Genomic DNA, 56,667 nt, shown 5'->3' with positions numbered 1-56,667 from the left:
CTGCCGCACCGAGGCCGGCCGTACCGGCGCCGCGGGGCCCGGTACGGCTGCTCCGGCGTGCCGCCTCGGCCGCTCGGACGTGCCACCATAGGAGTCATGCCCAAGATCACGGCTCCGACCATCGCCGCTCACCGTGCCCGCACACGGGAGCGCATCATGGACGCCGTCGAAGAGCTGATCAGGTCCCAGGGGATCGACCGCATCTCCATGACCGACGTGGCCAACGCCGCGGGCATCACCCGCACCGCGCTGTACAACTACTTCCCGGACAAGCCCGCGCTGCTCCTGGCCTTCACCGAGCAGGTCAACAGCGCGTTCGTCGAGCGGTACAAGCGCGAGCTCCCCTCAGGGGTGTCGGCGGCCCGCCGCCTCTCAGCCTTCGTACGCCTCCAGCTGGAGGGCCTCGTCGCGCATCCGCACCCGCCCGCCGCCGAGCTGGGCGCCAGCCTGGGCCCGGACGCCTACCAGGCCCTGGCCGCGCACGTCGCCCCGATGCAGCGCCTGCTCACCGAGATCCTGGAGGAGGGCACCGCGGCCGGGGAGTTCGACCGCCTGCCGGCGGAACGGGTCGCCGGGCTCACCCTGTCCATGGTGGGCTCCCAGCGGCTGCCCCTGGTGAACGGCGACATCAGCCTCGACGGGACCCACTCCCTGGTCACCCGGTTCGTGCTCCGCGCCCTCGGGGTGGCGACCGAAACCGTGGACACCATCCTCCCCGCGAGCACCACGGAGAACACGCAGGGCTCTCACTGAAACACCCTCGGTGATAAGGGTCAGGGCCTAACCGGCCGTGTCCGGGAGCGGCCACCGCCGACCCGCTTGAAGGCCGCGGGACCGGGGAACGTTCCGCTCTGCCCGGCCCTCCCGGGCGAGTCCGCCCGAACGCCTCCGAGTCCTGTTAGGCCCTCCTCCCCGTGTCCCTCACGCTGATCGCCCTCGGCACCGTCCTGGTGTCGATCGCCCTGTTCAACAAGGTGCCCCGCTACGTGCCCGGGCGCCCGCCCGCTCCCCGCGCCGGCGGCGGGGTCGTCACCGCCCAGCGCACCGGCGCGCCGCCAGGGCTGCGCCTGGTCCCCGCGCGGCTGACCGAGCAGGGGCGCGCCCTGCTCACGGCCGTGGGAGGGAGCGCGCTGATCGTGGCGTTCTTCCTCAGCCTGTCCGGTCTCTAGGGCGTGGTCGGCCTCCGGCCGGCCCGGTTCCTACCGAGGACGGCCTCCGGGGTACGGATTCCCCCGGAAGGCCCCGCGTCCGTTCGCCATGCGCAGCAGCAGGCCGCCCGCGACCGTGGCCGCGATGCCGCCGGTCACCGCCGCCACGGCGGCCAGCCGCTCCCGCAGCTGCGAGTCGCGGTGCGCGGTCGTCTCCGCGATCGCCCGGTCGGTGGCCCCGAAGGCACCACCGCACAGCTCGGCGTCCAGCTCGGTTCCGCGCCAGGGGGCGTTCCAGGTGCTCAGGGGCTCCAGGCCGCCGGGCGCAGGAGTGGTCCGCGGCTTCCAGCGCACCGCCTCTCCGAGGTCCACACCCTCACCGGAGAGCACGTCACCCTGGAGGAACCGCGGTGCCGGGCCGGTGTAGCGCAGCTCGCCGGGCGCGTTCGCGATCATCTCCACGAGCAGTCTGGCGCAGGCGCGCGCGTCGCCCAGTGCGGTGTGCTGCCCCGTCGGCCAGTCCCCGCTCAGCAGGTGGGTGGCGCGCGGCAGCGAGTAGCGCGGAAGGTCCAGCTGGGCACGCAGGGCGCGTAGCGTGCACAGGCCCGACTGGCCGCGCGGCAGCCCGGCCGGAACCAGCTCGGCGGCGAGGAAGCGCTCCTCGAAGTCCAGGTTGTGGCCGACCACCACCGCGCCGGAGAGCAACTGGGCGATCCGCGGCACGATCTGCTCCACACGCGGAGCCCCGATGACGTCGCCCTCACCGATCCCGTGGAACTCCTGGCCGCTGACGGGCGCGCGGGGGTCCACCAGCGTGCTGAACTCCTCCACGAGCTTGCCGTCCCCGCGCACCCGCACCACCGCGATCTCGACCAGACGCGCGCCCTCGCGCGGGTCCAGGCCGGTCGTCTCCACGTCGAGTACCGCGTACTCCAGGTCCGCCGCCCGCGTGCCGACCCTTCTCCGGGTCAGTGCGCCCGTCCGCAGCGTTCCCATCGTCTGCCCCAACTCCCTGTGTCGCGCCGGCGGCCCGGGCTCTCACGCCCGGCCCCGGCAGTGTCCTCGGGCGGTGTTCCAGCAGGTCGCTCCCGTTCTGGCAGGATGTTCCGACCGGATCACCGTCGGTTCACGACCTTACTGCCCGTGCCCGACACCGGGCGCCGCACGTGCCTGAGCAGGGTCGACACCGCGGACCGCACACCGCTGATCGGGAAGAACACGTGGTTTGTGTACGTTTTGACGCGTGCCCGGCACCGACGGGCACCCACCACCGGCCTCAACGGCGAGGAGAACCCGCATGAACCAGACCCCGCTGCCCAGCTACGCCCCTCTGACGGAGGTCGTCCGCTCCGGGATGCGCGAGGGCGTGCACTACGGAGCGGTGGTCGGCCTGTCCGCCGACGGCGAGATCGCCTACGCTCGCGGGCCCGTGCACGACCCCATGTTCCCCCGTTCCTCCGCCAAGCCCTTCCAGGCGCTGGCCATGCTGCGCGCCGGCGCTCAGCTGGAGGGTGCCTCCCTCGCGATCGCCGCGGGCAGCCACGGGGGTGAGGAATTCCACGCCGCCGAGGCCGAGCGCATCCTGGCCTCCGCCGGGCTCACCGCGGACGCCCTCCAGTGCCCGCCCGCCGTTCCCGGCTCCCCCACCGCCCGCAAGGCCTTCATCGCCGCGGGCCGCTCCCCCGAGCGCCGGTACATGAACTGCTCCGGCAAGCACGCGGGCATGCTCGCCGCCTGTGTCGCCCAGGGCTGGAGCACCGACGACTACCTCGACCCCGAGCACCCCCTCCAGCTGCTGGTGCGCGAGGCGACCGAGGACATGTGCGGGGAGACCGTCGCCCACACCGCCGTCGACGGCTGCGGCGCACCCCAGCTCGCGGTCTCCCTGACCGGCCTGGCCCGGGGCGTCCAGGGCATGCGCCTGTCGCCCGAGGGCACCCACGAGCGGAACGTCGTCGAGGCGATGAGCGCCCACCCCGAGTACGTCTCGGGCCCCGAGCGCGTCGACACCGACCTGATGACCCGCCTGCCCGGCCTGGTCTCCAAGATCGGCGCCGACGGCGTGCTCGTGCTCAACGCGCCCACCGGCGAGACCGTCGCGGTCAAGATCAGCGACGGAGACGCCGAGGAGCGTTCGCGTGTGGTGGTCGGCCTCACCGCACTGCAGGCCCTGGGCGTGGACGTCAGCCCCGTCAGCGAGCGCCTGACCACCCCGGTGAGCGGCGGCGGCCGCACCGTCGGCGAGGTCCGCGCTCTCTGACTTTTGGGCTTCCGCTCCGCTTCGGCCCACCCGTCGCCCGCCACCGCCCCCAACGGGCGGCCTGGCGGCCGACGGTACCTTCCGAGCAATCCCACTTCCAGCACCTCCCCGGGTCTCCTGCAACACCACCTGCCGGCGCCCGAACGCGAACCCCCTGGGACCGGGGCAACTGTGGCTAGGCTCCGGGGAAACATGACAGCTGAAGGAGAGATGGTGTCGGACACCCTGAACGAGATCGTCATCGCCGGTGCGGGCATGGCCGGTCTGCACGCGGCCGAAGCCCTGCGGGAGCGGGGCTTCGAGGGACGCCTGACCCTGGTCGGCGAGGAAGCCCACCGCCCCTACTCCCGGCCCCCGCTGTCCAAGGAGGTCCTGACCGGGATCGGGATGGACCCCGCGCACGGCGGCCCCGGCTGGCTGGTCGGACACCGCGCCCTGCGGCTGCGCGACGACTCCGCGGTGGACGGTCTCGACCTGGAGTTCCGTCCGAGCACCCGGGTGGTCGGGCTGGACCCGGCCGCCCGTGAGGTGCGCGTGGACGGCCCTGGCGGCGAGGGTTCGCTGCGCTACGACGGGCTGATCGTGGCCACCGGAGCGCGGGCCCGGCGCCCCGCCACCGACCTGGCGGGGGTGCACGTCCTGCGCACCCTGGACGACGCCGAGGCGGTCCGGGCCGCCTTCGACTCCACCGGACACCTGGTGGTGGTCGGCGCGGGGTTCGTCGGGGCCGAGGTCGCCGCGAGCGCCCGCGCCGTGGGCATGGAGGTCACCCTGGTCGAGGCGGCGACGACCCCGCTGACCCGGGTGGTCCACCCCCGGATCGGGGAGGTCCTCACCGATCTGCACCGGGAGAACGGCGTGGACGTGCGCCTGGGTGTGGGCGTGAGCGGGTTCGAGGGGGCGGGCCGGGTGGAGCGGGTCCGGTTGGCGGACGGCTCCGCGATCGAGGCCTCGCTGGTGGTGGCCGGCGTCGGCGTTCACCTGAACACCGAGTGGCTGCGTGGTTCGGGCGTCGACCTGTTCGACGACGGTTCGGTGGTGTGCGACGAGTACTCCGCGACCTCGGTGCCGAACGTCTACGCGGTGGGCGACCTGGCCAACTGGCCGCACCCGCGCTACGGCGGCCGGATCCGGCTGGAGCACTGGACCAACGCGAGCGAGCAGGGCGAGGCGGCCGCCCGCAACCTGCTCGCCGGGGCGGGGCGGACGCCCTTCACACCTGTGCCGTATTTCTGGTCCGACCAGTACAAGAAGAAGGTCCAGCTCCTGGGGCAGGGCGCGCCCGCCGATCAGGTCACCTTCGTGCACGGTTCACCGGAGGACCGAAAGTTCGTGGCGTTCCTGGGGCGCGGGGGGATGCTCACCGGTGTCCTGGGCCTGCGGTCCACCCCGCGCACCATGCGCTACCGCGGCCTGCTGGAGAAGCCCACCACGTGGGACGAGGCACTGGCCGCGGCGGGTGTCACCCCGTCACGGTGATGGCCTGCTTGGGGCACAGCCTCTCCGCCTGACGGACCTTGTCGCGGAGCTCCTCGGAGGGTTCCTCGGTCAGGAGGTACAGGAAGTCGTCGTCCCTGACCTCGAACACCTCGGGGGCCGCGCCCATGCACAGGGCGTTGCTCTCGCACTGGTCGTAGTCGACCTCGACTCGCATACTGCCTTCTCTCCGGGCCGTCGGGCCCCTGGGGATCTGCGGGTGGCAACACCCTAGCCACAGCACCCGCGGAGTCGGTATTGCCGCATTTCGGACATGCTTGTCCCGGGGGCCTCTTCCGGCCAGGCACTGCCCGCCGAAGAACCCTTTCGGCGCGACCGCCGTCACACCACGCGGAACTCCCCGACCGGGGCGGAGTGGAAGAGGTGGGGCATGAGCGCTGAGGAGACGGACCGCTCGGTGCGGGACGGCCGGACCGGTGACGCGGAGGAGCCCGCGACACCGCGGTCGGAGCCGCCGGAGAGCGCGGTGGGGCGACCCGCCGAGGAGGGTCCCGAGGCGGAAGGTCCCGGTCCGGAGGGTCCCGAGCCGGAAGGTCCCGATCCGGAGGAGAGACCCGCGGAACAGGAGCCCGGAGCGGAGGAGCGGGGAGAGGAGGACCCCGGTGCGGAGGTGGCCGAGGAGCAGGGGTTCGGGGCATACGAAAGGCGCTACGACGCACTGAGGTACGCGGCCCCGCCTCCGAGGCCCCGGGCACCGCTGCCGGAGGCCCCTGTGTGGCTGCCGCTCGCGGTGTTCGGCGTGGGTGTCCTGGGGTTGTTCCTGGCCACCTTCGACCGCCCCGGGATCGGTCTGGTCATCACCGGTCTGGCGGCCGGGCTGACCGCGTTCACCGCCCTGCTGGTGCGCCCGTCGATCCCCGAAAGCGCCGAGGACGGCGCGGACGGTTCTCTCGGGGAGGACCCGGAGGAAGGCACCGGCGACTCGGGCGAGGAGGCCGACGGCTTCGAGGACCGTACGGGCCCCGACCGCTACCGGCACGCGTGGTCGGCGGTCTACGGGGTCCTGGCCACCGCACTGCTGGCCACCGCCGCCCTGCGCGACGCGGGCTGGGTGCTCACCTGGACGCTGACCGCCGCCTTCTTCCTGGCCTCCCTGGCCTTCGCCGTGCACAACCCCGCCGCGCGCCACAGCACCGTCGGGGCGGCCGCCGGCTCCGTGGCCCTGCTGCGCAACGCCTTCGCCGTACCGGTCTTCCTGGGCCGCCCGCTGGTCCGGTTCAAGGCGTCCAACCGGGCCCTCGTGCCCGCGCTGGTCACCACCGGGACGACGCTCGGCCTGCTCGTGGTCTTCGGCGGACTGTTCGCCTTCGCCGACCCGGTCTTCGCCGCCCACGTGGAGAACCTGTTCAGCGCACCGGACCTGAGCGTGGGTGGGCTCCACCCGATCGGCGCCCTGCTCGCCGCCCTGTTCACCGGTGCCGCCGTCCTTGCCGCGCGCCGCGGCACGGCCCCGCGCCGCCCCGTCCCGGGGTCCGTCACGCCCCGGGCGACTCCCCCGGGCTTCCCCGTGCCGGCCCCCGACCCGGAGGCCTCCGCCCCGCCGTGGCCGGTCTGGGTGTGGACGGTGCCGCTCGGCGCCCTGGCCGCCCTGTTCACGGCCTTCCTCGCGGTCCAGGCCACCGCCATGTTCGGCGGTGACGAGTACGTTCAGCGGGTCGCCGGGGTCATCTACGCGGAATACGCCCGCCAGGGCTTCTTCCAGCTGGTGGTGGTGAGCCTGCTCGTGCTCGGCGTGGTCGCCCTGGTGGTGCGGCTGGTGCCGGGCCTTTCGGGAACCCGGCTCCTGCGCAACTCGATGCTCGGCGCGCTGTGCTTCCTGACCCTGGTCATCCTGGCCTCGGCGATGATGCGGCTCCAGCTGTACATCGACGTGTTCGGACTGACCCGGCTGCGGGTCGCCGCCGAGGCGTGGATCGTGTGGAGCGCGCTGCTGTTCGTCCTGATCCTGGTCGCGGGCGTGCTCGACTCCCTGGGCCGCCGGACCCGGTGGCTGCCGCGCGCCGCCGTCGCCCTGGGCGCGGTGGCCCTGACCGTGTTCGCCTACAGCGATCCCGACCTGCGCATCGCCGAGAGCCACCACGACCTCGACCTCGCCGAGGTGGACACCTGGTACCTGCGCGGGCTGTCCGCGGACGCCGTGCCGGGGCTCATCGAACTGGAGGGCGACGACCGGGGCTGCGCCCTCGACCGGATCGGGGACCGTCTGCGGACCGCGGACGGCTTCGGTGCCGGGAACCTCTCCCGTGAACGGGCCCGTTCACTGCTGGCCGAACACGACCTGCTCGGTTCGTCCGCCCCCGAGTTCGTCGACCGCTCGCACTGTGCGGCCCCCTACTTCCACTGAACGGGCAGCGGGGGCGCGCCGTGTACGGCGCGCCCCCGCTCACCGGGTTCCCGCCCGCCGCTCGCCGCTACTTGGCGAAGCGGTCGGTGGCCTCGATCAGCTGGTCGAGGATGCCCGGCTCGCTGAAGGCGTGACCCGCGTCGTCGATGACGTGGAACTCCGCCTCCGGCCAGGCACGGTGCAGGTCGTAGGCGGTGCGCATCGGGGTGCACACGTCGTAACGGCCCTGGATGATCACACCGGGGATGTGGCGGATGCGCTCCGCGCCCTCGATGAGCTGCTCCGGCGTGAGGAAGCCCTTGTTGTGGAAGTAGTGGTTCTCGATCCGGGCGAAGGCCAGCGCGTAGTCCTCGTCCGCGTGGTGCTCGCGCAGCGCGGGGTTGGGCCGCAGCGTGATCGTCGACCCCTCCCACACGCTCCACGCGCGGGCGGCCTCGAGCCGCACCTCCCGGTCCGGGGACTCCAGACGGCGGGCGTAGGCGCCGATGAGGTCGTCGCGCTCCTCCTCCGGGATGGGGGCCAGGTAGGACTCCCACAGGTCCGGGAAGAGGTTCGAGGCGCCCTCCTGGTAGAACCAGCGCAGCTCCTGGTCGCGCAGTGTGAAGATGCCGCGCACGACCAGCTCGGTGACACGTTCGGGGTGCTTCTGGGCGTAGGCGAGGGCCAGGCAGCTGCCCCAGGAGCCGCCGAAGACCTGCCACGCGTCCACGCCGATCATCTCGCGCAGGCGCTCCATGTCGCCGACCAGCGACCAGGTGGTGTTGGTGGACAGGTCCGCGTCCATACGGCTGGCGTGCGGGGTGGAACGCCCGCAGTTGCGCTGGTCGAACAGGAGGATGCGGTACTTCTCCGGATCGAAGAGCCGGCGGTGGTCGGGGGTGCAGCCGCCGCCCGGGCCACCGTGCAGGAACACCACGGGCTTGCCCGCGGGGTTGCCGCACAGCTCCCAGTAGACGCGGTGTCCGTCGCCGACGTCGAGCATGCCCGAGTCGTACGGCTCGATGGACGGGTACAAGGTGCGCAAAACGTGGGACCTTTCGTCGCGGGTGTGTGTCTGTACTGGTCGTGGCTGTGCCGTGTCGTCCCCCGGAACCGGGATCAGAGCCGGTCCAGGAGCTCGGCCTTCTTGGCGCTGAACTCGCTGTCGGTCAGCAGACCCTCGGCGTGGAGGCTGCCCAGCTCCCGGATCTTGGCGAAGATCGCCTCGCTGTCGTCGGCCGGGCGCGCGGCCTCCAGCCCGGCGGGCTCCCCGGAGCCCTCCACGGCGGTCCCCGCCTGCGCCAGGGCGATGTGGGCGTTGACGGTGGCCGCCAGCAGCAGGCTCTCCTCGCTGCCCTTCAGGCCGTGCGAGGCCAGGGTGAAGAAGTCGTTCTCCAGGCCGGACGCCTCGGGCAGGGTGACCCCGCGCAGCACCACGCGCAGGAAACCCTCGTCGAAGTCGATCTGCGGGAACCACTGGAGGCTCTCGATCTCGCCGAAGGGGAACTCGCGTGACTTCTCCGTCCCCTTCGCGGTGCTGGCCATCCAACCGTCCCACTGGAGCCGCACGCGCTGCCCGTCGAAGGAGGCGGAGCCCTCCCCGGTGCGTGCCTGCAGGGGCGGCCTGGCCACCAGTCCCAGGGCGGCCCGTACGGGATCGAGCGGCGCGGTGAGGATCTCACGTGCGTAGCGGGCGGACTCGGCGATCCGGTCCGCGCTGTACTCGGCGACCAGTTCCAGGTCGTGCGGACCGGTCAGCTGCAGCGGTGTGGTGTTCTGGGCGGCGCCCGAGGTCTCCAGGCGCGCGTAGGGGTCGGCCCCGTCCACCAGGCGCAGGCGGAGCCGCCACCCGTGCTTGCGGTCACCGGGGTCGAACTCCACCTCGCGTACGGCCGCCAGCGGGACCGAGCACTGGCCGAGCGCCTTGAACAGGGTCGGAACCTTGCGTCCGGTGCCGAAACTGACGCGCACGTTCTCCTCGTCGAAACGCCAGATGGCGTGATGTCCGCGAAGTTCCTCCATGGGCAACCATCCTAGAGGTGCCCCACGGGGCGGACATCCTCCCCGATACGCCTCGGAGGCCCGGGCGGGCGCCCACGGCGCGTCCGGGCGGCTCCGGGGTTCGGCGGGCGAGGGGTCGGGACGGCCGGTTGCGGGTAGAACCGCAGGGGCACACCCCGTCCCGCCACCCGTCCGGTGGCCGGGAGCCCGTGGGCGGCGCGCACGGCGCGCCCGCCCCCGAAGCGGAGGCCTTCGATGTCGCACGAGATGTCCGAGGGGGCACGGGAGTTCCGCGCCGCGCGGGACCTGCTCCTACAGCACCGGGAGGACCAGGAGACGGCCCACCGGGAGTTCACGTGGCCCCGGCCGGAACGGTTCAACTGGGCTCTGGACCACTTCGACCTGGTGGCGGCCACGCGCCCGGACCGGACGGCGCTCTGGCTGGTCGAGGAGGACGGCACGGAGGCCCACCACACCTACCGGCAGCTGTCGGAGCGCTCCAACCAGGTGGCGAACTGGCTGATCGGCCAGGGCGTGCACCCGGGGGACCGGATCATGCTCATGCTCGGGAACCAGGTCGAGCTGTGGGAGACCCTGCTCGCCGCGATCAAGCTGGGCGCCGTGATCACCCCGACCGCGACCAACCTGTCCGAGGGCGACCTGGTGGACCGGCTGGACCGGGGCGACATCGCCCACGTGATCTGCTCCCCCGCCGAGACCGCGCGGTTCGCGAACCTGGACGGCCACTGGACCCGGATCTGCGTGGGCTACATGGACGGGTGGCTCAGCTACCCGGACTCCGAGCACTCCGGGCTGGAGTTCACCCAGCCCCGGCACACCGAGCCCGACGACCCCCTCCTGCTGTACTTCACCTCGGGCACCACCGCGCGCCCCAAGCTGGTCACCCACACCCAGAGCTCCTATCCGGTGGGCCACCTCTCCACCATGTACTGGCTGGGCGTCCGACCCGGCGACGTGCACCTGAACGTGTCCGCGCCCGGCTGGGCCAAGCACGCCTACAGCAGCGTTTTCGCTCCGTGGAACGCCGAGGCCACGGTGCTGGTGCTCAACCAGGAACGGTTCGACCCGGCGGCCCTGCTGGACGCGGTGGTGCGCTGCGGGGTGCGTACGCTCTGCGCACCGCCGACGGCCTGGCGGATGCTGCTCCAGGCCGACCCGGGGGCGTGGGAGGTGGGGCTGCGCGAGGCGGTCTCCGCCGGGGAACCGCTCAACCCGGAGATCGTGGACCGCATCCGTGACGCGTGGGGGATCACGGTGCGCGACGGGTTCGGGCAGACCGAGACCACCCTGCTGGTCGGCAACGGCCCCGGGCAGGAGGTGGTTCCGGGGTCGATGGGACGGCCCATGCCCGGTTACGACATCGTCCTCGTCGACCCGGAGACCGAGGAGCCCGCGGACACGGGCGAGATCTGCGTGGACCTGGCCGACGAACCCGTGGGGGCGATGCGCGGCTACTCCGACAACCCCGAACGCACCCGGGAGGCGACCCGGCGCGGCCTGTACCGCACCGGGGACATCGCCATGCGGGATTCGCGCGGTTACATTACCTATATCGGCCGCTCCGACGATGTGTTCAAGGCCTCGGATTACCGCATCTCACCATTTGAACTGGAAAGTGTTCTGATCGAACACGAATACGTGGCCGAGGCCGCGGTCGTCCCCTCCCCCGACCCGCTGCGCATGTCGGTCGCCAAGGCGTACGTCTCCCTGGCCGAGGGCGCGGCACCCGACGCCGACACCGCCCGCGCCCTCCTGGAGTACGTCCGCGACCGCCTGTCGCCGTACAAGAGGGTCCGCCGCCTGGAGTTCACCGCTCTGCCCAAGACCGCCTCGGGTAAGATCCGACGAGTGCAGCTGCGCCAGGCCGAGGCCGAGCGCGGCACGGTCACCGACGGCACGCGCAACCCGCGCGAGTTCTGGGAGGAGGACCTCCCAGGGCTGAAGGACTGAGCGCCCGGCGCTCGAAGGGTCCCGGCGGGAATGGTCACCGCGCATTTTCGTCTCAACCTCTGGGACGCCTCCTTCCGGAATGCGCCGGTGTGGTCTTTCCCATCCCCCGTTTCCCACCGAATTGCCGACGCGATCGTGTCCGGAGTTCCGGGGCGCGCTACGGTTTTGTTGCGACACGATCAGCCTGACGGGACCTAGGGGAGACGATGACGAGCACCAACGACACACGGGTGGCAAGCTACAAGCCGCTCATCGCCCCCCGGGACCTGCTCGCCGAGCTCCCGATGAGCGAGGAGAGCACCGCCCTGGTGGAGAGCTCGCGCGCCGAGGTCAAGCGTGTGCTGGACGGCGAGGACGACCGCCTCCTGGTCGTCGTCGGTCCCTGCTCGGTGCACGACACGGAGTCGGCCCTGGACTACGCCCGGCGCCTGCGCGACCTGGTCCCGTCGGTCAGCGGCGAGCTGTGCGTGGTCATGCGCGTGTACTTCGAGAAGCCCCGCACCACGGTGGGCTGGAAGGGCCTGATCAACGACCCGGGCCTGGACGACACCTACGACGTGCACCGCGGCCTGCGCACCGCCCGCAAGCTGCTCATCGACATCAACGCCCTGGGCCTGCCCGCGGGCACCGAGTTCCTCGACCCGATCACCCCCCAGTACATCGCCGACGTGGTGTCCTGGGGTGCGATCGGCGCCCGCACCACCGAGAGCCAGGTGCACCGCCAGCTCAGCAGCGGCCTGAGCACCCCGGTCGGCTTCAAGAACGGCACCGACGGAGACGTGCAGGTGGCCGTGGACGCCGTGGGCGCGGCTGCCGCCTCCCACACCTTCTTCGGCGTGGACCCGGCGGGCGCCGGCTCGGTCGTGGTCACCGACGGCAACCCGGACTGCCACGTCATCCTGCGCGGCGGCCGCAGCGGCCCCAACCACGGCTCCGAGTCGGTGGGCTCGGCCCTGGACGTCATCGAGAAGTCGAAGCTGCCGCGCCGTCTGATGATCGACGCCAGCCACGCCAACAGCGGCAAGGACCACGTCCGCCAGGCGCAGGTCTCCCGGGAGATCGCCGCCCAGGTCGCCGAGGGCCAGAAGGGCATCGTCGGTGTGATGCTGGAGAGCTTCATCGAGGAGGGTGCCCAGAAGCTGGGTGACCCGGACCAGCTCACCTACGGCCAGTCCATCACCGACAAGTGCATGAGCTGGGAGACCACCGAGGGCGTCCTGGAGAACCTCGCCGAGGCCGTGCGCCGGCGCCGTAAGAACACCGTCTGAGACACACCGGTCAGCGGAAGGGCCCGACACGAGCGACGTGTCGGGCCCTTCCGCGCTGTCCGCCGGTTCAGGCCCGGGTGTCCTTGACGGTCTCGCCGCCCTGGACGACCAGCACGACGTTGTCCCGATCACCCAGCAGGGCGATGTCGGCGACCGGGTCGCCCTCGCACACCACGAGGTCGGCGAGCCTGCCCGCCTGGACCGTGCCCGTCCGGTCGGCCGCGCCCACCAGCTCGGCGGCGTTGCGCGTGCCCGCCACGATCGCGTCCATCGGGGACAGCCCCACGGACACCAGCTGGGCGAGTTCGCGCAGGTTGCGGCCGTGCTCGGAGATCCCCGCGTCGGTGCCCATCGCGACCCGCACCCCGCGGCTGACCGCGTGCGAGATCCGCTCGTAGGTCTCGTCGGCCAGTGCCCGCTTGGTGTCGATCGACTTCCGCGACATCAGGTGGATGCGGTCCGCGAAGTCGAACGTGGTCAGGGTCGGCACCAGGAACGTGCCGTGCTCCAGCATGAGGTCGATGCCCTCGTCGTCGATCAGGTAGCCGTGCTCGATGCTGGCCGCACCGCCGCGTACCGCGTTCCTGATCCCCGCCGCGCCCTGGGCGTGCGCGGCCACCGGCCGCCCGCCGTGCCTCGCGGTCTCGGCGACGATCACCGCGATCTCCTCCTCGGTGATCCCCTCGTCGGTGGGGCCGTCGGAAGGGCTGGAGAGACCGCCGGTCGCGCACACCTTGATCACGTCGGCGCCGTCCCGGATGAGGCGGCGGGTGGCCACCCGGACCTCCTGGGGGGAGTCGGCGATCTCCGCGGCGGTGTGCTCGCAGTCGTGCGAGTTGGCGCCCGAGGGCAGGGTGAAGTCGGCGTGGCCGCCGGTGTGGCTCATCAGGCGCAGCGCCATGCTCAGGCGCGGTCCCCGGATCAGGCCCCGCTCCTGGGCGATCCGGAACCCGGCGTCGGCCCCGCCGAGGTCACGGGCGCCGGTCACGCCCGCCTCCAGGGTGACGCGCATCCGTTCGGCGGACTCGAAGGCGTGCAGGCTGCGGGAGACGTCCGCGTTGTTGGCGGCCAGGGCGCGACCGTCGGCGAATCCGAAGTGCACGTGGGTGTCGATGAAACCGGGCAGCAGTGTGCGCCCGTCCAGGCTCTCCACGGTGTCCTCGGGGCGGGCCCGGGGCGCGTCGGCGGCGGGGCCCGCGTAGACGATCACCCCGTCCTCGACGAGGACCGCGGCGTCCGCGAGCGGGGCGGCCCCGGTGCCGTCGACGAGGGTGAGGTCCCGGTAGAGGGTCCTGGCGCCGGTCATGGGGGCTCCTTCTTTCGGGTGCGGGCCGTTGGAACAGGTGTGCGAGCGCGCGCCCGGGCCGATCGGCGTCCCGCCGAGGAAGGACACCGCGGACACGGGCTACTCCGGGGGAAGGACCTCCAGGGCGACCAGGAGCTCACGGCCCAGGGACTCGCGCAGGTCGGCGTCGCCCTCCTCCTCGATCTCCAGGCGCAGCGCGAACGTGTGCAGCTCGTCTCCGTGCTCGACCCAGCCGACCCACCAGCCCGGCACAGGGTCGACGTTCACACCCAGGCCGGTCCGGCCGAAGAGCTGGTGGTCCGCGCCCTCCTCGACCCTGAGCAGCTCGCGCACCGCCTGCTGGTGCTCGACGTCCACGGGCAGTTCCTCGCGGGCGAGCTCGGCGACGAAGGTGGCCTGTTCCAGCGCGGAGATCTCCAGCGGACCCTCCAGCCAGAAGCGGTCCATGTCGCCCTCTTCGCCCAGCTGGCGGTTGCCGTAGTCGAAGCGGTCCACCCAGGTGGACATCCGGTCGAACCCGATCCGGTCGGCCACCTCCTGGTGCACCGGGACATCGGTGGCGGGCAGGGCCTCGCGCAGGCTCAGCTCCTCACCGGACGCGGTGGAGACGGCCTCGTCGACGTCGGCCACCTCTCCGGTCTGGAGGGCGATCAGCGTGTTCGGCAGCTTGAACGTGGACGCGGGCACGGCGCGCTCGCGCGCGCCCTCCGGGTTCACCACGACCGCGGACCGGTCACCGGCGTCGAAGAGCACGAACGTCCCGCTCACTCCGGCCTCGGCGAAGACGGCCTCGAGGTCCTCGCGTTCCACGGTCTGCACGTCGCCCAGCTGAACGGGGCTGCCGACGGTCCCCTGGGCCGCCCCGGAGTCCTCCTCGGCCCCGCCGCAGGCGGTCCCGGCGAACAGGGTGATGGCACAGCCGACCGCGCCGACGGCGAATCGGCCGGGAGCGCGCCCGGGCCTCCCGGGAGCGTGTTCGGTGTCGGTACGCACTCGTCTCCTCCACAGGCTGTCCGAAGGAACGTCCACCGACAAAGCTAGCTCCTGCCCACCCGTCACCCGGCACCGTTCCTCAAGGGACACCCTACGGTGCGGTGTCCCCCTCGGACCGGGGTTCGCCAGGGTTGTCCACAACCGGCTGGCCAGTCTTGGGCGCCCTGCGTCGCCGCTGCTAGGCTGAGCGTGTTGCTGACCCCGTACGGGAGAGAGTCCGCGTATCCAGCGTGGGCCGCCGAAGGAGCAATCCCTCCCCGATGACAACCTCTCAGGCACAGCGGACCGTACGGGCGAGACCACTCTGGAAAGCAGGGACACGTTCCCTCGCCGAAGGTGCAAACCACGCCGAGCGCGCGGTGAAGCTCTCAGGCACCCATGACAGAGGGGGAGGATGGCAACGCCTTTCGCACGACACGACGCCCATCCTCTCGGGAGTGCCCATGTCAGATCCCACGTCCGCGCCGCGTATCACGGCGCTGCACAAGGTCCACGAAGAGGCAGGGGCGACGCTCGTCGACTTCGCCGGGTGGCTCATGCCGCTCCGCTACAGCAGCGAGACCGCCGAGCACACCGCGGTCCGCGAGGCCGCCGGGCTCTTCGACCTCTCCCACATGGGTGAGATCCGGCTGACCGGCCCACAGGCCGCGGAGGCCCTCGACCACGCCCTGGTCGGCTTCCTCTCCAAGGTCAAGGTGGGCCGCGCCCGCTACACGATGATCACCGCCGAGGACGGCGGGGTCCTGGACGACCTCATCGTCTACCGCCTGGCCGAGGACGAGTACCTCGTCGTGGCGAACGCGGCCAACGTGCCCGTCGTCGCCTCCGCCCTGGCCGAGCGCGCCGCCGGCTTCGACGTCGAGGTCGCGGACGAGTCCGCCGCCTACTCGCTCATCGCGATCCAGGGCCCGCGCGCGGTGGAGATCCTCGCCCCGCTCACGGACGCCGACCTCGACGAGATCCGCTACTACGCCGGGTACGAGCACACGGTGGCCGGGGTTCCGGTCCTGCTCGCCCGCACCGGGTACACCGGTGAGGACGGTTTCGAGATCTTCGTCAAGCCCGCCGACAAGGCGCCCGAGATCTGGGCCGCCCTCATGGCCGAGGGCGCCCCGCACGGGCTGGTCCCGGCCGGACTCTCCTCCCGCGACACCCTCCGCATGGAGGCCGGGATGCCGCTCTACGGCCAGGAGCTCACCTCGGAGCTCACCCCCTTCGACGCCGGCCTCGGCCGCGTGGTCAAGTTCGACAAGACGGGCGACTTCGTCGGCCGCGCCGCCCTGGAGGAGGCCTCGCGCACCTCGCGGGAGCGGCGCCTGATCGGGCTCGCCTCCCGTGGCCGCCGGCCCTTGCGCAAGGGCCAGGACGTGCTGCGCGACGGAGCCGTCGTCGGAGTCACCACCAGTGGCGCCCCCTCCCCCACCCTGGGCCGCCCCATCGCCATGGCCTACGTGGACGGCGACCTCGACACCGCGACCGGCTCGTTCACCGTGGACGTGCGCGGACGGGGCGAGGAAGTCGACGTGGTCGAGCTGCCGTTCTACAAGCGGCAGCCGTAGGAACCTGGGGCCGCCACCACGCGGCCCCGACGACCTGCACGCGCCACCGGCTGGATTCCCACGAGGAACCGGCACGGACGGGGCGTGACCAGGCGTAGGCCGGGCCGGGTCGCCGTACGGGCGCACGGCAGACAAATGGAACACCTCCAAGGAGAGTTGAAGTGAGCGTTCCCACGGAGCTGGGTTACACCGCCAAACACGAGTGGGTCGCGGTCGAGGACGGGATCGCCACCGTCGGGATCACCGCGTTCGCCGCCGAGGCGCTGGGCGACATCGTCTACGTCGAGTCCCCCGAGGTCGGCAGCGAGGTCGCCGCCGGTGACACCGCGGGCGAGGTGGAGTCCACCAAGTCCGTCAGCGACATCTACTCCCCCGTGAGCGGAGAGATCGTCGAGGTCAACGCGGCCCTCGAGGACGCCCCCGAGACGATCAACTCCGCGCCCTTCGAGGGCGGTTGGCTGTTCAAGGTACGGATCTCCGAGGAGCCCGCGAACCTGCTCTCCGCCGAGGAGTACACCAAGCTGACCGAAGGCGAGAACTAGCATGACCAGCGACAACCTGCTCAACCAGACCCTCGGTGAGCTGGACCCCGAGGTGGCGGCCGCGGTCGACGCCGAACTGGCCCGCCAGCGCGACACCCTCGAGATGATCGCCTCCGAGAACTTCGCGCCCCAGGCGGTCCTGGAGGCCCAGGGCACCGTCCTGACCAACAAGTACGCCGAGGGCTACCCCGGCCGCCGCTACTACGGCGGCTGCGAGCACGTCGACGTGATCGAGCAGCTGGCGATCGACCGCGCCAAGGAACTGTTCGGCGCCGAGCACGCCAACGTGCAGCCCCACTCCGGCGCACAGGCCAACACGGCCGTGTACTTCGCGCTGCTCAAGCCGGGCGACACCATCCTGGGCCTGGACCTGGCCCACGGTGGTCACCTGACCCACGGCATGCGGATCAACTACTCCGGCAAGATCCTCAACGCCGTGGCCTACCACGTGCGTGACGAGGACGGCACCGTCGACTACGACGAGGTCGCGGCGCTCGCCAAGGAGCACCAGCCGAAGATGATCGTCGCGGGCTGGTCCGCCTACCCGCGTCAGCTCGACTTCGCGAAGTTCCGCGAGATCGCCGACGAGGTCGGTGCGCTGCTCATGGTGGACATGGCGCACTTCGCCGGTCTGGTCGCGGCCGGGCTGCACCCCAACCCGGTGCCGTTCGCCGACGTAGTCACCACCACGACCCACAAGACCCTCGGCGGCCCGCGCGGCGGCATGATCCTGTCCAAGGCCGAGCTGGGCAAGAAGATCAACTCCGCGGTCTTCCCCGGCATGCAGGGCGGCCCGCTGGAGCACGTGATCGCGGCCAAGGCGGTCTCGTTCAAGGTCGCGGCGAGCGAGGAGTTCGCCGAGCGCCAGCGCCGTACGGTGGCGGGTGCTCGCATCCTCGCCGAGCGGCTCACCCAGCCGGACGCGGCCGAGGTCGGCGTCAAGGTCCTGACCGGCGGCACGGACGTCCACCTGGTCCTGGTCGACCTGGTGAACTCCGAGCTCAACGGCCAGGAGGCCGAGGACCGGCTGCACGCGGTCGGCATCACGGTCAACCGCAACGCGGTCCCCAACGACCCGCGGCCGCCGATGGTGACCTCGGGTCTGCGGATCGGCACCCCGGCCCTGGCCACGCGCGGTTTCGACGAGGGTGACTTCGCGGAGGTCGCCGACGTCATCGCCGACGCGCTCAAGCCGGAGTTCGACGAGGCCGCCCTGCGCGACCGCGTCAGCGCCCTGGCGGCCAAGCGCCCGCTCTACCCGAACCTGTAGCAGTGCCCGCCGTGTGGGCCGCGAGGGCCCACACGGCGCCGGTCACCACGGCCCCACCCCTGTGCTCAACGAGGAGGACAGCCATGGCCATCAGCGTCTTCGACCTGTTCAAGATCGGTATCGGACCGTCCAGTTCGCACACCGTCGGCCCGATGAAGGCGGCCCGGACCTTCGTGTCCGGACTGCGCAGCGAGGACCTCCTGTCCCGTGTGTCCCACGTGCGAGCGGAGCTGTACGGCTCCCTGGCGCTCACCGGCAAGGGGCACGGCAGCGACACGGCCGTGATCCTGGGGCTGATGGGTCAGACCCCCGAGGACGTGGACGTGGACGCGGTCCCCCGGCTGGTGGAGGGGGTCCGGACGGCCCGGACGCTGTACCTGGGCGGCCCCGAGGGTCCGCCGGTGACGTTCGACCCGTCGGTCGACGTCGACTTCCGCCGCAAGGAGAGCCTGCCCGGCCACCCGAACGGGATGCGCTTCGTGGCACTGGACTCCGCGGGCGCCGAGGTGGCGGCCAAGGTGTACTACTCGGTCGGCGGCGGTTTCGTCGTGGACGAGCGGGCCGCGGGAGCGGACCGGATCAAGGCCGACGACACCGAGGTCCCCTATCCCTTCGACAGCGCCGAAGAGCTCCTGAAGCTGTGCGAACAGACGGACATGTCGATCAGCGCCCTGATGCTCGCCAACGAGCAGGCCTTCGGCCGCACCCCCGCGCAGATCCGCGCGGAGCTGCTGGAGATCTGGACGGCGATGCGCCAGTGCGTGCGGCGCGGTGTCTCGACCGAGGGCAGCCTGCCCGGCGGTCTGAAGGTGCCCCGGCGGGCGCACCGGCTCTACCGCCAGCTGGGCGGCAACTGCGACGAGCACGGTCTGCTCGCCCCAACCCACGTGGACCCCGACCCGATGCGCGGCAGCGACTGGATCACGCTGTACGCGCTGGCGGTCAACGAGGAGAACGCCGCGGGCGGGCGCGTGGTGACCGCCCCGACCAACGGCGCCGCGGGCATCGTCCCGGCGGTCCTGCACTACTACCTGCACTTCAGCCCGGGTGCGGGTGACGACGGCGTGGTCCGGTTCATGCTCACCGCCGCGGCCATCGGCATACTGTTCAAGCAGAACGCGTCCATCTCCGGTGCCGAGGTGGGCTGCCAGGGCGAGGTGGGTTCGGCCTCCTCGATGGCGGCGGCCGGTCTGGCCGAGGTGCTGGGCGGTTCCCCGGCCCAGGTGGAGAACGCCGCGGAGATCGCCATGGAGCACAACCTGGGTCTGACCTGCGACCCGATCGGCGGTCTGGTCCAGATCCCCTGCATCGAACGCAACGCGCTCGCCTCCGTCAAGGCGATCAGCGCCACTCGGATGGCCCTGCGCGGCGACGGGAGCCACTTCGTGAGCCTGGACAAGGTCATCAGGACGATGCGCGACACCGGCCGCGACATGCACGACAAGTACAAGGAGACCAGCCGCGGCGGCCTCGCCGTCAACGTCATCGAATGCTGAACCAGGGGCCATAGCGGGACGGCGGGAGCCGGAGCGCCCAACCGGGAATAGCTCGGGAACATCTCGGGTTGTACCGGACGCACGGTCGGCAACCGGGCTCGAGCCTCCCACCCGCTCGCCCATGTCGACCGTCACCCCGGGTCTGGTGGCTTGAGCCCAGCTCGCCACCAGACTCGCCCCATTCGGACGCTTTCGGCCCTCTCCTGCGGACGTGGTCGTTCGATCAAGGGTGATCATCGGCCCGACTTGTTTTCCGCTGATTTTCACGAGAAACAGGCGGACTTTTTCACGGCCATTCCCAGAACCCCGCGAATTCGTACCGTCCGTGGATAGTATAGATTTCGCTCGTGACTTCCCAAACACTTCCCTGGTCCTTCCGCGTACTCGCCCCCATGGCCGCGGCAGCCCTGTTGCTCTCCGCCTGCGGCGGGTCCGACGCCGAGGGTTCCTCCCCCGCCGAGGGCGAGGAGAACGCGTCTGCCGAAGAGGCCGCCGAGGAGAATCCGGATCAGTCCTCCATCACCGAATCCGGCCTTTTCTCCAGAGACTGTGACGGCTCCGACGGCACCTTCACCCTCTACTCGGCCGACGACGGTACCGAGATCACCACTGTGACCTTCTCCAGTGATCTGGTGGCCGCGGACACTTCCGAGGCGCTCGGCCACGGGCGGGCCGCGGACGCCGAGGAACTGAACTACGACAACGACTTCGATTCCTGCGGCGGGCAGCTCATCAGCGTGTCCCCCCACGAACACCTGCTCCTGCGCGCCTACAGCGAGGAGGTCAACGGCAACACCGTGGAGACCTTCGGGGTGATCTCCGAGGAGGGCGCCGTCACCACCCTCGCCCCCGAACAGGAGGTCTCCGACTTCAGCACCCCCGTTGACTACCGGACCCCCGTCTACGACGCGGTCAACGAGCGCATCCTCTTCGTCGCATACGACACCAGCACCAACGAGGGCACCATCCAGACCATGGATCTGCACAGCGGGGAGGTCAACGACCTCGGCACCTGTGAAGGCGCCGAGAACTGCGACAACCTCGCCGTCCTGCCCGAGAGCGGTATCGCCGTCCAGGGCCCCCTCGCCTGGCCCCTCACCCCGGATGCCGTGAGCAGCGCGAAGGTGGCGAGCACTCTGGAGTCCCCGGACAGCGAGACGCTGCTCTACGCGGAGGTCATCGGGAACTCGACCCAGCTGTCCTTCATCGACATGGAGACCGCCCTCGCCGACAACCCCGATCTGATCAGCGGAGGAATCTCCGACCAGAGCGAATACCGGTTGGGTCTGGAGACAACCGCCAAGCCCTTGTTCATCGACGAGAACACCCTGCTTCTGAAGGACAACGAGCTGTCGGTCTGGGAGTTCACCGAAGAACTGCTGGCGGAGTTCAGCCAGTCCGAGGAGGAACAGAACCGCCCCTCCTTCAACGAGGATTACGCTCCGGTCGATCGCACCCTCATCCCCGAAGGTCCGCGAACCAACGAGAACCCCCTTCTCTCCCCCGACCGCACCGAGATCCTCTTCCGCTCCAAGCCGGCGACCGGCGAGGCGAGCTGGTACCGGGTGCCGGTCGACGGCTCCAGCGAGCCCGAGGAAGCGTTCCAACTCGAGAACCCTGACCTGTTCAACACCTGGCAGTAGTCCGGCGCACCGGGCGAGGCAAGCGAGGAACACACGGAAGAGGGGTCGGCGCACTCGGCGCGCCGACCCCTCACGTGCTCGTCGTGGATTCAGGCCAGACTGCGCCTGGGGTTCTTGGCGGGGGCGGTCATCGACATCCGGATGACGGCGGGCACCCGTTCCAGTTGGAGGGCGCCGCGCAGGTTGGCGATCGCCTCCGAGCGCACCCGCTTCCAGACACCGGCCACGTCGGCGTCGTCCTCCAGGGTCAGCGCCAGCCGCAGGTGAGGGCTGTCGCTGGACTCGGTCAGCCGGGCCCGTGCCCTGCGGACCCCGGGGTAGTCGGCGACCTCCTGTTCCAGGGCGCCGCGGGCCACGTTCTCGCTCATCTCCACGTTGCCCGCGTCGTCGTGTTCCAGGAAGAGCCGGCCCACCGTGTCGTTCATGCCCTGCACCATCAGCCACCGCAGGGCGAGGAAGCCGGACACGAAGGCGACGGCCACCGCCACGTAGGGCACCCACTGCTGGGCGAGCACCTCGTTGACCCGGTCGCCGAGCAGCGGTGAGGCGGCCAGTTCGCCGCCGAGGAGGCCCTGTCCCGCGGCCAGCGCGGCCAGGCCCGCCGCCAGCAGGACGGTACCCACGATCACCAGTCCCAGACGGTTGCCCCTGGCCGACCTCCGACACCTGTCGCGCGCCATGTCAGCCCTCCGCGAATCGAACGTGCGTGGCGATCCGCATGCTGCGCAGCGGGGCCAGTTCCTCCAGGCGGTGCTCCACGGCCGCGGTCACCTCGCCGGGCAGTTCGCCCGACTCACGCATGCCGGTGCGCACGTGGACGCGGAGCTTGTTGCCGCGTACCGCCACGTTGACGCTGTCGACCCCGCTCACGTCCTGGGCAGCGGCGGCCACGGCCCGGCGCAGTGCGGGTCGGGTCAGACCGACCACCAGTGCCGGATCGTCGGTGCGCAGCGCGGTCCACCGGCTGCGCCCCGGGGCCAGGGCCACCACGATCAGGGCCAGACCGATCAGGGCCAGGACCGCCGAGGCGATCTGCACCGACGGCTCCGACCACGTGGTGGCACCGGCGTAGTCGGTCGCCGCGCCGACCGGGATCAGCCGCAGCGGGTTGCCGGCGAGGGCGGCGATGACCTCGGCGGCAGCGATCACGGCCACCACCAGGATCAGGAAACCGGTGAGCACCGCCGGCCACGACCGGCGCGGTCGGAACGTGTGGACGGCGACCCGCTTGGCCCGACGGTCGATTCCCTGGCTCGGACTGCCGAGCACCTCTTCCACGGTGGTCATGTCAGCGCACCAACTCCGCGATCTCGATGTCGATGTGGTGGACCTGTTTGCCGGTGATCTGCTCGATCCGGTCCTTGACGTGTCCTCGTACCGCCCGGGCGACCTGGAGCGTCGGACGCGGGTAGCTCACCTCGATGCGCAGCTTCAGCAGGACGACCTCCCCGCTGACGCGGGCGCGTGCCGCCCTCGACCGCGCGGCACGCGCCCCGGACACCTCTCCGGCGGCCTTGGCCGCCGCCTTCTCGATGACGGCCCCGGGGATGTCCGTCCGCCCTCCCGGATCCCGCGCCCGGGCGTGCCTTCCGGCCGCCTCCCCCGGGGACACGGCCTCCCGCTGGCGGGGGACCGTATCGCTCCGAACGCCGACCACGACCTCACCCCTGTCTACGCCGACCGCCGTGTGAACATCTCGGCGAGGTCGATCTCGCCCTCCATCGCCCGGCCCGCGACGAACCCGACGAGGCCGAGGACCAGAACCAGCGCGAAGGCGGGAAACCCGCCGAACGCCGCCGCGAGCCCGAGCACCGTCCCGTAGGACAGTCCAACGATGGGCCACATGGCTACCCCCTCTAATCAGAACGCCCTGCTTGTAGGTCTGTGTTCAGATGGCAGCGCGTGCGCCGTCGCCGAGGCCGGCGACCACGTCCTCCACGGACACGTGGACGACGCGGCCGTCGGCTTCCGAGGCCAGGCCCCGACGGATCTCGGCGGCGATCTCCGGCAGCGGACGCCCGTAGCGCACCACCACACCGACCTCGACGTAGTCGTCGCGTACCGCCACCCCCTTCACCCTGCCCCCTGGCACGGCGGTGCTCAGGGTCCCGAAGGAACCGGAGGACAGCTTCACCACGTCGGGAAAGCGCGTGGTCGACTCGGCGATGGCCTGCGCGGTCTCGCCCGGGGTCCGACTGCCGGACACGACTACTGGACCCTGGGTTCGGAGTCGCCGTCGTCGGCGGACTCGTCGTCCTCGGGCAGGTGGATGTCGTCCACCTTGATGTTGATCTCGGTGACCTCCAGGCCCGTCATCCGCTCGACCGCCGCTGTGACGTTGCGGCGCACGGCGGCGGCGAGGTCCTGGATGGCGGCTCCGTACTCGACGACCAGGTCGATGTCGACGGCGGCCTGCCGCTCCCCGACCTCGACCGAGACCCCCTGTGCCACCGAGCCGCTGGAACCGCCGCCGCTCACGGCGTCGCGTACGGCCCCGACCATGCGGGCGGTCCCGCCGCCCATGGCGTGGACGCCGCCGATCTCGCGGGCCGCCATTCCGGCGATCTTGGCGACGACACCGTCGGCGATCTGGGTGTGCCCCTGATCGTTCCTGTTGGCGGCGTCACGCCTGCCCGCGGCGTCGCGGGCGCTCGGTACCGCGGCTTCGGTCTTGATGTCCGACACTGGTCCCCCTACGCAGTGCGCAAACCGTCCTGGACTCTTCTACTTGTTCTTGAAGACGCCCTTGATCTTCTCCTCCGCGGACTCGAACACGCCCTCGGCCTTGTCCTTGAGCTCCTCGGCCTTGCCCTTGGCCTTGTCCGCGGTGTCCTTGGCCCCGGCCTTGGTCTGGTCGACCTTGCCCTCGGCCTGGGTACCGGTGTCCCCGGTGGCCTTGCCGAAGGCTTCCTTGCCCTTGCCGACGGCGTCGTCGAAGTGCTTGCCCATTTGTGCTCCCTGATCAGAGTCGGTTCGACTCAGGGTTGATGGACCGAAACCCGAGCCGTCCCGGGACGGGACGACCGGAGAGGTTTCGACCTCATCACACCATATACGCACTCTATGTAGTCAACAAGGTACTGACAGCCATGAAATGCAGGTGAGAGGGGTCATGGTCTTACCATCCCTCCCCCAAAAACGCATCCGAAACCCCGCCTGGAACAGAAAGACGTCAGGGGCACCTACCGGTACCCCTGACGTCCGAAATCGAGTTGTCCCCCGGCCGTGTCACCGGGCCCGGCGGCCTCCGCCAGCCCGGGCGCGCTGTCCCCCGGGACGCCTAGCCGAAGATGACCGTCTTGTCTCCGTTGAGCAGGACCCGGCGCTGGGCGTGCCAGTTCACGGCGCGCGCCAGGGCCACGGACTCCAGGTCGCGGCCGATCGCGGTGAGCTGCTCGGGGCTGTGGGTGTGGTCGACCCGGGAGACCTCCTGCTCGATGATCGGGCCCTCGTCCAGGTCGGCCGTGACGTAGTGGGCGGTGGCGCCGATCAGTTTCACCCCGCGCAGGTGCGCCTGGTGGTAGGGACGGGCGCCCTTGAAGCTGGGGAGGAAGGAGTGGTGGATGTTGATGATGCGGCCGGACATCTTGGTGCACAGCTGCTCGGAGAGCACCTGCATGTAGCGGGCCAGCACCACGAGGTCGACGTCGTAGGAGTCGACGAGCTCCAGGATCCGCCCCTCCTGCTCCCGCTTGTTCTGCGGGGTGACCGGCAGGTGGTGGAAGTCCACGCCGTAGGAGTCGGCCAGGAACTCCAGGTCCGGGTGGTTGGAGACCACCGCGGCGATGTCGATGTCCAGCAGGCCGCTGCGCTGGCGGTAGAGGAGGTCGTTCAGGCAGTGTCCGAACTTGGACACCATCACGATCATGCGCGGGCGCACGTCCCGGGCCTGGAGCGTCCACTCGACGAACGAGTCGCCGGGACCGCTGCCGAAGTCCCCTGCCAGAGCGGCGAAGGCACCGCGCAGAGCGTCCTCGCCGACCGCGCCGGCCTGCCCGGCCTCGGCAACGAACTGCATCCGGAGGAAGAAACGACCGGTGAAGTGGTCACCGTACTGCTGACTCTCGGTGATGTTGCAACCGTGGTCGGCCAGTAGGTTGGCCACCGCCGCAACGATGCCCCGGCTGTCGGGGCAGGAAAGGGTCAGGACGTACTCGCGCTCGCTCATGAATGGCACCACTCCCGGGGTCGACCGGCTGATCAGCCGTGACGCCCCAGGATATCGAGGGCCTGGAACCGCCGGGGTCGTTCCCGGCGTATCCCGCGTCACCAGCGGATCGGCCGGGCACCGAAAAGTCGGGCCCTTCGGACAATATGAAAGACATTCATGTTCTGGCATCCTCAAGGACATGACGAGACTGCGTGAGAAGTACGAGGCCGCGACGCGCGAAGTCCAGGCCCCCTTCGCGATGGTCGACCTGGCCGCCTTCCGCGCCAACGCGGCGGACCTGACCCGCCGCGCCCACGGGCGCCCCATCCGCGTGGCCAGCAAGTCGGTGCGCTCCAGGGAGCTGCTGCGCACGGTCCTGTCGCTGCCCGGCTACGCCGGGATCATGGCCTTCACCCTGCCCGAGGCCCTCTGGCTGGCCACCGGTGACCCCGAGCCGCTCAGCGACGACATCCTCGTCGCCTACCCCACCGCGGACACCGACGCCCTGACCGAACTGGCCGCGGACCCCGCCGCCGCGCGCGTCATCACCCTGATGGTCGACGACACCGCCCACCTCGACCTCGTCAGCGCCGCCGTGGCCAAGGCCGACCGCGGCCCCGACGCGCCCCCGATCCGGGTGTGCCTGGACATCGACACCAGCTGGCAGCCCCTGGGACCGAGGATCCGCGTGGGCGCCTACCGCTCCCCCGTCCGCACCCCGGACCAGGCCGCCGCGCTGGCCCGCGCCGTCCTGCGCCGCCCCGAGCTGGAACTCGACGGGATCATGGCCTACGAGGGGCAGATCGCCGGCGTGGGCGACGCTCCCCCCGGCCGTCCCCTGTACGGGCGCGTACTGCGCGCCGTTCAGCGCCGCTCCGCCCTGGAGCTGGCCAGACGCAGGGCCGCGATCACCCGCGCCGTCCGCGAGGTCGCCCCCCTGCGGTTCGTCAACGGCGGCGGCACCGGCAGTCTGCACACCACCGGACGCGAACGGGCCGTGACCGAGCTGGCCGCCGGGTCCGGTCTCTACCAGCCCCACCTGTTCGACCAGTACCGGTCCTTCCGCGGACGCCCCGCCGCGCTGTTCGCGCTGCCCGTCGTACGCCGCCCCGCACCCGACGTCGCCACCGTCCTGGGCGGCGGCTACCCGGCCTCAGGACCGATCGACGCCCACCGCCCCCCGGTCCCGCACCTGCCCGAGGGCCTGTCCTACAGCGCCACCGAGGGGGCGGGCGAGGTCCAGACCCCGCTGATCGGCGAGGCCGCCCGCGGGCTGTCCGTCGGGGACCGGGTGTGGATGCGCCACGCCAAGGCCGGTGAGCTCTGCGAGCGCTTCGACACCCTGCACCTGATCGACTCCGACACCGGGGCCTACGAGGGCGCCGTCCCCACCTACCGGGGTGAGGGCCGCACCTTCCTCTGACACCGGCGGCCGTACGAGAGCCCCACGACCGCACACGGGACGGGGCCCGCGCGATCACTCACGCGGGCCCCGTCCGGCTGTGTGCGGGGGTGCTGTACGGCTACTTCCGCTTGCGGCGGACCGCCCAGGCGACGACACCGACAGCGATGACCGCGCCCACGCCGGCCACGAGGATCAGCGCCTCGGGCGGCAGCTGGCCGCGCGACTGGTAGGTGGTCACCACCTTGTCGTCCCCCTTGAGCACGATGCTGCCCTCCTCAGGCTGCACCAGGTGGCTCTCCACGCGCACCGCGCCGCCGCCGAACACCAGCGCACGGGCCTCGTCGAAGACCCGGGTCCCCCGGTCCTTGGCCTTCGCGAACTGGCGCCGAGCGATATTGCTCGGGCGGGCCTGCTCGCCGAGTTCCTCCAGGGTCTCGGCCAAGAGCCGCTGCTCGCGGTTGATCTCGGCCATGACCTCGGCGGGGGTCTGGCGCGGTTCGGTGTCGCTTCCCGTCATGGGCTGCCTCTCTCCACTAGCGCACGGTTGTCTGAGAGTCCGAGTCCGAGCCGGTGTCCCGACCCTGATCCTCCGCGCCGTCGGACGGACCGGAGAATCTCAGCGCGCCATCGATTCCGTCGACCACACGGAAGAAGTCCCGCGTGGACAACCACAGTTTATAGATGATGGCGATCTCAAAGGCGAGAAGCAAAACGCCCACAAAGGCCGTGATCCAGCCGATTGTCCACGGTTCGAACAGGGCCGCGGCGACCGGGGCGACCAGGAAGACCGCCATCTGGAACTCGATCCCGCCGACCAGGTGGGTGCGCACCCGCCGGGCGTTGAGGGCCCTCCAGAACCGCTGGTACCAGGGGAAACGCGTCCGGAACTCCTGGTGCAGGTCCACCTTCGGCAGGGTCAGGTCCGGCTGCTTTCCCGCGGTGCGCTGGTTGCGCGCCTCCCGCTCGTTCTGACTGCGCAGAATCTGTTCCAGAACCCCGATGCCGTGTCGCAGCACCGCCTGCTCGCCGCCGTCGCTCATCGTCCTGCCGCCGGCACCGGTCGCCTTGCCCGTGGCGTCGACCTCCGGCTCCAGCATGGACAGGGTCCCGCGCGCACGCTCCAGGGCGGCCGCCAGGTGGGAGCGCATCTCACGGCGGACCTTGTACACCTGGAGCGCGTTCAGGTAGCGCAGCATGTCCAGGAACACCACGGCCAGCGCCAGCCAGACGAACGCCACGTGCTCGGTCTCCCGGTACTGGCCGCCCATGAGGGCGACCACGCACACCAGGACCCGGAAACGGTCCGAGACGTAGTCCATCCAGGCGCCGAACAGCGACTCCGAGCCGGTGAGCCGGGCGAGCTTGCCGTCCGTGCAGTCCACGAGGAAGCACACGTAGTACAGCGCGGCACCCAGGATGAGCAGCTGCCAGTAGCCGAACGCGAAGCACACGGCGGCGCCCAGCCCGAGGAAGAGGGCGACCACGGTCAGCTGATTGGGGGTGATCGGCGTTCGGTTCGCGATCAGACGCACGAGCCGGACCGCGATCGGGTCCACGAAGTAGACCGTCAGCCAGGAGTCACGCTCCTTGAGCGTACGAGCCCTGACCTCGTCGAGTGTGAATCCAGGCATCGTGACGAACTACTCCCAAAGCGAAGCGAATGTGTCCCGGGCGGCGGCCGCCGGACACCATCGGGTCACGGGCGACCCGCGCACGCTACGCCATGACCCGGAGGACGGCCAACCTATAGCACATGGTCAACAATAGGTGATCGAACCGTTGGTCACTCCCAAAGCGGATGAACCGAACCGGAATCGCAACCGAAGAACCTTCCCCGTCCCGACCAGCACCGACGAAGCGGCCCCACCACCCCGGGCACGGATCTCGTACTGTGTGGCATGAACACGCGGACCGGCGACCCGGTCCGCCAGAAGTAGAGAAGAAGGCACCACGTGAGCGAGCCCATCCGTCTTGAGCCCGGCGACCAGGCCCCCGACTTCACCCTCAGCGACGCGGACGGCCAACCCGTCACCCTGAGCAAGGTCCTGGCCGACACCGGCAAGAGCGTCGTCCTGTACTTCTACCCGGCCGCCATGACCCCCGGGTGCACCACGCAGGCCTGCGACTTCCGGGACAACCTCTCCGAGTTCGCCACCGCGGGCTTCACCGTCCTGGGCGTCTCCCCGGACAAGCCCGAGAAGCTCGCCCAGTTCCGGGAGAAGGAGAGCCTGACCTTCACCCTGCTCGGCGACCCCGACAAGGACACCCTGCGCGCCTACGGTGCCTTCGGTGAGAAGAAGAACTACGGCCGCCTCGTCCAGGGCGTCATCCGCTCCACCGTCGTCGTGGGCGCCGACGGCAAGGTCCAGAAGGCCTTCTACAACGTGAAGGCCACCGGTCACGTCGACCGCGTCAAGAAGGAACTGGGCGTCTGACCCGGCCGACCGGTCGTCCGGCAACCACGGAGCCGGACGACCGGTCATCTCCCCGATCCCGGTAGAGTGACCCCGTCGGGGCCGTAGTCCAACTGGCAGGAGACGGCAGCTTTAGGTGCTGTACAGTGCGGGTTCGAATCCCGCCGGCCCCACTCCACTCCGGAACGACCCTGTTCGTGCGTGAACGCACTCACGGGGTCGTTTCGTCATTTCCCCCTGGGGGACGACCCCCAGGCCCCCGCTGATTCCGCTCCACTCCGGAACGACCCTGCTCGGCGGGCTCCGTCCACCTCGCCGGGTCGTTTCGTCATTTCCCCGGGTCAGGCAGCCGCCAGGCGTGCGGCTCTCCGGGCGACCTCCTCGACGGCGTTGCGGCCCCACATGTCGGTCGCGGGCCGCAACTCCTCCCGGGCGGTACCCGAGACCTCGAGCAGGAGCCGGGCCCCGTGACCGGTCCCCGGGCCGAGCCTCAGCCGCACGCTGTCCCCCGGGACGCCTTCGGCGACGTCGAACGCGAACCCGTCCGGGGCGTCCACCTCGGTGGCCGTGCCCAGCACCGCCTCCGGGGCGGTGGAGCGGCGGAACTCGCCGCCGGCCTCCGGCGCCGACAGCTGCTCGCCCGTGGCGGGGTCCGTCCCGAAGAACAGGTCCCAGGCGACCGCCGCGGAACAGGTGAGCTGGCGCTCGAACCGCACCTGCCAACCGGTGTCGTCCTCGGTCACCTCGGGGGCACCGAGGCCGAAGTGCTCCGCCAGCTGCTCGTGGCGGTCGGCGCCGTTGTCCTGGGCGGGCGCCTCGACCCCGTCGAGCCCGGCTCGCAGGGCCACGAGGCACTGCTCCCATCCCGTGGCGAAGCTGGCGGCGCCGCCGAGGTCGTCGAACTCGTGCGTGAGCACGAACACCGTGCCGTCGCCGTCGGTGCTGAGGTCGAACGTCAGCTGGTCGGTGTCCCAGGTGAAGACGAGCCGGCGCGGCTCCAGGACCTCCAGGACGCGTCCCTCCACAGCCTCCTCGCCCTCCTCACCGTACCGGGCCGCGCCCCCGGGCCTCAGGTCGAACTCGACCCCGTGGGGAAACCACTGCGCCAGGCCCTCCCGCGAGGTCACGGCCTGCCAGACGCGCTCGATCGGGTGGTCGTACCTGCGCTCGACACGGACGGCGGGCCGCTTCCCGTCGTTCGCCAGCGTCGGATCCGTCATGACTGGTTCTCCTCGCGTTGTGCGTCCAGGTGTCTGCCGAGGCGGTCGAGCCGGTCCTCCCACATCCACCGGTAGGGCTCGAGCCACTGGTCGACCTCCCGGAACGGCTCGGTACGCAACTCGTACCACCGGCGCTGCCCCTCGGGGCGGACGCGGACGAACCCGGTGTCGCGCAGCACCCGGAGGTGCTTGGACACGACCGGCTGGCTGATCCCCAGGGCCTCGTTCAGATCACTGACCGAACTCGGCCCGCGGCGGAGCTGGGCGATGATGTCCCGCCGGACAGCCGATGACAGCACTTCGAAGGTCGACAACATTCAACGAATATACCCTTGTCGAAATATATCGTCAACGGCATGTTCGCTGGCGGGAGACGCAGAAGCCCCCGCCGCCGTGCGGACACGGGGACGGGGGCGTCTCTTCTCGTTATCGGGTCCGGCCCGGCGGTCAGAGGCCGAAGAGGGCCCACATGACCAGCGCCAGCAGGGCGATCACACCCAGTCCGACACCGGCGGCCACGGTCAGATGGCTCTTCTCCGAGTGCTTGCCGGTCTTGGTCAGACCCATGTTGTCCGTGGACTCGCGGATGGACAGCATGATCGAGTTCATCGTCTCGGGGCTGTGCCGGAGCCGCTCGCTGATGGACTCGGCCAGCACGTGCGCGCCCGCCCGGAAGTGCTCCCGGGCCGACTCGCGCCCCTCGGCGCCGTTCTCGGCCCCCTCCTCGGCGGAGGGGGAACCGTTCTGGGCGGAGGGGGTGCCGCTCTTGGCGGGCTCCTCCGGAGCCCAGGGCGCCAGGGCCGCGATCCGCAGCATCTTGGCGGCGTTGTCGGCGATCAGCCGCTCACCCGGCTCGACCTTGAGCAGGCCGGCGAGCACGGGGGCCAGCGGGCCGGCGTTGGCGGCCTCCTTGGGCTCGTCCAACTGCTCCTGGCGCAGGATCTTGATGTAGCCCTTGCGGTCGTAGGGCGGGTAACCCTCGACCGCCGCGTACAGGGTCGCCCCCAGCGACCAGAGGTCGGACTCCGGACCGACCGGGCCGGCCTTGGCGCGCTCCGGCGGGATGTAGGCGGGCGAGCCGATGATGCGCCCGGAGGAGCTCAGCGCGGACTCCCCGTTCCAGGCGGCCAGCCCGAAGTCGGTCAGCACCACGCGCCCGGTCTCGCTGATCATCACGTTGTCGGGCTTGACGTCGCGGTGGACGATGCCCTCCTCGTGCGCGACCTTGAGCGCGTCGATCAGCTGGAGTCCGATCTCCGCCACCCGCTGGTAGGGCAGCGGGCCGCCCACCTGGATGATCTCCTCCAGAGTGGAGGCCTCCAGGAGTTCCATGACGATCCACGGCCGCTCGTCCTCGTCCACGACGTCCAGGACGGTGACGAGGCTGGGGTGGGTGAGGCGTCCGGCGACACGGGCCTCCCGGGTGGTGCGCTGCACCAGGGACTCACGCTCGGAGCGGCTCAGGTCCGCGGGCAGGCGGAGCTCCTTGACCGCGACCTCACGTTTGATGACCAGGTCGGTGGCGCGCCATACCGTACCGACACCGCCGCGGGCGATCTCGGAGGTCAGCTGGTAGCGACCCATCAGCAGCCGTCCGCCGGCCTCCGGCTCAGCCACGGCCGACTCTGGACGCGCGGAGTCGAGCGACGTCTGGGGCCGCTGCGTGTGAGGGTTGTCTAGGGAGGACACGGTTATCCACGGGTCCATTCACCGGCCATGGTGGCCTCCTGCGGAGCATTGCGGTCGCTGTCACCACGTAGGTGCACGGATCACTCGTTATACCAGCATGACGCAGAGTCCAAGCTGGTGGTTGCCGGATGGCTGACACATAGGTTCGGTTTCGTTATGTCCGGGAGAGAGCCACACATGCCGTGACGAGGCTCTCCCTTGCAAACCCTTGACCCGAACCGGGTTTCGTGCACGTGCTTCCGCTCGTGCACGAAACCCCTGGACATCAGCTCCAGAGGGACTCGGGAGAGCGCACCTCGACCGGACCGATCCCGGTCTTGGTGAGCGGCTCGCGCAGGCTGTCGGCATCGCCGACCACCACCACGACGGTCTCCTCCGGACGAAGGTACTCGACGGCGGCGCTGTTCAGGTCCTCGGCGGTGAGCTTCTCGTACCCGGCCCGGGTGCGGTCCACGTAGTCGTCGGGCAGGTCGTTCACCACCATGTCGACGAGGGCCCCGGCCATGGACCGGGCGGTCGAGTAGGTGACCGGCAGCCCCACGGTGTTGGACTCGCGGACCGCGGTCAGCTCGTCCTCGGTGACGCCCCCGTCGCGCAGCTTGTTCACCTGCTCCAGGGAGGAGGTGATCGAGTGGGCGGTGGTGCCGGCCTCGACCTGGGTGCTCATGAAGAACACCCCGCTGTCGCGGCGCAGGTCGAAGCGGCTCCCGGCACCGTAGGTGTAACCCAGGCGCTCGCGCAGCTCCATGTTGAGTCGGGAGGTGAACATCCCGCCGAGGACCTCGCTGATCCCCTCGGCGCGAGGCAGGTCCACCTGCGAACGCGAGGGGGCGCGGTGCGCGATGACCAGGGCCGACTGGACCGAGCCCGGGCGGTCCACGACCAGCACGCGGGGCAGCTCGCCGGGGGGCGAGGCCGGTTCGGTGACCTGGCGCTCGGGTGTGGGCGCGGCGTCGCCGAAGACGGTCCGGCCCAGCTCCTGGAGGTCGACGTCGGCCAGGTCGCCGACGACCACGAGGGTTCCGGCGACCGAGGCGATCGAGTCGGCGTGGAAGCGCGCGACCGTCTCGGGGGTGATGTCGGCCAGCTTGATCGGGCCGCCGGCCAGGGGCGTGGCGTAGCGGCCGGTGAACAGCTGCCCGCCGAGGCTGCGCATGGCCAGGGTGCCGGCGGAGGAGGCGTCCAGCCAGAAGCGCTCCAGGAGCTGCTCGCGGCGGCGCACGACGTCGTCGGCGTTCAGGGCCGGGCGGCGCACGGCGTCGGCGAACAGGTGGACGGCGTCGCCGAGGCGTTTGGTGGGCGCGTCCAGACCGGTGATGAAACCGTCCCAGCTGACGCGGGAGATCCACTCGGCCCCGTGGCGCTCCAGCGCCGGGGCCAGGGAGCTGTTGCCGCCGGGCCCGTCCTCGAGGGCCTCGCTGGTCAGGGCGCTGACGCCCATGGCGTCGAGGGGCTCGACCGCTCCGCCGGAGGGGTGCACGAGGCGGAGGGAGGCCAGCTGCTGGCCGGGGACGTCGATGGCGACGATCGTGCCGCCGCCGACGCGGATGCGCTGGGGCTGGGGAAAGGTGTAGGACGCGGGGGCGCCGAGGTCCGGGCGGGTCTGCTGCATGCTCTGCGGCTCTTTCTGCGGCTTGGCTGGAACGGGGCGGTGACGCCTGCGGGACGGTTACGCCTGGACGGCGGTCATCCCTGCGGGGCGTCGGCCGCGGCGTCGGCCTCGGCTTCCGCCTGGAGCGTCTCAGCGGCGGTCTCGGGCTCGGGGTCGAAGCGGACGACGAGCATGTTGTCGTCGACGAGCAGGCGAGCGGCGGCGGCCCGGACCTCCTCTGCCGTGACGCCCGCCCAGCGCTCGGGCCAGGTGTAGGCGAGCTCGGGGTCGCCGAGCAGCTGGGTGGAGCTGCCGATGGCGTCGGCCAGCCCGGAGGGGCTGGCGATGGAGTGCAGGTGCTCGCGCTCCAGGACGGCGCGTGCGCGGTCGAGTTCGGCGTCGGTGATCCCGTCGGCGAGCTTGGCGACCTCCTCGCGGATGGCCTGCTCCAGGACGTCACCGTCCACGCCCTCGCGGGCCAGCATGTTCACCAGCAGCAGGCTGTCGGTGTAGCGGAAGGCCAGCAGGTCGGCGGAGCCGCCGCCGTCGTCGGCGGCGATGGGCCGGTCCACGACCAGTGAGCGGTACAGGCGGCTGCCCTGGCCCTGGCCGAGGACGGCCGCGGCCAGCTGGGCGACGTCGTGCCCACGCTCGCCGTAGGCGGGGACGCGGTAGCCGATGAACACACCGGCTGCCGGAACCGTCTCGGTGACGGAGTCCCGAACGGGACCGCCCAGGGGGGCCTTCAGAGAGGGGTCGGGGGTCTCGGGGACGAAGTCACGGGCGGGGATGCCGCCGAAGTACTTCTCGACCCGGGCCAGGACGTCCGCGGACTCCAGGTCGCTGACGATGGTCAGGACGCAGTTGTCGGGGCCGTAGTGCGCCTTGTGGAAGGACTTGACGTAGTCCAGGTCGGCGGCGTCCAGGTCGGCCATGGAGCCGATCGTGGAGTGGTGGTAGGGGTGGCCCTCGGGGTAGGCCAGGCGCAGGATGCGCTCCAGGGCCGTGCCGTAGGGCTGGTTGTCGTAGCGCTGGCGGCGCTCGTTCTTGACGACGTCGCGCTGGTTGTCCAGGACCTCCTGGGTCATGCCCTCGCGCAGGGTCGCCAGGCGGTCCGCCTCCAGCCACAGGATGGAGTCCAGGGCGTGCGTGGGGACCGTCTCGAAGTAGTTGGTCCGGTCGGTGGAGGTGGAGGCGTTGATGTCCCCGCCCAGCCGCTCGACCACGTCGAAGTGCTCGCCCTTGGTGACGTTTCCGCTGCCCTGGAACATCAAGTGCTCGAACAGGTGCGCGAACCCGGTGCGGCCGGGCACCTCGTGCCGGGAACCGACCCCGTACCAGAGGTTGACCGAGGCGACCTGGCCGGTGGAGGCCGGAGCCGTCACCAGACGCAGTCCGTTGTCCAGTGTGTACTGATCGACCCGTCCCGCCGTTCCCATGGTGGTCACCAGCGCATGCACCCCATCAAGTTCCGTTGACTGCTTCACCGACTACGAGCCTATGGCCTAACCGCACTGCGGGGACACTCGGTTCCAGCAATCCGTAGGGGGTTTGGCGGGGTTTGTCAGTTAGTGCCGGAACAGATCGGACGCCGGTCAGAGGCTCGACAGGGCCTCAACCACAGGGGGGGTGTCGTTCGAGCGCCGGGGAGGCCAATCCTCTGCAACACAGTGCAAGAGGAGTCAAGCCGCCAGCGAGGAACGACAGAGCGGGAACTGCGCCGGAGGCGTCCGTTGAGGGTGGTGGCGGGCGACGGGTGGGCGCAGGTGCAAAGTAAACACGGTTCAGGAGGCGTTGCGGTACTCGGTGGTGTCCATGGACGCGGCGATCTCGTCGTAGACGGCGCTGTACTGGGCGTCGGCCGACCACACGTAGAGCAGCACGTCGCTCTCGGGCAGGAACCACATGCGCACCTCGAAGGTGTCCTCGTTGTCGCAGGTGACGGTCCATACCGAGTGGTGCGACTTGAGGCCGTCCGCGTGTTCGAACACGTTGCCGTGCCCGGTCGTGAGGCCGGCGTCCTTGACCCCGATGTTGCCCGACGCGGCGGTGTTCAGGCTGCGGCAGCTGTCGGTGTCGTCCGCCCAGCCGTCGTCGTCGTGGAAGGCCTCGTCCTTCTTCGGCCAGTCCTGCGGGTGGTTGTCGGCCTGCTTGGGGACCAGCTGGACCGAACCGTAGGCGCAGGCGCTCTGGCCGGGCGGGGTCATGCACAGCTGACCGCCCTCGTTCTGGACCTCCCAGCCCTCAGGGGAATCGATCTTCACCCCTCCGACCTCGGCGCTGTCGAAGCCCTCCGGGCCCGGAGGCTCGATGGAGGGCATCATGCCGCTCTCGCCGCGCTCCAGTTCGATCTCACCGGCCGACTCGCCGGAGCAGGCACTCAGCGCCAGCAGGGCCGCCGCCGCGACCACGGCCGCACGGCCGCCTCTCGCTCGCTGCCGAACCTCGTCCGTCGTGCGCGCCATCGATCGTTCCGCCCTTCTCTACGGTCCCCGACCACGCGTCTGACAGATCGGAGCACAGTTGACCATAGCGTCCCCGACACACCCGCCGCACCGGAGAACGGCCCCCACTACCCTGGGGCCATGGTGGACCTCGCGAAGATCACTGAGCCCTTGTCCCTCGACCGGTTCGGCCCTCGGCCCCAGGGCCCGTTGGTGCTGGAACTGGACCTGACGGAGGGCGTCGCCGACGAGTCGCCGGGCGACCCCCTCAGCCAGATCATGAACCGTCGCAAGCAGCACTACCTCGAGGTGCTGGAGGGCATCCGCAGGGGCGCCCGCGACCCGGGGGTGGGCGCCCTCGTCGTGCGGGTCGACGCCCGCGCCCTGGGCATCGCGAAGATCCAGGAACTGCGTGACACCGTCGCGGACTTCCGCGCCACCGGCAAGCCCGCGGTGGCCTGGGCGGACACCTTCGGCGAGGCCGGGGACGGCAACCTCCCCTACTACCTGGCCACGGCCTTCTCCCGGGTGGCCCTGTCACCCACCGGCCTGGTGGGGCTGAGCGGCCTGAGGTCGCGGTCCACCTTCCTCAAGGGCGCGCTGGACAAGCTCGACGTGAAGTTCGAGGGCGGCGCGCGCCACGAGTACAAGAACGCGATCAACCCGTACACCCAGACCGGGTACACCGCGCCGCACCGCGAGGCGATGGGCCGGATCGTGCAGTCCATGAACGACCAGATCGTCACGGCGGTCGCCGAGAGCCGCGGACTCACCGAGAAGCGGGTGCGCGAGCTCATCGACACCGCGCCGATCCTGGGCAAGGAGGCCCTGGAGGCCGGCCTGGTCGACCAGCTCGCCTACCGGGACGAGGTCTACGCCGAACTCACCCGGGAGGTGCGCGCCGAGGGCGAGGACTCCCCCGAGCCCGTCCTGCAGTTCGTCACCCGCTACCACCGCAAGCACACGACTCCGCCCAAGCCGAGATTCGCCGACAGGGGCGACCACATCGCCCTGATCTCCGCCAGCGGCGGCATCACCCTGGGAAAGAGCCGCCGCTCCCCCATGGGCGGGGCCGTGATGGGCTCGGACACCGTCTGCGCAGCGTTCCGGGCCGCCCGCCAGGACCCCCGGATCCGCGCCGTGGTGTTCCGGGTGGACAGCGGCGGCGGCTCGGCCATCGCCTCGGACCTGATCCGGCGCGAGAGCCAGCTGACCCGTGACGCGGGCAAGCCGGTCATCACGACCATGGGCGACGTCGCCGGGTCCGGCGGCTACTACGTCGCCCTGGGTTCGGACGCCATCGTGGCCCAGCCCGCCACCATCACCGGCTCCATCGGCGTGCTCACCGGCAAGCCGGTCCTGGGCGCGCTCAAGGAGCGGTTCGGGATCACCACCGACTCCGTGTCCCAGGGCGCGCACGCGGCCATGTTCGACACCGAGGAGGGGTTCAGCGAGTCCGAGTGGGAGCGCATCAACACCCTCCTGGACAACATCTACGACGACTTCGTGAGCAAGGTGGCGGCCGCCCGCGGGCGTACCTGGGACGAGATCCACGAGGTCGCCAAGGGCCGGATCTGGACCGGGGCGGACGCCCTGGAGCGAGGCCTGGTCGACGAGCTGGGCGGGGTCGAGACGGCCGTGCGCCTGGCACGGGCCGAGGTCGGGGCCGGTGCGCTGCCGGTGCGGGTGTTCCCGCGCCCGCACCCGCTGGACCGGTTGCGCCAGCACGAGTCCAGCGAGGACGTGGCCTCCGCCGAGCCGCAGACGGTCCTGAGCGCCTGGGGGCCACTGGAGCACCTCGCGGTCCGGCTCGGCCTGCCCGCCGCCGGCCCGCTGAGCATGCCGGGCACATGGGAGGTCCGTTGAGCGTTCCGAGCGGCGCCTACCTGGAGGCCATGGCGCTGTTGCCGACCGGGGTCACCGTGGTGACCGTCGCGGACGGCCGTGACGACATCGGGGCGACGGTGAGCGCGCTGGCGTCGATCTCCGCGGCCCCGCCGGTCGTGATGCTGAGCGTGGCCGGGGACGGCTACGTGGCCGAGGTCGTCGAGGAGGTGGGCGCGTTCGCGGTGAGTGTGCTCGCCGTCGACCAGCGTGCCGTGGCGGGACGGTTCTCCGCCGAGGGCCGGCCCAGTGCGCGGCTCCTGGTGTCCGGCTTGTCCCACCACCGGGGCGAGCACACCAGGGCGATCGTCCTCGACGACGCGCTGGCCGCGCTGGAGTGCTCGGTGCGCCAGCGCGTCGAGGTCGGGGACCACGTGGTGTTCTTCGCCGACGTGGTGGGCCTGCCCGAGGTGGGCGCGGAGCGCCGCGGCCCCGCGATGGTCCGCTGGGACGGGCGCTACCACTCGGTGGGCTGACCGGCCGCACGACACAGGAGGGGCCCGGAACCGAGATCTCGGTTCCGGGCCCCTCCCTGCTGATCACGTCGGGCCGGTCAGGGCGGGGGTCAGGCCAGGCCCTTCTCCTCCAGCCACTCCTGGGCGACGTCCGCGGCGTTCTCGTTCTGGACCACGACCCGCTCGTTGAGCTGGGTTAGCTCCTCCGTGGTCAGGGCCGCGGAGACGGCGTTGAGCGCGGCGCGCGCGGTGTCGTCGACCTGCTCGCTGTTGATGAGCGGGGTGATGTTCTGCGATCCGAAGAGGTTCTCCGGGTCCTCCAGGACCACGAAGTCCTCCACCGCGATCTGCGGGTCGGTCGTGAACAGGTTGGCGGCCTGGATGTCGTCGTCCAGGAGCGCCTGGGTCAGCAGGGCGACCTCCAGCGAGCGGTACTCGCCGAACTCGACGCCGTAGACGGCCTCCAGGCCCACGACGCCCTGGTGTCGGGTCTCGAACTCGGGCGGTCCGCCCAGGACGAGCTCGTCGGCCACGTCCGCGAGGTCGGCGAGGGTGGTCAGGTCGTACTCGTCGGCCACCTCGCTGGTGACGGAGACCGAGTCCTTGTTCTCCGCGCTGGAGGAGTCCAGGATCTCCAGGCCCTCGGGCAGAGCCGCCTCGACCAGGGCGTTGGTCTCGTCGGCGTCGCCGCTGGGCGCCTCCTCGTCGAGGTAGGCCAGGGTCGCCCCGTTGTACTCGGGGAAGACCGAGAGGTTGCCCGACTCGATCTGCGAGTAGTACACCTCGCGGCTGCCGATGTTGAGCTGGTACTCGACCTCGACACCCTCGGCGGCCATGGCCCGGCCGTAGAGCTCGGCGAGCAGGGTGCTCTCGGGGAAGTCGGCCGAGCCGATGACGACCGCGCCCGCTTCGTCACCGCCGCCGTCGCCGCCGTCCTCCTCGAAGGGATCGCTGCCACCGCAAGCGCTGAGGAGCAACACCAGTGGAAGCCCGATGAGGGCGAGCTTCTTGTGCATGTCCGAACCTTCTCTCTGGGAAACTTCCTTGGCAGGCGGTGCCCGAAGGCCACCTGGTCAGCGTGCCGCCGCGGCCTCGGCACGCAGCCCGGGAGCGACGAGGAGCCGTCGCAGCCCGGCGAACAGGAGCGTGGTGACCACGGCCAGCGCCACCACGAGCACGGAACCGCCCAGCATCATCGTCAGGTCCTGGCGGGCCTGGCCGTCGACGATGTAGCGGCCCAGGCCGCCCACTCCCACGTAGGCGGCGATGGTGGCCGTGGCCACCACCTGGACGGCGGCGGTGCGCATCCCGATGAGGATGAGCGGCGTCGCCACCGGGAGTTCGAGTTTGAACAGGACCTCGCCGCCGCGCATGCCCATGCCCAGAGCGGCGTCCTTGAGCCGGGGCTCCACGCCCCGGACCCCCTCGTGGGTGTTGACGAGGATCGGCGGGACGGCCAGCGCCACCAGCGCGGCGATGACGGGGGCCAGCCCGATCCCGGCGGCCAGCACGATGAGGAACAGCACACCGATGGTGGGCAGGGCGCGCGCGAAGTTGGCCAGGCTCGCGGTGAGGAAGCCGCCCATCCCGGTGTGTCCGGTGAACAGGCCGATCGGCACCGCGATGACCGCGGAGATCAGCAGGCCCGTCAGCGAGTAGTAGACGTGCTCGCCCATGCGGGCGGGGATGCCCGCGGGGCCGGTCCACTGCGCGGGGTCGCTGAACCAGGCGACGAGCTCGTTCAGGATGTCCATGGTTACTCCCCCGCCGTAGCTCGGGTCGGGCGCTGGGACGCGGCGGCCGGGGTGCCGGTGGCCACCACGGCACGTCGGCGCGACCGCCTGCGGCGCTCCTTCGCTCCCCCGTTGCCCCGGGTCCAGGGCGTGAGCAGGTACTGGGCGATCACGAGCAGGGCGTCGGTCACGAACGCCAGCAGGACCACCAGCACGATGCCCACCACGATGGGCGCGTCGAACTGGCGGCGGAACCCGTCGCTGAGGATGATCTGGCCCAGTCCGCCCAGGCCGACCAGGGAGGCGACGCTGACCATGCTGATGGTGGCCACCGAGGCCACGCGCAGGCCGGCGATGATCACCGGGACCGCCACCGGCATCTCCACGGTGACCAGGCGGCGGAGCGGCCCGAAGCCCATGGCGACCGCCGCCTGTCGCACGTGGTCGGGGACCTGGCGCAGCCCGTCCACCACGTTGGGCAGCAGGATCACCAGGGTGTACAGGGACAGCGGCACGATCGCGGTCCAGTCGCTGAAGCCGGTGTAGGGCAGCATGAGGAAGAACAGGGCGATCGAGGGCACCGCGTAGAGCACGTTCACCCCGGTGAGCACCGGCGGGTACAGGCGTCCCCAGCGGGCGCACGCCAGCCCCAGCGGCAGCGCGGTGACCAGCCCGATGAGGATGGACACGTAGGCCAGGCGCACGTGCTCGACCAGTTTGGGCCGGATGCCGCGGTTGGGCTCGTCCGGGTAGCTCCAGTTCCGCACGCCCCAGTCCGTGACTCCGACGACCCAGTCCCAGGCCTCGGAGAGACCGCCGCCGCCCACCGCCGCGATCACTCGGACACCGACCAGATGGCGGCGCCCAGGTCGTCCTGGGAGACCACCCCGACGACACGGCCCTCGTCGTCCACGCCGACCGCCCGGCCCGCGGGCGAGAGCACCGCGGCGTCCAGGGCGGCCCGCAGGGAGTCGGTCCCCACGTCGAAGGTGTGGCCGTAGGGAGCCAGCTCCAGCGAGCCGAGCGGGACCCCTGCGGGTGCCCGGTCGAGCTGTGCGGCGCTGACCCACCCCTGCGGTATCCGTGCGGAGTCCACGACGAGCGCCCACGGCTCGCCGTCCCCGGCGACGACGGACCGGGCGCGCTCGACCCGGTCCTCGTCGTCGAAGACCACGTCCTCGCGCAGGGACAGCCCGCGGGCGGGGAAGAAGGAGAGCCGGCGCACGCCGCGGTCGTAGCCGATGAAGGACTCGACGAACGCGTCCACGGGCTCGGCGAGCAGCCGCTCCGGGGAGTCGTACTGGGCGAGCTCCCCGCCGGGGCGGAAGACCGCGATCCGGTCGCCCAGGCGCACCGCCTCGTCGATGTCGTGGGTGACGAACACGACGGTCTTGTGCAGCTCCTGCTGAAGGCGGATCAGCTCGTCCTGGAGGCTGGTGCGCACGACCGGGTCGACGGCGCTGAAGGGCTCGTCCATGAGCAGGATCGGCGGGTCCGCGGCGAGGGCGCGGGCGACGCCCACCCTCTGCTGCTGGCCGCCGGAGAGCTGGTGCGGGTAGCGCTTGGCCTGGGCGGGTTCGAGGCCGACCAGTTCCATGAGTTCGGCGGCCCGCGCGCGTGCCCTGCGGCGCCGCCATCCCAGCAGCAGGGGCACCGTGGCGATGTTGTCCAGGACGGTGCGGTGCGGGAACAGGCCCGCCTGCTGGATGACGTAGCCGATGGCGCGGCGCAGCTGGGCCGGGTTCCGGCCGCGGATGTCGGCGCCGTCGATGCGGACGGTGCCGTCGGTCGGCTCGACCATGCGGTTGATCATCCGCAGGGAGGTGGTCTTGCCGCTGCCGGAGGGGCCGACGAAGACCGTGGTCTTCCCGGTCTCCACGGTCAGGTCCAGGTGGGCGACGGCGACGGTGCCGTCGGGATAGATCTTGGCGGCACCCTCGAATGTGATCATCGCGGGGTCGTCTCCGTTCGGGGGCCGGGTGGTGTCGCTGCGGGGGAGCAGGCGCAGATTCGCACTATTTCCCCCAGGGTCGGGGGTCAAACGGGGAGGGTGCGGTCGCCGCGACCGGGCCGCGACCCGGGACCGCTCCTGGTCGTGCTGGGGAGGGTATACGGGTCAGCAGGGGACGGCACGGGGCGACACGCCGCCCGAATCGAACGGGCGTATGATCCCGGCCACGCCACAGGTACGGGTTCAGTGCCGGGCGACGGCCCAGTCGGCGAGTTGGTGGAGGTCGTCCGCGACGACGTCGGCCTCCCGTGCCCCGGGGGTGGCGGAGTGGCGGTAGCCGTAGATGCCCCGGCGCAGCAGGGCGGTGCGCATCCCGGCCCGGCGGGCGGGCAGGACATCGTTGTCGACGCGGTCGCCGACGTAGAGGATCTCCTCGGCGGTGACACCGGGGGTGCTCCGGGCGGCCAGTTCCACGGTCAGGTCGAAGAACTCCGGCTGGGGTTTGTGCGCCCCCCAGACGTCGGAGATCCCGATGCCGTCGACCCCCAGGTCCATGGCGGCCAGGGCCGGACCGGCCTCGACCGGCTGGTTGCCCGCGATGACCAGGGACAGCCCGGCCGTGCGCATGGCCTTGAAGGCGGGGCGCACGTCGGGGTAGAGGTCGAGCTCGCCGAAGTGCTCGCGCTCGCCGTCGGGGTCCTCGGCACGCCAGCGGGCGCTCTCGGCCGCCAGGTCGAACCCGGGCACGAGAAGCCGGAACCCGTCGGTGAGGGTGCCGCCCGAGGCGATCACGCCACCGATGGTGCCGAAGAACGCCATGTGCGGGATCGCGAACCGATCCGCCCAGCGCGCGAAGATACGCGTCTCGTCGATGAGCGTCTCGCCGACGTCGAACACCACAGTACGAATTGCCACGGTTAGGGAGTGTACACAGCACCTCCGACCAGGCACGTGGCCGAGACGGCGGGCGGCCTCCGGTCGGACGCGGCTCAGGTGCCCGGCGGACGCAGCACCGCGAAGGCGTCGGTGACCTCCAGTTCCCCGGCCCGGAAGCGGAACAGCGCCGCGGGCCGGCCCCCGGAGCGGCCGGAGGGCACCGAGCGGCCGGTCTCCTCGATCTGCCCGCGCCGCAGCAGGACCCGGCGCAGGTTGGTGGCGGCCACGTCGTGCCCGAGAGCGGCCCGGTAGTGGGCCGACAGCTCCGACATGGTGAACTCCGGCGGAGCCAGCGCGAACCCGAGGTTGGTGTAACTGAGCTTGGAGCGCAGGCGCCTTCGGCCGGAGCGGACGATGGAGGCGTGGTCGAAGGCCATCGGCGGCAGGTCCGCGGCGGGGTGCCACCCGGTGTCGGAGGGGACCACCGGGTCGATGTGGGCCGGGACCAGGCCGAGGTAGGCGGTGGCCAGGGTGCGGCGCTGGGGATCGCGTTCGGGGTCGCTGCGGGTCTCCAGCTGTTCCATGTGGCTCAGGTCGCGGACGTCGACCTTCTGGGCGAGCTGTCGGCGGATCGAGGCACCCAGGCTCTCGTCGGCGCCCAACCGCCCTCCGGGCAGGGCCCACTCCCCCTCGCAGGGGGGCAGTGCCCGCCGCCACAGCAGCACGCACAGCTCACCCGCGCGGATCTGGAGGACGACGGCGAGCGCCTCGTGCGCCGAGAGCACCGCACCGCTTCCTCCCCCTGCCGCCTCGCTCCGGTCGGCCGTCGCGGTCGGACCCGCTCCGGCCGTCATGGCCTGTCCGTTTGCTTCCGGGATATCCACCCTGTCCCTTCCGTTCCACGCCATGTTAAGCTTCACCAGGTTTGTGCCTGGCAGACAAAAACTAGTCCGCCGCACTGATCTCCCACGGCACGGCGCCCGCACGACGTGCCCACAGCCTCGAGGAAGTAGTAGGACATGGCAACGGTCACCGCGACGGCGGACACCATGACCAGGCAGGAATGGGCCGCGGAGGTCCACCGCCTGGCAGAGGAGCGCGACGCTGTCATCCTCGCGCACAACTACCAGCGCCCGGAAATCCAGGACGTCGCCCACTACACCGGCGACTCCCTGGCGCTGTCCCGGCTCGCCGCGAGCGTCGACGCCGGCACGATCGTCTTCTGCGGCGTGCACTTCATGGCCGAGACCGCGAAGATCCTGGCTCCCGAGAAGACCATCCTGCTGCCCGACCCCAACGCCGGGTGCTCGCTGGCCGACACCATCAACGCCGAGGACGTGCGCGCCTGGAAGGCCCAGCACCCCGGCGCGGTCGTCGTCGCCTACGTCAACACCACCGCGGCGGTCAAGGCCGAGACCGACATCTGCTGCACCTCCTCCAACGCCGCGGACGTCATCCGCTCCATCCCGGAGGACAAGGAGATCCTCTTCCTCCCGGACCAGTTCCTGGGCGCCCACGTCAAGCGGGTCACCGGCCGCGAGAACATCCACATCTGGATGGGCGAGTGCCACGTGCACGCCGGGATCGACGGCCACACCCTGCGCGAGCGGGTGGCCGCCGAACCCGACGCCGAGGTGTACGTGCACCCCGAGTGCGGCTGCGCCACCTCCGCCCTCTACCTGGTCGGCAGCGGCGCCGTCCCCGAGGACCGGGTCAAGGTGCTCTCCACCGGCGGCATGCTGAGCGCCGCGGAGAACACCACGGCCAAGAAGGTGCTCATCGCCACCGAGACCGGCATGCTGCACCAGCTGCGCAACGCCAACTCGACCACGGAGTTCGAGGCGGTCAACTCGCGCGCCGAGTGCCACTACATGAAGATGATCGACGCCGACAAGCTGCTGAACTCGCTCCGCCACGGCACGACCGAGATCGTGGTCGACACCGAGACCGCCGAGCGCGCCCGCCGCTCCGTCGAGCGCATGGTCGAGATCGGCCAGCCCTCCCGGGGCGGCGAGTAACCGGACGGTCCGGCTCCGGGAACGGCCCGGAGCCGCCGAACGGAGCGGGTCGGATCGCGCGTCGCGAGTGACGCCGGACGCGCGGGGACGGTAACAGAAGTCTCACCTTCCAGCCACAGCTGAACGATTCGCCCACATCAGACGCCTCCCCTCGCTAGCGTCACCACAGAAGCGGGGGGAGAATCGTGACCAGAGGTAACGAATCAGACGTACCGGCGGTTGGCACCGTCGAGGCACTGCACGACGCCTTCGCGCAGTCGCTGTACCTGTACGCGTGGTCCCTCCTGGGCGATCCCGGACGGTACGCCGACGGGGCGGACCGGTCCGACGAGGACCCGGTCACCGACGCCGTGCACGAGGCCCTGGTCGCCGGGGTCGCGCTCGAGTCCGAGCTCACCGACCCGGCGGACCGCGGCCCCTGGCTCTACGCGCTCGTCCGCGCCGCCTGCCAGCGCCGCGGCTTCGCGCACACCTGCCCCTACGCGCGCCTGGCGACCGTACCCGCCGAGGCCCCGGTCGCACGGATGTTCTCCCGGCTGCCCGCCAGCCACCGCGAGCTGGTCGAACTCAACCTGCGCCACGCCCTGTCCACCTCGGCGGTCGCCCGCATCCTGGGACTGGAACCGAGGATCTGCGGCGAGCTGTCCCGCTCGGCGATCCGCCGTGCGGCGGAGGGCTTGGAGGACCTCTCCGGGAGCACCCCAGACGCGGAGCCCGCCGGCGCCGCCTGGCGCACCCAGGTACAGCAGGTCTCCTCCGCGCTGGCCCTGCTGCGCCCGCCCGGAACCCCACCCGGCCTGCGCGCCCGGGTCGTGCACACCTGCACCTCGCCCGGAGCCGCCGAGGAACGCTCCCGCATCGTCGCCGCCATGCGCCCGCTCACCGCGGACGGCTACCCGATCCACCGATCACGCCTGCCCGGCGCGCCCGTGGCCGAGGCGCCCGAGGACGACGCCGCCGTCGAGGTCCCGCTCCCCCGGGCCCTGCCCGGCGACCGGTTGACCACCGCGGACCACCCCGTCCGCGAGGACGCCCGCTCCCCGCTGCCCGCCCCGGACCACGACCCCCTCGACGAGGTCACCGGACCCGAACGCCGGCGCTGGCCGCTGCCGGCGGTCTCCGGACTGGCCACGGTGGCGGTGGCCTTCGGCCTGTGGTGGTGGGCGAGCTCCGTCGGCGACCCCTCGACCATGATCGACGCGGGACCGGACCTGGCCGGGCAGCGTCCGGGCCTGTCCGAGGTGGAGGCCGCCTCGACCGCCTCCGACGGCAAACCGGGGACCGGGCAGACCGAGGTCTCCGCCGCCTCCGAGGGTTCCGCCCTCGAGGGCACCGAGCCGGACGCTCCGGAGAGCGAGCAGCCCAGCGGCCCCCTGCCCGGCCCGGAGGACCCCGAACGCGACGGGCAGCCCGAAGAGGGTTCGGACGAGGGTGGGCCCGAGGGCCCCGGGGGCGCGCCGAGCCCGCCGGGGGCGCCGGAGGACGCCCCCGATCCCGACCCGGGCGCCGAGGACGGGGAGGGCCCCGGGGACGAACCCGGGGACGAGGGGGCCGGGGGCGGCTCCAACGGACCGAACGGAGTGCTCGACGGCCTTCTGGGGCTGCTGTTCGGCAGCGGCCGGAGCGAGTAGCCGACAGCTCCCGGACCGGCGCCGGCCAGACGGGCGGCGGTCTCTAGAAGGAGGCGAGCAGGCGCTCGGCGGCGACCTGGACGCGGCGCTCGACCTCGTCGACGTCGCGCCGTCCCTTGAGGATCTCCACCAGCTCGAAGATCCACACGCTGGTGAGCGAGCAGACCAGGACGTACCCGGTGCTGTCGCGGTCCACCTCGGTACCGGGCGCCTCGGACTCGCCGGCGTCGGCCTCGGGAGCGGTGGTGTCGGCGCCCTCGAGGTTGCCGGTGACCACGCGCCACACGAGGTCGCTGATGCGCACGTCGAGTTCGATCTTGACCTCGGCCATGATCAGGGACCGCACCAGGGCGTCGGCGAGCTCGGGCTCGCGCATGAGGCCGCGGGTGGCGCGGAGCAGGACGTCGACCGCTCGGCCGGAGGGGCTGTCCGCGGTGGGCGGGCGGCGGACGATGCCGCCCTCCAGGAGGTCCAGCTCCTCGGTGACCACGGCCACCACGAGGTCCATCTTCGAGGGGAAGTAGCGGTAGAGCGTACCGAGGGCCACCCCGGCGCGCTCGGCGACCGAACGCATCTGCATGGCCTCCACGCCACCGCGCACGGCCAGGGCGGCCGCGGTCTGGACGATGCGCCGACGCCGCTGGGTCTGACTCCGCGTCATCGTTCCGATCGGTGCCTGCACCGCCACAGGGTCTCTCCCATTCGTCACCGGTCCGCACGGCGTCGTCGCACGGCGGACCGAAGGTCAGCTGCGCCGGGCTGACTTAACCCCTGTCAACCAAGCTTACGAGAACACGTTATCCAACGGGTTCCCCCCGTCGCAGCGCTTCGAACCCATGATTCTCGCCTCATCACCCGACGTGGCAGAGGCAATACGAGGTCTTGGCGCAAGCTTTCAGGCGACCCGACCGACCTTTGTAGAATATGTTCTATTTTTCCGGGCGAATATGGTCCGGGCCACATCCGAGCCGACAGGGCACCAGCCGCCCGAAGGCCCCGGCGAGCCCTTCCCTAGAATCGAACCAGATTCGGTTTCCAGCGGAGAGGTCGGCCCAGGATGCGCACAGTTCCCCCAGTAGAGGACCTAGGCGAGGGAGTGTGGAGCATCCCGGTGCCCGTCCCCCACAACCCGATCGGGTTCACCTACGTCTACGTGCTCCCGGCCCTGGGCGGACCCGTCCTGATCGACACCGGATGGAACCACGAGGACTCCTGGGACGCCCTGGTCAGCGGCCTGAAGCAGACCGGACACGGCGTCGACGAGGTCCAGGGCGCCGTGATCACCCACTTCCACGGCGACCACTCCGGACTCGTCGGCCGCCTGCGCGAGGCCTCCGGCGCCTGGATCGCGATGCACCCCGCCGACATCGAGGTCCTCCGGCGCCTGGAGGAGCACACCGACGAGGAGCGGAGTGCCTCCGTCATCGACCAGATGACCCGAGCGGGCTTCCCCGAGCAGGACATCGAGACCTTCCGTGCCTCCCCCAACGTCTTCCGGTCGCCCGCACCGCCCGACCTCGCCCTCCGCGACGGCGAGCGCGTCGACGCCCCCGGCCTGGACCTGCGCGCCGTGTGGACCCCCGGCCACACCCCCGGCCACCTGTGCCTGCACCTGGCCGAGCGCGACCTCCTCTTCACCGGGGACCACGTCCTGCCGCGCATCACCCCGCACGTGGGGCAGTTTCCCCTCGACTCCGCCGACGGCAACCCCCTCGGCGACTTCCTCGCCTCCCAGAGCCGGATCGGCCGCATGCCCGAGGCCGACCGCCTGATGTGTCTTCCCTCACACGAGACGCGCTTCTCGGGACTGGCCGAACGCGCCGAGGAGATCATCGACCACCACGAGGAACGCCTGCAGTCCATGGCGCGCCTGCTCGAGCAGGGCCCCACCACCCTGTGGGAACTCACGTCGAACCTGGAATGGCGCCGACCCTGGGCGGACATGCGGACCCTGGCACGGCACATGGCCGCATCCGAGACCGCGGCCCACCTGCGCCTGCTGGAGGAACGCGGCCTGATCACCCGGAACGGCTCGGCGGACCTCCCCCGCTGGGCCAGCGTCGCCGGACCGCACCTGCCCGAATAGGATCCCAGTACCCGAAGCCTGGCGCCGACCCCGAATGAACTCGCGAGTAACATATGGGGCGCGCAGCGTCCCAGCGGACGCCCCACCAGCGAGCCCGGCCGCACCGGTGACCCCGGCGCGACACGGCGGCGACCGGGCACGCGACCCAACGAAGAGGTGGACTCTTGACCCAGTCGGGCACAAGCACGGAACCGACCCCACGGCCCTCCGGCGACCGCCCCCTGCGCGTCGCCCTCCTGTCGTACCGAAGCAAGCAGCACGTGGGCGGACAGGGCGTCTACGTCCGCCACCTGTCACGCGAACTGGCCGCGCTCGGTCACGAGGTCACCGTCTTCTCCGGACAGCCCTACCCCGTCCTCGACGAGGGCGTCACCCTGGAGAAACTCCCCTCCCTCGACCTCTACAACGACGCCAACCCCTTCGTCGCCCCGCCCGTGCGCGAGTGGCGCGACTGGATCGACGTCCTCGAGGTCGCCACCATGTGGACCGCCGGCTTCCCCGAGCCCCTCACCTACTCCCTGCGCGCCAACCGTGAACTGCGCCGCCGCCTGGAGGAGTTCGACGTCGTCCACGACAACCAGACCCTCGGCTGGGGCCTGCTCGGCATCAAGTCCGCCGGCCTCCCCCTGGTCACCACCATCCACCACCCGATCAGCGTGGACCGCCGCATCGAGATCGAGGAGGCCAAGGGCCTCCACAAACTCTCCAAGCGCCGCTGGTACGGCTTCGTGAAGATGCAGGCCCGGGTGGCCCGCAGGCTCGACCCGATCCTGGTGCCCTCCCAGTCCTCGGCCGACGACATCGCCCGCGAGTTCGGCGTCGACCCCGCCACCATGGAGGTCACCCCCCTCGGCGTGGACACCCGCTACTTCCACCCCCGCCCCGAGGTGGAACGCGTCCCCGGCCGCATCGTGTGCACCGCCAGCGCCGACAGCCCGCTCAAGGGCGTCGGCATCCTGCTGCGCGCCGCCGCCGAACTCGCCACCGAACGCGACGTCTCCCTGACGATCGTCAGCAAACCCAAGCCCGGCGGCCCCACCGACCAGCTCGTCGACGAACTCGGCCTGCGGGAGCGCGTGGAGTTCGTCAGCGGCATCGGGGACCGGGAACTGGGCGAACTCGTCTCCAGCGCCCAGGTCGCGGTCGTCCCCTCCTTCTACGAGGGCTTCTCCCTCCCGGCCGTGGAGGCCATGGCCTGCGGCACCCCGCTGATCGCCAGCCACGCGGGCGCCCTGCCCGAGGTCGTCGGCACCGACGGCGACGCCGGACGGCTCATCCCGCCGGGCGACCCCGAACTGCTGGCCGCCGAACTCGCCTCCCTGTTCGACGACGACGCCGAGCGCGAGCGCATGAGCGCCGCCGCCTGGCGCCGGGTCCAGGAACGCTTCACCTGGAAGGCCGTGGCCGAGCTGACCGCCCAGCGCTACGCCTCCACCATCGACGCCGTCAAGGGGACCGGTGCAGGTACCGGAGACGACGACACACGCCCCGCGCCCGTGCGGGCCCGCGCGAACGGCGCCTGACCCGGCAGGCCGCGCACACCACGACCCGCAGCACGATCCCTAGGGAGCCTCCACTGATCACCGTCGACTTCAACCTGTTCCCGGTCGGCCCGGGCCACCGTGTTCTCGACCTCGGCTGCGGCGGCGGACGCCACGCCTTCGAGATCTACCGCCGCGGCGCCGACGTGGTGGCCTTCGACCAGAACGTGAGCGACCTCGCCGAGGTCGAGACCATGTTCGCGGCCATGGCCCACGAGGGCGAGGCCCCCGCCTCCGCCAAGGCCGAGACCGTCAAGGGCGACGCCCTGGACATGCCCTTCGACGACAACAGCTTCGACCGAGTCGTCGCCGCCGAGATCTTCGAGCACCTGCCGCACGACACCGCCGCCATGAAGGAGCTCTACCGGGTCCTCAAGCCCGGGGGCATCGCGGCCGTCACCGTTCCCAGCTTCCTGCCCGAGCGCATCTGCTGGGCCCTCTCGGAGGAGTACCACACCAACGAGGGCGGCCACATCCGCATCTACACGCGCGCCGAACTGGAGGCCAAGCTCAAGGCCACCGGCTTCGTGATCGGCCCGCACCACCACGCGCACGCCCTGCACGCCCCGTACTGGTGGATCAAGTGCGCCGTGGGCACCGACAACAACGACCACCCGGCGGCCAAGGCCTACCACGACCTCCTGGTCTGGGACATGCTCCAGGCCCCGAAGGTGACCCGGGTGGCCGAGCGGCTCCTCAATCCGGTCATCGGCAAGAGCGTCATCGTGTACGTGCGCAAGCCGCACACCGGCACAGCCGCCTGATGGTGTCCGCGCCCTCCGGCCCCGACGCCCTCCACCTGCCCGGCGTCCTCAGCGCCGAACAGCTCTACCGGTCCGCGCACTACCTGGTCGCCTCCCAGGAGCCCGACGGGGCGATCCCGTGGTTCCCCGGCGGCCACACCGACGTGTGGGACCACGTGGAGTGCGCCATGGCCCTGACCGTCACCGGCCTGCTCGTCCCCGAGCACGCCGACGCGGCCCGTCGCGCCTACCTGTGGTTGGACGGGAGCCGCCACCCCGACGGCGGCTGGCCCGCCAAGTACCGGCAGGGCCGGGCCGTGACGGAGCTGCGCGAGGCCAACCACGCCGCCTACCCTGCGGTGGGCCTCTTCCACCACCTGCTGACCACCGGCGACGCCGCGTTCGCCGAGCGGATGTGGCCCGTGGTGGAGAGCGGCCTGGAGTTCGTACTGGCCCTGCGCGGCGAACGGGGCGAGATCCTGTGGGCGCGCGCCGAGGACGGCTCCCCGGGCGACCACGCGCTGCTCACCGTGTGCGCGAGCGTGCACCACGCCCTGCGCTGCGGTGCCGCCCTCGGCTCCCGGCTGGGCCGCGAACGCCCGGAGTGGTCGGCCGCCGCGAACCGGCTGGCCGAGCTCATCAACGACGACGAGGGGCTGTTCGCGGACCGCTCGCGCTTCTCGATGGACTGGTTCTACCCGATCCTCGGCGGCGCAGTTCGCGACGAGGCCGCCAAGGCCCGGATCGCCGAGCGCTGGGACACCTTCGTCATGCCCGGCCTGGGCGTGCGCTGCGTGAGCGACCAGCCGTGGGTGACCGCCGCGGAGTCCTCCGAGCTGGTGATGGCGCTGGCCGCCATGGGCGAGACCGAGACCGCTGTGCGCATCTTGCGGGACGTGCAGCACCTGCGCGACCCCGACGACGGCGTCTACTGGACCGGCTACCAGTTCGCCGAACAGGTGCGCTGGCCGGTGGAGCGCAGCACCTGGACCTCGGCCGCGGTCATCCTGGCCGTGGACGCGCTCACCCGCACCACCCCCGGCTCCCGAGTGTTCCTGCACACCTGGGAACCGGAACCGGTCGGCGTCTGAGACCGCGGACACGAAGAGGGGCCCCGGTACCGGGATTCGGTACCAGGGCCCCTCTCTGTCACCGGCAGGCGCTACCTGCCCTCTTCCCTCGTCGGTGGAACCTCGGGATCACCCGGGGGATCCGGTTCGATCGGCCGGTCGGGTTCGTCCGGCTCGACCGGGACGCCCGGGTCCTCGGGTCCGGGGTCGACCGGCGGCTCGGGATCGACCGGTTCGACCGGCTGCTCGGGCGCGGGGTCGTTCGGTTCCTGGGGCTCCTGCGGCTGCTGGGTGGACACGTCCGGCGCCCAGTTCTCCGTGGTGCCGCCGAACTCGGGTCCGGGGAAGGATCCCCGTTCGTAGCCCTCCATCGCGCGGCTCATGTACGAGTTCCACATCGAGGCGGGCAGGCCGCCACCGGAGATGTTGTGCCCCGGGATGCTGAAGCCCTCGTTGTTGCCGCTGTAGACGCCGACCGCCGTGGACAGCTGCGGGGTGTACCCCACGAACCAGGCCGCGACGCTGCCGTCGGTGGTTCCGGTCTTGCCCGCGACCGGGTGGTCCCACAACCGTGCGGCCGTACCGGTGCCGCCGTTGACCACCTGCTCCAGGGCGTAGGTGACGTCGGCCGCGGTCGACTCCTTGAGGGCTCGCTCGCCCTCGATCTCGGGCCGCTCGTTGTCACCCTCCTGGTTGACGATCTCCTTGACGACGTGCGCCTCCATGTGGACGCCGCCGTTGGCGAAGGTCGCGTACCCGCTGGCCTGGTCGACCGGGCGGACGCTGGTGGCGCCCAGCGGCATGACCGGGACCAGCTGGTTGTCGGCGATGCTGCCGTCGGGCAGGCCCATGTCGTAGGCGGTGTTGCGGATCTCCTCGAACCCCACCTCCTGGGCCAGCTCGACGAAACCGAGGTTGTTGGACACCGTGGTGGCCTGGGTGAGCGTCATGACCCCGCCGGGGGCGTCGCCCGCGTTCTGCACCCGGGAGCCCTGGATCTGCCGCGGCCCGCGACCGTCGACGGTGGAGTTGAGGCCGTACCCCTGCTCCAGCGCGGTGGCCAGCACGTAGGGCTTGAACGCCGAACCGGCCTGGGCCGCTCCGAGGAAGGAGCTGTCGTACTGGTTCTCCACGTAGTCGTGTCCGCCGTAGAACGCCAGGACCTCACCGGTCTTCGGGTCGATGGTGGTGAGCCCGATGTTGACGCCCTCGGGGAGGTTCTCCGGCGGCACCATCTCCTCCACCGCCTCGTAGGCGGCGTCCATCATGTCCTGGTCGAAGGTGGTGACGATCTTGAAGCCCTGGCGGTTGATCTGGTCCTCGGTGTAACCGAGTTCCGCCAGCTCGCCCATGGCCTCCTGGAGCATGTACCCGCGGTAGCCGGTGACGTCCTCCGCGGTCTTCGTCGGCTCGGGGGCCGGGAACTCCATGTCGTCGGCCTCCTTCTGGGTGATCGCCCCGGTGGTGACCATGCCGTCGACGACGTACTGCCAGCGGCTCTCCATCTCGGGCGTGGTCTCCACGTCCGCCTGTCCGAAGGGGGTCGGCTGCTGGATGGCGGCGGCCAGGAAGGCGGCCTCCGCCGGCGTGATGTCCTCGACGTCCTTGTGGTAGTACGCCTGGGCCGCGGCCTGGACCCCGTAGGACATGCGACCGAAGTAGATGGTGTTGAGGTACTGCTCCATCACCCACTCCTTGTCCTCGCTCTGATCCACCTTGATGGAGATGATGATCTCCTGGATCTTGCGGGACACGGTCTGTTCCAGGGAGACGCCCTCGTAGTAGTTGCGGACCATCTGCTGGGTGACGGTCGAACCGCCCTGCACCTGCTTGCCGGTGAGCGTGGACCACACGGCCCGGGTGGTGCCCTTCACCGAGACGCCGGGCTCGGTCCAGAACCCGCGGTCCTCGGCCGAGATGACCGCCTCGACGACGTGGTCGCCGCCGGCCGTCATCTCCTCGTAGCCGATGACGTCGCGGTCGGTGCCCCGGTAGGCGAACTCGGTCTCGCCGTCGGCGAAGTAGAAGGTCGACCCCTGCTCCACCGCGTCGGCCTTCGCGGCGTCCGGGACCTCGACCGTGCTGTAGAGGAACGCGAAGGCACCGCAGGCCAGAATGACCATCAGACCGGTGACCACCAGGAAGGCGAGCAGCAGCCGCACCCACAGCGGCTTCTTGCGCTTCTTCTTTCCGCCCTTGCCGCCCGGACCCTTGGGTCCGCCGGGGCCGCTGGGCGGACCCTTGGGCCCACCGGGCCCCTGGGGGCCGCCAGGAGCACCCGGAGCCCCGAGAGGCGTGGCGCCGCCCGCGGCGGCGGCTGCCGACGCCGCACCGGCCGGTCCAGCCGCGCTGCCGGAGGAGTCCTCCGGCGAAGGTCTGTCCGACACGTAGTCGGAGAGCCTCCGCGGCTCGGGCCACAGAGCAGCCGTCTCGGCCTCGGCGCCGCCGTCAGCGTCGGCGTCCCCCGCGGTCCCGTCCGTCGGCTCGGCCGCGGAACGGTGCTCCGTCTCCGCGCCCTCCTCGGGCGGGGCGGCGGCGAAGCGCACCGCACCCGGTGCGGGCGCGGGCATGGCCTCGGTCGGGGTCTCCCCGGAGTCCTCCGCCTCGTCCTGAGGCTTGTCGTCCTCCGGTCCGTCCTCGGCTTCGACCCGGAAGGGCTCGGTCGCGGGCCCGCTCTCGGCGACAGCGGCAGCCGCGGCCACCGGGTCACCGACGGATTCGGCCGCGGTGTCCTCCGCCGGAGTGTCCTCGGTCTGGGCGTCGCCCGCGTCCGAGGCGTGCTCGGACTCGTCCCGGTCCTGCGCCCGGAGCTTCTCCGTGGCAGGCTCAGGGTCTTCCCGGACCTGGAGCTTCTCCGTCCGGGGCTCCTCGGCCACGGCGTCCTCGGAGGACTCGGAGCCCTCGGAGGCCGCGACCTCGGTCGCGGTGTCGGTGTCTCCGGTCCCGGTGTTTTCGATACCGGTGTCGGCCGGTGCGCCCTCGGCGGTCTCGGGGACCGTCTCGGCGCTCTCTCCGCTCTCCCCCTCGGCCTCGCCTTCCGCCCGGTCGGCCGGGCCCACAGGGCTCACGTCACCGGGTTCGAAGCCCTGCTCGGCGAGGGTCCTCGCCACGCGGTCACGGAAGAACGTGCCGCTCGTCTTGAAAGTGATGGGTCCGGCGATGAACTCGGGTTCGGGACCGTCTTCGGCTTCGGTCCCCTCCTTCGAATTCTCCCCTCCGGGTTGATCCTCACCGCTGGTGGGTAGATCATCACCGTGGGGGGTCGCCTGACTGGACAGCTCCTCAGCAGAGGTGTCGTTCGTCTCCGGCGTGTTGGCGTCAGGACGCTGTCCATCCGTCCCGCCGCTGCCGTGTGTGCTCTCGCTCAGCTCCCCGCCCCCAAGGCAAATCACGTCCGGCACCGTGCCGTCCTGGTGTTTGACGCGCGAGTGCCCCTGATCGGTTCAGTTCGATTCAGGACTGAAGCGGTATTCCGGGGAAAATCGCCACCATCGCTCCACCCTCACCGCCACGATACCCGCACGTAACCGTGTCAAGGCCGAATCCGTAACCGCGCGGTCACTTCTTACCGAAGGCTTACCCTCCGAAAGCGTGTCACAGACCCGGTGTTGGATGACTCACTCCACCGATGTGATCCGCCCTTCGGAAAAGGGGGTCGCATCAGGCGGTCCGCTCCAGGACCCGCATGGAACCGACCACACGGACCTCCTTGAAATTCCCGGAGTCGAGCGCGCGGCAGTAGATGTTGTAGGGCGGCCGGCCCCCGTCCTCGGGGTTGGGGAACACGTCGTGGATGACCAGGGCGCCACCGACGGCGACGTGCGGGGACCAACCCTCGTAGTCGTTCTGCGCGGCCGTCTCACTGTGGCCGCCGTCGATGAACAGCATCCCGAGCTCCGTGCCCCAGACCGCGGCGACGTCGACGGAAGCGCCGGCGATCGCGATCACCTCGTCGTCCAGGCCCGCCTTGGTGATCGTGTGCCGGAAGTGCGGAAGGGTGTCGAACTTCCCGGTGACCGGGTCGATGAGCGAGGTGTCGTGGTACTCCCAGCCCTCCTGGTGCTCCTCCGACCCGCGGTGGTGGTCCACGGTGATGATCTTCGCACCGGCCACACGAGCAGCAGCGCCCAGGAACACGGTGGACTTCCCGCAGTAGGTCCCGATCTCCACGACCGGTCCCCGGTCGGCGTATTCCAACGCCGTCTCGTAGAGGGCGAGCCCTTCGTCAGTGGGCATGAAACCCTTCGCCGCCTCAGCGGCGGCCAGCAGATCCGCGGGGATTGTCTTCGTCATGACGAAATTCTCCCATCACACGGAAACCCCCTCGTCAGCGCCCCTGATATCCCCGGCACAGAGCCAGCCCGCGAAGCAGCCCCAGCCCTCTTACCGGTTACCGGCATTCCTGATTCACATGTTCACAAGCCACGACAAAAAACAAAAAGAAGGAGGAGCCCGCCCCGAAAGACGAACCCCTCCCCCTATTCTCAAG

The 56,667-nt window shown here is 71.0% G+C and carries 53 protein-coding genes, 1 tRNA gene and 1 riboswitch; of the genes, 23 read left to right on the top strand and 31 right to left on the bottom strand.

The window, feature by feature from the left end; genetic code table 11:
• Positions 1 to 96: 96 nt before the first annotated feature.
• Complete coding sequence (locus D458_RS0123535) at positions 97 to 753, top strand: TetR/AcrR family transcriptional regulator (RefSeq protein WP_017589188.1); 657 nt, start codon at positions 97 to 99, stop codon at positions 751 to 753.
• 161 nt (positions 754 to 914) lie between these two features.
• Positions 915 to 1,169: a hypothetical protein gene (locus D458_RS0123530; RefSeq protein ID WP_017589187.1), complete on the top strand. Its 255-nt coding sequence runs from the start codon at positions 915 to 917 to the stop codon at positions 1,167 to 1,169.
• 30 nt (positions 1,170 to 1,199) lie between these two features.
• On the opposite strand, the gene D458_RS0123525 is transcribed toward D458_RS0123530, so the two are convergent.
• Positions 1,200 to 2,144 (bottom strand): 3'-5' exonuclease, encoded by a 945-nt coding sequence (locus D458_RS0123525; protein WP_017589186.1) that lies wholly within the window; start codon positions 2,142 to 2,144, stop codon positions 1,200 to 1,202.
• Between the two features lie 301 nt (positions 2,145 to 2,445).
• Here D458_RS0123525 and D458_RS0123520 point away from each other — a divergent pair, with 301 nt between their 5' ends.
• Complete coding sequence (locus tag D458_RS0123520) at positions 2,446 to 3,408, top strand: asparaginase (RefSeq protein WP_017589185.1); 963 nt, start codon at positions 2,446 to 2,448, stop codon at positions 3,406 to 3,408.
• Positions 3,409 to 3,621: 213 nt separating this feature from the next.
• On the top strand, positions 3,622 to 4,887 hold the full coding sequence (locus tag D458_RS0123515) for an NAD(P)/FAD-dependent oxidoreductase (RefSeq protein ID WP_026119624.1): 1,266 nt from the start codon (positions 3,622 to 3,624) through the stop codon (positions 4,885 to 4,887).
• Here the strand turns inward: D458_RS0123515 and D458_RS0123510 are convergent.
• Positions 4,871 to 5,062, bottom strand: a complete 192-nt coding sequence (locus tag D458_RS0123510; RefSeq protein ID WP_017589183.1) for a ferredoxin — start codon at positions 5,060 to 5,062, stop codon at positions 4,871 to 4,873. The two genes, D458_RS0123515 and D458_RS0123510, sit on opposite strands and share 17 nt — an antisense overlap.
• A gap of 213 nt (positions 5,063 to 5,275) precedes the next feature.
• Here D458_RS0123510 and D458_RS0123505 point away from each other — a divergent pair, with 213 nt between their 5' ends.
• The gene (locus tag D458_RS0123505; RefSeq protein ID WP_017589182.1) at positions 5,276 to 7,249 is read left to right on the top strand and encodes a DUF4153 domain-containing protein; all 1,974 of its coding nucleotides are present in this window, start codon (positions 5,276 to 5,278) and stop codon (positions 7,247 to 7,249) included.
• 67 nt (positions 7,250 to 7,316) lie between these two features.
• Here the strand turns inward: D458_RS0123505 and pip are convergent, their stop codons facing one another.
• Positions 7,317 to 8,273, bottom strand: coding sequence for a prolyl aminopeptidase (gene pip, locus D458_RS0123500; protein WP_017589181.1), 957 nt, complete (start codon positions 8,271 to 8,273; stop codon positions 7,317 to 7,319).
• Between the two features lie 74 nt (positions 8,274 to 8,347).
• Complete coding sequence (locus tag D458_RS0123495) at positions 8,348 to 9,250, bottom strand: DUF4429 domain-containing protein (protein WP_017589180.1); 903 nt, start codon at positions 9,248 to 9,250, stop codon at positions 8,348 to 8,350.
• A 234-nt stretch (positions 9,251 to 9,484) separates the two neighbouring features.
• Between D458_RS0123495 and D458_RS0123490 the strand changes: the two genes are divergently transcribed.
• Complete coding sequence (locus tag D458_RS0123490) at positions 9,485 to 11,200, top strand: AMP-binding protein (protein ID WP_017589179.1); 1,716 nt, start codon at positions 9,485 to 9,487, stop codon at positions 11,198 to 11,200.
• A gap of 206 nt (positions 11,201 to 11,406) precedes the next feature.
• Positions 11,407 to 12,468: a 3-deoxy-7-phosphoheptulonate synthase gene (locus D458_RS0123485; protein WP_017589178.1), complete on the top strand. Its 1,062-nt coding sequence runs from the start codon at positions 11,407 to 11,409 to the stop codon at positions 12,466 to 12,468.
• 67 nt (positions 12,469 to 12,535) lie between these two features.
• Here the strand turns inward: D458_RS0123485 and D458_RS0123480 are convergent, their stop codons facing one another.
• Complete coding sequence (locus tag D458_RS0123480; protein ID WP_017589177.1) at positions 12,536 to 13,774, bottom strand: metal-dependent hydrolase family protein; 1,239 nt, start codon at positions 13,772 to 13,774, stop codon at positions 12,536 to 12,538.
• Positions 13,775 to 13,873: 99 nt separating this feature from the next.
• Positions 13,874 to 14,767: a penicillin-binding transpeptidase domain-containing protein gene (locus D458_RS0123475; protein WP_017589176.1), complete on the bottom strand. Its 894-nt coding sequence runs from the start codon at positions 14,765 to 14,767 to the stop codon at positions 13,874 to 13,876.
• Between the two features lie 196 nt (positions 14,768 to 14,963).
• Positions 14,964 to 15,065: riboswitch (glycine riboswitch) on the top strand.
• 145 nt (positions 15,066 to 15,210) lie between these two features.
• Here D458_RS0123475 and gcvT point away from each other — a divergent pair.
• From gcvT to D458_RS0123450, 5 genes are all read left to right on the top strand, one after another.
• Positions 15,211 to 16,326 (top strand): glycine cleavage system aminomethyltransferase GcvT, encoded by a 1,116-nt coding sequence (gene gcvT / locus D458_RS0123470; RefSeq protein WP_017589175.1) that lies wholly within the window; start codon positions 15,211 to 15,213, stop codon positions 16,324 to 16,326.
• A gap of 161 nt (positions 16,327 to 16,487) precedes the next feature.
• Complete coding sequence (gene gcvH, locus D458_RS0123465) at positions 16,488 to 16,868, top strand: glycine cleavage system protein GcvH (protein WP_017589174.1); 381 nt, start codon at positions 16,488 to 16,490, stop codon at positions 16,866 to 16,868.
• 1 nt (position 16,869) lies between these two features.
• Complete coding sequence (locus D458_RS0123460) at positions 16,870 to 18,138, top strand: serine hydroxymethyltransferase (protein WP_017589173.1); 1,269 nt, start codon at positions 16,870 to 16,872, stop codon at positions 18,136 to 18,138.
• A gap of 83 nt (positions 18,139 to 18,221) precedes the next feature.
• The gene (locus D458_RS0123455; protein ID WP_017589172.1) at positions 18,222 to 19,634 is read left to right on the top strand and encodes an L-serine ammonia-lyase; all 1,413 of its coding nucleotides are present in this window, start codon (positions 18,222 to 18,224) and stop codon (positions 19,632 to 19,634) included.
• Between the two features lie 347 nt (positions 19,635 to 19,981).
• Positions 19,982 to 21,277, top strand: coding sequence for a hypothetical protein (locus D458_RS0123450; RefSeq protein ID WP_152521222.1), 1,296 nt, complete (start codon positions 19,982 to 19,984; stop codon positions 21,275 to 21,277).
• A gap of 89 nt (positions 21,278 to 21,366) precedes the next feature.
• Here D458_RS0123450 and D458_RS0123445 read toward each other — a convergent pair whose 3' ends face one another.
• The 8 genes from D458_RS0123445 to purU form a co-directional block, all read right to left on the bottom strand.
• Positions 21,367 to 21,957, bottom strand: coding sequence for an Asp23/Gls24 family envelope stress response protein (locus D458_RS0123445; RefSeq protein WP_026119623.1), 591 nt, complete (start codon positions 21,955 to 21,957; stop codon positions 21,367 to 21,369).
• A gap of 1 nt (position 21,958) precedes the next feature.
• Entirely contained in the window at positions 21,959 to 22,564 is a 606-nt protein-coding gene (locus tag D458_RS0123440; RefSeq protein WP_017589169.1) for a DUF6286 domain-containing protein, read from the bottom strand.
• A gap of 1 nt (position 22,565) precedes the next feature.
• On the bottom strand, positions 22,566 to 22,934 hold the full coding sequence (locus tag D458_RS0123435; protein ID WP_026119622.1) for a hypothetical protein: 369 nt from the start codon (positions 22,932 to 22,934) through the stop codon (positions 22,566 to 22,568).
• A gap of 14 nt (positions 22,935 to 22,948) precedes the next feature.
• Positions 22,949 to 23,122, bottom strand: a complete 174-nt coding sequence (locus D458_RS37070) for a hypothetical protein (RefSeq protein WP_017546417.1) — start codon at positions 23,120 to 23,122, stop codon at positions 22,949 to 22,951.
• 43 nt (positions 23,123 to 23,165) lie between these two features.
• Positions 23,166 to 23,483 (bottom strand): Asp23/Gls24 family envelope stress response protein, encoded by a 318-nt coding sequence (locus D458_RS0123425; RefSeq protein WP_017589167.1) that lies wholly within the window; start codon positions 23,481 to 23,483, stop codon positions 23,166 to 23,168.
• A 2-nt stretch (positions 23,484 to 23,485) separates the two neighbouring features.
• Positions 23,486 to 23,962, bottom strand: coding sequence for an Asp23/Gls24 family envelope stress response protein (locus D458_RS0123420; RefSeq protein WP_017589166.1), 477 nt, complete (start codon positions 23,960 to 23,962; stop codon positions 23,486 to 23,488).
• A 39-nt stretch (positions 23,963 to 24,001) separates the two neighbouring features.
• Positions 24,002 to 24,226 (bottom strand): CsbD family protein, encoded by a 225-nt coding sequence (locus D458_RS0123415; protein ID WP_017589165.1) that lies wholly within the window; start codon positions 24,224 to 24,226, stop codon positions 24,002 to 24,004.
• Positions 24,227 to 24,557: 331 nt separating this feature from the next.
• Entirely contained in the window at positions 24,558 to 25,445 is an 888-nt protein-coding gene (gene purU / locus D458_RS0123410; protein ID WP_017589164.1) for a formyltetrahydrofolate deformylase, read from the bottom strand.
• Between the two features lie 181 nt (positions 25,446 to 25,626).
• Between purU and D458_RS0123405 the strand changes: the two genes are divergently transcribed.
• Positions 25,627 to 26,850 carry an alanine racemase gene (locus D458_RS0123405; protein WP_017589163.1) on the top strand — a complete coding sequence of 408 codons (1,224 nt, stop codon included), beginning with the start codon at positions 25,627 to 25,629 and terminating at the stop codon, positions 26,848 to 26,850.
• A gap of 100 nt (positions 26,851 to 26,950) precedes the next feature.
• On the opposite strand, the gene D458_RS0123400 is transcribed toward D458_RS0123405, so the two are convergent.
• Together D458_RS0123400 and D458_RS0123395 are read right to left on the bottom strand one after the other, a co-directional pair.
• On the bottom strand, positions 26,951 to 27,349 hold the full coding sequence (locus D458_RS0123400) for a DUF3618 domain-containing protein (protein ID WP_017589162.1): 399 nt from the start codon (positions 27,347 to 27,349) through the stop codon (positions 26,951 to 26,953).
• 16 nt (positions 27,350 to 27,365) lie between these two features.
• On the bottom strand, positions 27,366 to 28,463 hold the full coding sequence (locus tag D458_RS0123395) for a CDP-alcohol phosphatidyltransferase family protein (protein ID WP_017589161.1): 1,098 nt from the start codon (positions 28,461 to 28,463) through the stop codon (positions 27,366 to 27,368).
• A 321-nt stretch (positions 28,464 to 28,784) separates the two neighbouring features.
• Here D458_RS0123395 and bcp point away from each other — a divergent pair, with 321 nt between their 5' ends.
• Together bcp and D458_RS0123385 are read left to right on the top strand one after the other, a co-directional pair.
• Positions 28,785 to 29,267, top strand: a complete 483-nt coding sequence (gene bcp / locus D458_RS0123390) for a thioredoxin-dependent thiol peroxidase (protein ID WP_017589160.1) — start codon at positions 28,785 to 28,787, stop codon at positions 29,265 to 29,267.
• A 77-nt stretch (positions 29,268 to 29,344) separates the two neighbouring features.
• Positions 29,345 to 29,419: transfer RNA gene (locus tag D458_RS0123385), tRNA-Leu, on the top strand.
• A 168-nt stretch (positions 29,420 to 29,587) separates the two neighbouring features.
• Here the strand turns inward: D458_RS0123385 and D458_RS34065 are convergent.
• From D458_RS34065 to D458_RS0123355, 6 genes are all read right to left on the bottom strand, one after another.
• Positions 29,588 to 30,466 (bottom strand): SRPBCC domain-containing protein, encoded by an 879-nt coding sequence (locus D458_RS34065; RefSeq protein ID WP_017589159.1) that lies wholly within the window; start codon positions 30,464 to 30,466, stop codon positions 29,588 to 29,590.
• The gene (locus tag D458_RS0123375) at positions 30,463 to 30,783 is read right to left on the bottom strand and encodes an ArsR/SmtB family transcription factor (protein ID WP_017589158.1); all 321 of its coding nucleotides are present in this window, start codon (positions 30,781 to 30,783) and stop codon (positions 30,463 to 30,465) included. Before D458_RS0123375 ends, D458_RS34065 begins: the two co-directional genes overlap by 4 nt.
• A 130-nt stretch (positions 30,784 to 30,913) precedes the next feature.
• Positions 30,914 to 32,083 carry a serine/threonine-protein kinase gene (locus tag D458_RS0123370; protein WP_026119621.1) on the bottom strand — a complete coding sequence of 390 codons (1,170 nt, stop codon included), beginning with the start codon at positions 32,081 to 32,083 and terminating at the stop codon, positions 30,914 to 30,916.
• 337 nt (positions 32,084 to 32,420) lie between these two features.
• Positions 32,421 to 33,767, bottom strand: coding sequence for a M16 family metallopeptidase (locus D458_RS0123365; protein ID WP_017589157.1), 1,347 nt, complete (start codon positions 33,765 to 33,767; stop codon positions 32,421 to 32,423).
• Between the two features lie 74 nt (positions 33,768 to 33,841).
• Positions 33,842 to 35,185: a M16 family metallopeptidase gene (locus tag D458_RS0123360; protein ID WP_051049777.1), complete on the bottom strand. Its 1,344-nt coding sequence runs from the start codon at positions 35,183 to 35,185 to the stop codon at positions 33,842 to 33,844.
• Positions 35,186 to 35,530: 345 nt separating this feature from the next.
• Positions 35,531 to 36,211 carry a hypothetical protein gene (locus D458_RS0123355; protein ID WP_026119619.1) on the bottom strand — a complete coding sequence of 227 codons (681 nt, stop codon included), beginning with the start codon at positions 36,209 to 36,211 and terminating at the stop codon, positions 35,531 to 35,533.
• Between the two features lie 120 nt (positions 36,212 to 36,331).
• Between D458_RS0123355 and sppA the strand changes: the two genes are divergently transcribed.
• A complete protein-coding gene (sppA, locus tag D458_RS0123350) occupies positions 36,332 to 38,056 on the top strand; it encodes a signal peptide peptidase SppA (protein ID WP_017589154.1) in 1,725 nt (574 codons plus the stop codon).
• A complete protein-coding gene (locus tag D458_RS0123345) occupies positions 38,041 to 38,550 on the top strand; it encodes a flavin reductase family protein (RefSeq protein WP_040702732.1) in 510 nt (169 codons plus the stop codon). The genes sppA and D458_RS0123345 overlap by 16 nt, the downstream gene beginning before the upstream one ends.
• 89 nt (positions 38,551 to 38,639) lie before the next feature.
• On the opposite strand, the gene D458_RS0123340 is transcribed toward D458_RS0123345, so the two are convergent.
• From D458_RS0123340 to D458_RS0123315, 6 genes are all read right to left on the bottom strand, one after another.
• On the bottom strand, positions 38,640 to 39,545 hold the full coding sequence (locus tag D458_RS0123340) for an ABC transporter substrate-binding protein (protein WP_017589152.1): 906 nt from the start codon (positions 39,543 to 39,545) through the stop codon (positions 38,640 to 38,642).
• Between the two features lie 57 nt (positions 39,546 to 39,602).
• Positions 39,603 to 40,283 carry an ABC transporter permease gene (locus D458_RS0123335; RefSeq protein ID WP_017589151.1) on the bottom strand — a complete coding sequence of 227 codons (681 nt, stop codon included), beginning with the start codon at positions 40,281 to 40,283 and terminating at the stop codon, positions 39,603 to 39,605.
• Positions 40,284 to 40,285: 2 nt separating this feature from the next.
• Positions 40,286 to 41,101, bottom strand: a complete 816-nt coding sequence (locus tag D458_RS0123330; RefSeq protein ID WP_017589150.1) for an ABC transporter permease — start codon at positions 41,099 to 41,101, stop codon at positions 40,286 to 40,288.
• Entirely contained in the window at positions 41,098 to 42,213 is a 1,116-nt protein-coding gene (locus tag D458_RS0123325; protein WP_017589149.1) for an ATP-binding cassette domain-containing protein, read from the bottom strand. The genes D458_RS0123330 and D458_RS0123325 overlap by 4 nt, the downstream gene beginning before the upstream one ends.
• A 243-nt stretch (positions 42,214 to 42,456) precedes the next feature.
• On the bottom strand, positions 42,457 to 43,113 hold the full coding sequence (locus D458_RS0123320; RefSeq protein WP_017589148.1) for an HAD family hydrolase: 657 nt from the start codon (positions 43,111 to 43,113) through the stop codon (positions 42,457 to 42,459).
• 89 nt (positions 43,114 to 43,202) lie between these two features.
• Complete coding sequence (locus D458_RS0123315; RefSeq protein WP_152521221.1) at positions 43,203 to 43,943, bottom strand: NUDIX hydrolase; 741 nt, start codon at positions 43,941 to 43,943, stop codon at positions 43,203 to 43,205.
• A 165-nt stretch (positions 43,944 to 44,108) separates the two neighbouring features.
• On the opposite strand from D458_RS0123315, the gene nadA reads away from it, so the two are divergent.
• The gene (nadA, locus tag D458_RS0123310; protein ID WP_017589146.1) at positions 44,109 to 45,107 is read left to right on the top strand and encodes a quinolinate synthase NadA; all 999 of its coding nucleotides are present in this window, start codon (positions 44,109 to 44,111) and stop codon (positions 45,105 to 45,107) included.
• Between the two features lie 185 nt (positions 45,108 to 45,292).
• Positions 45,293 to 46,738, top strand: a complete 1,446-nt coding sequence (locus D458_RS0123305) for a hypothetical protein (RefSeq protein WP_026119616.1) — start codon at positions 45,293 to 45,295, stop codon at positions 46,736 to 46,738.
• 43 nt (positions 46,739 to 46,781) lie between these two features.
• Here D458_RS0123305 and D458_RS0123300 read toward each other — a convergent pair whose 3' ends face one another.
• On the bottom strand, positions 46,782 to 47,426 hold the full coding sequence (locus D458_RS0123300) for a TetR family transcriptional regulator (RefSeq protein WP_017589145.1): 645 nt from the start codon (positions 47,424 to 47,426) through the stop codon (positions 46,782 to 46,784).
• A gap of 369 nt (positions 47,427 to 47,795) precedes the next feature.
• On the opposite strand from D458_RS0123300, the gene D458_RS0123290 reads away from it, so the two are divergent.
• The 4 genes from D458_RS0123290 to D458_RS0123275 all read left to right on the top strand — a co-directional run bounded on the left by D458_RS0123290 (position 47,796) and on the right by D458_RS0123275 (position 52,199).
• On the top strand, positions 47,796 to 48,824 hold the full coding sequence (locus D458_RS0123290; protein WP_026119615.1) for an MBL fold metallo-hydrolase: 1,029 nt from the start codon (positions 47,796 to 47,798) through the stop codon (positions 48,822 to 48,824).
• A 164-nt stretch (positions 48,825 to 48,988) separates the two neighbouring features.
• Positions 48,989 to 50,347 (top strand): glycosyltransferase family 4 protein, encoded by a 1,359-nt coding sequence (locus tag D458_RS0123285; RefSeq protein WP_017589143.1) that lies wholly within the window; start codon positions 48,989 to 48,991, stop codon positions 50,345 to 50,347.
• Positions 50,348 to 50,400: 53 nt separating this feature from the next.
• A complete protein-coding gene (locus tag D458_RS0123280) occupies positions 50,401 to 51,129 on the top strand; it encodes a class I SAM-dependent methyltransferase (protein ID WP_026119663.1) in 729 nt (242 codons plus the stop codon).
• Positions 51,129 to 52,199: a prenyltransferase/squalene oxidase repeat-containing protein gene (locus D458_RS0123275; protein WP_017589141.1), complete on the top strand. Its 1,071-nt coding sequence runs from the start codon at positions 51,129 to 51,131 to the stop codon at positions 52,197 to 52,199. Before D458_RS0123280 ends, D458_RS0123275 begins: the two co-directional genes overlap by 1 nt.
• Positions 52,200 to 52,270: 71 nt before the next feature.
• On the opposite strand, the gene D458_RS0123270 is transcribed toward D458_RS0123275, so the two are convergent.
• Together D458_RS0123270 and D458_RS0123265 are read right to left on the bottom strand one after the other, a co-directional pair.
• Positions 52,271 to 55,579, bottom strand: coding sequence for a transglycosylase domain-containing protein (locus D458_RS0123270; protein ID WP_026119614.1), 3,309 nt, complete (start codon positions 55,577 to 55,579; stop codon positions 52,271 to 52,273).
• 259 nt (positions 55,580 to 55,838) lie between these two features.
• A complete protein-coding gene (locus D458_RS0123265) occupies positions 55,839 to 56,471 on the bottom strand; it encodes a class I SAM-dependent methyltransferase (RefSeq protein ID WP_017589139.1) in 633 nt (210 codons plus the stop codon).
• Positions 56,472 to 56,667 lie beyond the last annotated feature (196 nt).

This window comes from Nocardiopsis ganjiahuensis DSM 45031 (assembly GCF_000341085.1).
GTDB lineage: Bacteria > Actinomycetota > Actinomycetes > Streptosporangiales > Streptosporangiaceae > Nocardiopsis > Nocardiopsis ganjiahuensis.
Note: the sequence above shows the minus strand (reverse complement) of the source record. Positions and strands in the feature narration are given on the sequence as shown.

Bases quoted from the DNA above. Each gene is read 5' to 3' on its own strand.
- D458_RS0123535 (WP_017589188.1), top strand. From the start codon at position 97: ATGCCCAAGATCACGGCTCCGACCATCGCCGCTCACCGTGCCCGCACA.
- D458_RS0123525 (WP_017589186.1), bottom strand. From the start codon at position 2,144: ATGGGAACGCTGCGGACGGGCGCACTGACCCGGAGAAGGGTCGGCACG.
- D458_RS0123520 (WP_017589185.1), top strand. From the start codon at position 2,446: ATGAACCAGACCCCGCTGCCCAGCTACGCCCCTCTGACGGAGGTCGTC.
- D458_RS0123510 (WP_017589183.1), bottom strand. From the start codon at position 5,062: ATGCGAGTCGAGGTCGACTACGACCAGTGCGAGAGCAACGCCCTGTGC.
- D458_RS0123505 (WP_017589182.1), top strand. From the start codon at position 5,276: ATGAGCGCTGAGGAGACGGACCGCTCGGTGCGGGACGGCCGGACCGGT.
- D458_RS0123495 (WP_017589180.1), bottom strand. From the start codon at position 9,250: ATGGAGGAACTTCGCGGACATCACGCCATCTGGCGTTTCGACGAGGAG.
- D458_RS0123490 (WP_017589179.1), top strand. From the start codon at position 9,485: ATGTCGCACGAGATGTCCGAGGGGGCACGGGAGTTCCGCGCCGCGCGG.
- D458_RS0123485 (WP_017589178.1), top strand. From the start codon at position 11,407: ATGACGAGCACCAACGACACACGGGTGGCAAGCTACAAGCCGCTCATC.
- D458_RS0123480 (WP_017589177.1), bottom strand. From the start codon at position 13,774: ATGACCGGCGCCAGGACCCTCTACCGGGACCTCACCCTCGTCGACGGC.
- gcvT (WP_017589175.1), top strand. From the start codon at position 15,211: ATGTCAGATCCCACGTCCGCGCCGCGTATCACGGCGCTGCACAAGGTC.
- D458_RS0123460 (WP_017589173.1), top strand. From the start codon at position 16,870: ATGACCAGCGACAACCTGCTCAACCAGACCCTCGGTGAGCTGGACCCC.
- D458_RS0123455 (WP_017589172.1), top strand. From the start codon at position 18,222: ATGGCCATCAGCGTCTTCGACCTGTTCAAGATCGGTATCGGACCGTCC.
- D458_RS0123445 (WP_026119623.1), bottom strand. From the start codon at position 21,957: ATGGCGCGCGACAGGTGTCGGAGGTCGGCCAGGGGCAACCGTCTGGGA.
- D458_RS0123440 (WP_017589169.1), bottom strand. From the start codon at position 22,564: ATGACCACCGTGGAAGAGGTGCTCGGCAGTCCGAGCCAGGGAATCGAC.
- D458_RS37070 (WP_017546417.1), bottom strand. From the start codon at position 23,122: ATGTGGCCCATCGTTGGACTGTCCTACGGGACGGTGCTCGGGCTCGCG.
- D458_RS0123415 (WP_017589165.1), bottom strand. From the start codon at position 24,226: ATGGGCAAGCACTTCGACGACGCCGTCGGCAAGGGCAAGGAAGCCTTC.
- purU (WP_017589164.1), bottom strand. From the start codon at position 25,445: ATGAGCGAGCGCGAGTACGTCCTGACCCTTTCCTGCCCCGACAGCCGG.
- D458_RS0123405 (WP_017589163.1), top strand. From the start codon at position 25,627: ATGACGAGACTGCGTGAGAAGTACGAGGCCGCGACGCGCGAAGTCCAG.
- D458_RS0123400 (WP_017589162.1), bottom strand. From the start codon at position 27,349: ATGACGGGAAGCGACACCGAACCGCGCCAGACCCCCGCCGAGGTCATG.
- D458_RS0123395 (WP_017589161.1), bottom strand. From the start codon at position 28,463: ATGCCTGGATTCACACTCGACGAGGTCAGGGCTCGTACGCTCAAGGAG.
- D458_RS34065 (WP_017589159.1), bottom strand. From the start codon at position 30,466: ATGACGGATCCGACGCTGGCGAACGACGGGAAGCGGCCCGCCGTCCGT.
- D458_RS0123375 (WP_017589158.1), bottom strand. From the start codon at position 30,783: ATGTTGTCGACCTTCGAAGTGCTGTCATCGGCTGTCCGGCGGGACATC.
- D458_RS0123365 (WP_017589157.1), bottom strand. From the start codon at position 33,767: ATGCAGCAGACCCGCCCGGACCTCGGCGCCCCCGCGTCCTACACCTTT.
- D458_RS0123360 (WP_051049777.1), bottom strand. From the start codon at position 35,185: ATGGGAACGGCGGGACGGGTCGATCAGTACACACTGGACAACGGACTG.
- D458_RS0123355 (WP_026119619.1), bottom strand. From the start codon at position 36,211: ATGGCGCGCACGACGGACGAGGTTCGGCAGCGAGCGAGAGGCGGCCGT.
- sppA (WP_017589154.1), top strand. From the start codon at position 36,332: ATGGTGGACCTCGCGAAGATCACTGAGCCCTTGTCCCTCGACCGGTTC.
- D458_RS0123345 (WP_040702732.1), top strand. From the start codon at position 38,041: ATGGGAGGTCCGTTGAGCGTTCCGAGCGGCGCCTACCTGGAGGCCATG.
- D458_RS0123340 (WP_017589152.1), bottom strand. From the start codon at position 39,545: ATGCACAAGAAGCTCGCCCTCATCGGGCTTCCACTGGTGTTGCTCCTC.
- D458_RS0123335 (WP_017589151.1), bottom strand. From the start codon at position 40,283: ATGGACATCCTGAACGAGCTCGTCGCCTGGTTCAGCGACCCCGCGCAG.
- D458_RS0123325 (WP_017589149.1), bottom strand. From the start codon at position 42,213: ATGATCACATTCGAGGGTGCCGCCAAGATCTATCCCGACGGCACCGTC.
- D458_RS0123315 (WP_152521221.1), bottom strand. From the start codon at position 43,943: ATGACGGCCGGAGCGGGTCCGACCGCGACGGCCGACCGGAGCGAGGCG.
- nadA (WP_017589146.1), top strand. From the start codon at position 44,109: ATGGCAACGGTCACCGCGACGGCGGACACCATGACCAGGCAGGAATGG.
- D458_RS0123290 (WP_026119615.1), top strand. From the start codon at position 47,796: ATGCGCACAGTTCCCCCAGTAGAGGACCTAGGCGAGGGAGTGTGGAGC.
- D458_RS0123275 (WP_017589141.1), top strand. From the start codon at position 51,129: ATGGTGTCCGCGCCCTCCGGCCCCGACGCCCTCCACCTGCCCGGCGTC.
- D458_RS0123265 (WP_017589139.1), bottom strand. From the start codon at position 56,471: ATGACGAAGACAATCCCCGCGGATCTGCTGGCCGCCGCTGAGGCGGCG.